This is a genomic window from Streptomyces polyrhachis, assembly GCF_042663125.1.
Taxonomy (GTDB): Bacteria; Actinomycetota; Actinomycetes; order Streptomycetales; family Streptomycetaceae; genus Streptomyces; species Streptomyces polyrhachii.
The window spans coordinates 1-55,350 of the sequence record NZ_JBHSZO010000030.1; the positions used below are offsets into that span (position 1 = coordinate 1).

The following is a 55,350-nucleotide window of genomic DNA, read 5'->3' on the forward strand; positions in this document are numbered from 1 at the left end:
TGGGGTGGGTGGGGAGTAGTGCGGTGGTGCGGCGCCGGCCGGGTGCTGCCCGGTCGGGCCGGTAGGTTGCGGCGGCTGTAGCGGGCGGTGAGTGCCAGGAAGAGCACGCCCAGGGCCGCGAGGCCGGCCAGCAGCGCGGGGTAGGGGGCGGCGCCGGCGGAGACGGCCAGGAGCAGCGGGGTCAGGAAGCCGGAGTGGGTGGCGCCCTGGTAGACGGAGGAGGCGGTGGAGGACTCGCGGTCGGGGGTGAGGCGCTCGACTTCCTTGAGTCCGGAGGCCAGCGTCAGCCCGTACCCGGCGCCCAGGACGACCGCCGCGCCCAGTGCGGTGAGGGCGGAGTCGCGCAGGACGGCGTCGGCGGCGACCAGCAGGCCGGCGACGACGGTGGCCATCGCGACCAGGGTGGAGCGGGCGCTGCCGGCGGAGTCCAGGCGCAGGGCGAGGGGTTGGACGGCGATGCCCATGGCGATGGTCACGCCGGCGGCGAGGCCGCCGAAGAGGGGCGCGTGGCCGTGGACGCGGTCGACGACCAGCGGGGGCAGGACGACGTAGGCGACGGTGGCGGCGGCGAAGGCGGCGGGGCTGGCGGGCAGGACGACCAGGACGAAGCGCGGGTGCAGCACGACGCCCCAGCGGTGCCTGCGCGAGGGCGGCGTTCCGGGCGGGCCGGCGGGGGACGTGTCGGGGACGCGGCGCGCGGCGAGGAGTACGGCCGTGGTCAGCGCGGTGTGCAGCAGCGGCGGGGCGACCATGGGGGCGGGGGCCCATTCGGCGACGACGCCGCCGACCAGGGCGCCGGAGGCGAAGCCGGCGCCGGTGGCGTACATCGCGGTCCGGGCGCCGTCGCGGCCCGAGCTCTCGCACAGCTCCTGAAGCCAGACGGTGGCGGCGGAGAGGAGCAGTCCGGCCGCCGCGCCGGTCGTCAACCGGCTGGCGTAGACGACCTGCTGGGTGATCGGGGCGAGGGCGAGCAGCGCGCTGGCGGCGGCGGTCGCGGCCAGTGCGAGGCAGACGACGCGGCGGCGTCCGAAGCGGTCCGCCGCCGCGCCGCCGAGGAGCAGCCCGGGGACGAGGCCGACGAGGTACATCGTGAACATCACGACGACCGGGACGGTCGGCCAGCCCTCGCGGGTGCGGTAGACCACGGCGAGCGGGGTGAACTGGTTCGCCCCCCACCCGGCCGCGCTCAGCGCGGCGGCCACCGCGGGCCATGCGTGCCTGCTGCTCCTCACCGGCATCCCCCTGCGGACCGCCTCTCCGTTCAGCCCTGTCCGGCCCGGTGCTCCCGCATGGGCGCGGTCAGTGCGCGTCCGCCACCGGCTCCAGGCGCACGATGATGCCCTTGGAGGTGGGCGTGTTGCTGATGTCCGCGACGCTGTCGAGCGGCACGAGCACGTTGGTCTCCGGGTAGTACGAGGCCGCCGAGCCCCGCGAGGTGGGGTAGGACACCACGCAGAAGCCGGCCGCGCGGCGTTCCGTACCGTCGTGCCAGATGCTGACCAGGTCGACCGACTGGCGGTCGGTGAGGCCGAGTTCGGTGATGTCCTCGGGGTTGACCAGGACGACGCGGCGCGCGTTGTGGATGCCCCGGTAGCGGTCGTTCATCGCGTAGGGGATGGTGTTCCACTGGTCGTGCGAGCGCAGCGACTGCAGTACCAGGTGGCCGGGGGGCGGCTCCAGCATCGTGAACTCGTTGAGGCTGAACTGCGCCTTGCCGCTCCTGGTGGGGAAGACGGCGGAGTTCACCGGGTTGGGCAGGGCGAAGCCGCCGGGCCTGTCGACGCGGGCGTTGAAGTCCTCGAAGCCGGGGACGACGCGCGAGATGTGGTCGCGGACGGTGCCGTAGTCGGCCTCGAAATCCTCCCAGGCGATGGGGTCCTCCTTGCCCAGGGTGCGGCGGGCGAGGCGGCAGAGGATCGCCACCTCGCTCAGCAGGTGCGGGGAGGCGGGGGCGAGGCGGCCGCGGGAGGCGTGCACCTCGCTCATGGAGTCCTCCACCGTGACGAACTGCTCGCCGGTGGCCTGGACGTCGCGGTCGCTGCGGCCCAGGGTGGGCAGGATCAGCGCGGTCTCGCCGCACACGGTGTGGGAGCGGTTGAGCTTGGTGGAGACCTGCACGGTCAGGCTGCAGCGGCGCAGCGCCGCCTCGGTGACCTCGCTGTCGGGCGTGGCCCGTACGAAGTTGCCGGCGAGGCCCACGAAGACCTTCGCGGCGCCGTCGCGCATGGCGCGGATCGCGCCCACCGAGTCCAGTCCGTGACGGGTGGGCGCGGTGAAGCCGAACTCCTTGCCCAGCGCGTCCAGGAAGGACTGCGGCATCTGCTCCCAGACGCCCATGGTGCGGTCGCCCTGGACGTTGGAGTGGCCGCGTACGGGGCAGACGCCGGCGCCGGGGCGCACGTTGCCGCGCAGCAGGAGGAAGTTGACGACCTCGCGGATGGTGGGGACGCCGTGCTTGTGCTGGGTGAGGCCCATCGCCCAGCAGACGATGACGTTCCTGGCGCCCAGGACGCGGCGGTGCACCTCCTCGATCTCGGCGCGGCTGAGGCCGGTGGCCTTCAGCACGTCCTCCCAGGCGACGGTGCGGGCGCCGTCGGCGAACGCCTCGAAGCCGACGGTGTTCGCGGCGATGTAGTCCTGGTCCAGTACGGTCCCGGGCGCGGCGTCCTCGGCCTCCAGCAGCAGCCGGTTGAGGGCCTGGAAGAGCGCGAGGTCGCCGCCGGCGCGGATGTGGAGGAACTGGTCGGCGATGGCGGTGCCGCGCCCGATCACGCCGCCGACCTGCTGCGGGTTCTTGAACCGCATCAGCCCGGCCTCGGGCAGGGTGTTGACCGCGACGACACTGCCGCCGTTGTCCTTGGTCTCCTCCAGCGCGGAGAGCATCCGCGGGTGGTTGGTGCCGGGGTTCTGGCCGACGACGAAGACCAGGTCGGCGTGGTGGATGTCGTCGAGGGTGACGTTGCCCTTGCCGATGCCGAGGGTCTCGCCCAGGGCGAAGCCGCTGGACTCGTGGCACATGTTGGAGCAGTCGGGGAGGTTGTTGGTGCCCAGTACGCGGGCGAAGAGCTGCAGCAGGAAGGCGGCCTCGTTGTTGAGGCGCCCGGAGGTGTAGAAGAGGGCCTCGTCGGGGGAGGCGAGGGCGCGCAGCTCGCGCGCCATGATGTCGAACGCCTCGTCCCAGTCGACCGGTTCGTAGTGGGTGGCGCCGGGGCGCTTGACCATCGGCTCGGTGAGGCGGCCCTGCTGGTTGAGCCAGTAGTCGGAGTGGCCGTCGAGTTCGGCGATGGAGTGCTCGCGGAAGAAGTCGGCGGTGACGCGGCGCGTGGTGGCCTCGTCGTTGATGTGCTTGGCGCCGTTCTCGCAGTACTCGTTCTTGTGGCGCTTGCCCGGGGCGGGCTCGGGCCAGGCGCAGCCGGGGCAGTCGAAGCCCTTGGTCTGGTTGATGTTCAGCAGGGTCAGCGCGGTCCGGCGGGCCGAGTTCTCCCGCAGTGAGTACTGGATGGCGTGTACGACGGCCGGTACGCCCGCGGCCCACTCCTTGGGAGGGGTCACCGTCAGCTGGTCGGTCGGGTCCTCGATGCTGCTGCCCATGTCCTGCTTCAACCTCGTTCCGTGGTATGCGCGTACACGCATCGAGTGCGTCCGCTCGTGCGCATACGGGAGCCGGCCGACCGGTCGGTTCCGCCAGGGACGTGGGGGTGTCGCTCCCTCCCGTCCCTGGAGGAGCGTCCGGCAATCTCCGTGTGAAGTCAAAGCGAAAGTATCGATGACGCGATAGGCGCCGCTTATCCAGGGGCGGGTCCCTCCTGTTCGGTGGTGTCGTCGAAGAGGCTGCTGCCGTAGACGTCCTCGGCGGTGATGGTGATGAGGTCGGCCTTGCCCAGCGGCCGGTCCAGCGCGACCAGGCGGCGTGCCTGGCGCAGCCGGCAGCGCTCGATGGCGTTGCGGACGCTGCGGGCGTTGGAGAAGTTGGGCCGCTTCATCCGGCGGGTGAGGTAGTCGGAGAACGCCTCACGTGCCGCCGGGTCGAAGCGGAAGTTCTCCTCCGCGACCATCAGTTCGGCGATCTGCATCAGCTCCGTACGGTCGTAGTCCTCGAACGCGATGTGGTGGGGCACCCGTGAACTCAGGCCCGGGTTGGCCGAGAAGAAGGTCCCCATCCGGTCGGGGTAGCCGGCGAAGACGACCACCAGGTCGCCGCGCTCGTTCTCCATCTCCGTGAGCAGGATCTCGATCACCTCCTGCCCGTAGTCCCGTTCGTTCTCGGGGCGGAAGAGGTAGTAGGCCTCGTCGATGAAGAGCACGCCGCCGGCCGCCCGTGCCAGCGCCTCCTTCGTCTTGGGCGCGGTGTGGCCGATGAACTGGCCCACCAGGTCGTCGCGGGTGACGACGTGGACCCGCGGCGTCCTGATGTAGCCCAGGGCGTGCAGGATCGACGCCATCCGCATGGCCACGGTGGTCTTGCCGGTGCCGGGGCCGCCGGTGAAGCTCATGTGCAGCGTCGGCTTGGAGGAGGTGAGCCCGAACCGCTCGCGGGCGCGGTCCACCTGGAGCAGCGAGGCGATCTCCCGCACCCGCCGCTTGACGGAGGCGAGTCCGACGAGCTCGGCGTCGAGGGCGGCCAGGGTCGTCTCGACCCTGGCCGCCGCCTCGTCCGCCGAGAGGTCGAGCCGCGCGTCGTCGGCGAGGGGAGCGGGGGGCTCCGCCGTCACCTCCGGCTGCTGTGCCGGTCCGCCCTGTGCCGCTCCGCGCTGTGCCGGTCCGCCCTGGGACGGCCGGGGGTACCCGAAACCCTTCGGCGACTGCATGGGATCACTCGCCCGCGTACCGGGTTCCGGCCGGCCGGGTGGTCGCGTAGGACGTCACCGAGTACCGCTGGGTGCGGTCCGGGCCGTCCTGGCGCTCCAGCAGGAATCCCGGCTCCTCGGCCGGGCGTTGGACGAGGAAGGACATGGCCGTGGACTGCCGGCCGAGCGTCGCGTCGTACGCCAGGACGCGCACGTAGTGCTGGGGGTAGGTGGCGCGGCACTCGTTGATCTGGGCCAGGACCCCGTCGGGCTCCGCCAGGTCGAACAGGGGCAGGCCCCACATGTCCCAGTAGATGTTGCGGGGGTGGGGGTCGTCGGTGTACTCGATCGACACCGGCCAGCCCCGGTCGAGGGCGTAGCGGACCTGCGCGGCTATCTCCTCGTCGGTGAGGTCGGGCAGGTACGAGAACGTCCCGTAGCGCAACTTCACGGTGTACTCCTTTCGTCGGTCTCGCTCATATCGCCGGATGTGCCGGACTCCCTTGTCCCCACAGCTGCCCAGAGGGCCCTCACGTCGCAACGCTGGGTGTGGGGATGAAGTCCGGTGCGTCGGTGCTGGTGTAGTCGAAGGTGATGTCGCCCCAGGTGGAGAGCGCGGCCTCCAGCGACGGGGAGCCCTTGGCGGTCTGGCGCAGGATGTCGGGGCCCTCGCGGAGCAGGTCGCGGCCCTCGTTGCGGGCCTTGACCATGGCCTCCAGTGCGACGCGGTTGGCCTCGGCGCCGGCGGCTATGCCGTGCGGGTGGCCGATGGTGCCGCCGCCGAACTGCAGGATCACGTCGTCGCCGAAGAGGTCGAGCAGCTGGTGCATCTGCCCGGCGTGGATGCCGCCGGAGGCGACCGGCATGACACCGGGCAGGGAGGCCCAGTCCTGGTCGAAGAAGATGCCGTTGGCCGGGTTCAGCGGCACCTTGTCCTCGCGCAGGGTGTCGTAGAAGCCGCGGGTGGTGGCCGGGTCGCCCTCCAGCTTGCCGACGACCGTGCCGGCGTGGATGTGGTCCACGCCCATCAGGCGGCACCACTTGGCGATGACGCGGAAGCTGACGCCGTGCGTCTTCTGCCGGGTGTACGTCGAGTGGCCGGCGCGGTGCAGGTGCAGCAGCACGCCGTTCTCGCGGCACCAGTGGGCCATGGACTGGATCGCGGTGTAGCCGATCGTCAGGTCGATCATGACGATGACGCTGCCGAGTTCCTTGGCGAACCGGGCCCTGCGGTACATCTCCTCCATCGTGCCGGCGGTGATGTTGAGGTAGTGGCCCTTCAGCTCGCCGGTCTCCGCGGCGGCCTTGTTGACGCCCTCCATGGCGAAGAGGAAGCGGTCCCGCCAGCGCATGAAGGGCTGCGAGTTGATGTTCTCGTCGTCCTTGGTGAAGTCCAGCCCGCCGCGGCACGCCTCGTACACCACGCGCCCGTAGTTGCGGGCGGACAGGCCGAGCTTGGGCTTGATGGTCGCCCCGAGCAGCGGGCGGCCGTACTTGTTGAGGAACTCGCGCTCCATCACGATGCCGTGCGCGGGCCCCTGGAAGGTCTTGGTGTACGCGACGGGGATGCGCATGTCCTCCAGGCGCAGGGCCTTGAGCGGCTTGAAGCCGAAGACGTTGCCGATGATCGAGGAGGTGAGGTTCGCGATGGAACCCTCCTCGAAGAGGTCGATGTCGTAGGCGATGTACGCGAAGTACTCGCCCGGCCGGCCCGGGACCTCGTCCACCCGGTAGGCCTTGGCCTGGTAGTGCGTGTTGGCGGTGAGGCGGTCGGTCCACACCACGGTCCACGTCGCGGTGGAGGACTCCCCCGCCACGGCGGCCGCGGCCTCGATCGGGTCGACGCCGTCCTGCGGGGTGACCCGGAAGACCGCCAGTACGTCGGTCTCCTTGGGCACGTAGTCCGCGTTCCAGTAGCCCATCCCGGCGTAGCTCTGCACGCCCGGGTCCCAGCGCTCCTTGGTCTCGGCGCCGGATTCGCTGATCGTCATCGCCTGTCCCCTTCCGGTCGGCTCCACGATGCGGTTCCATTCTCAACTCCCCACCGATAAACTACAATTGAGACTTTCGTGGTGACAGATAAGCGAGCGGTTAACGATGACGTCCTCTTCCGAGCTGCCCGCCGCGGTGACGTGGGCCCGGCTGCAGACCTTCCTCACGGTGTACGGGGCGGGGAGCGTGCGGGCCGCCGCCGAGGCGCTGCACGTGACCCCGCCGGCCGTCTCGGCGGCGATCGCCGCGCTGGAGTCGGCGCTGGGCACCGTGCTCTTCACCAAGTCCGGCCGCGGCATCGTGCCCACGGACGCCGGCGCGACCTTCGCCCCGTACGCGCGCAAGCTCCTCGGCCTGCTGCGGGAGGCGGCCGGGGCGGTGCACGAGGCGGACCGGGGGCGGGTGCGCATCGGCGCGGTGGCGACGGCGGGCGAGTACGTGCTGCCGGCGCTGATCGCCTCCTTCGCCGCGCACCATCCGCAGGTGGAGCTGTCGCTCTCGGTGCTGCCCCGCGACGAGCTGTTCGCGCTGGCCGCCGACCACGCCGTCGACGTCGCCCTCGCCGGCCGCCCGCCGCGCGGGGCGGGCGGCCTGGTGACGCGGGCGCGGCGGCCCAACCGCCTTGTCCTGGTGGGTCGTCCGGGGCTGGTGGGCGATCCGCTGACGGCGACCTGGCTGCTCACCGGGCAGGGCTCGGGGACCCGTAACACCACCATGTCGCTGCTGACCCGGCTGCAGGCGGCGCCGCCGCTGCTCACCCTGGGCACCTCGGGGGCGGCGGTGGCCGCCGCGCGCCAGGGGCTGGGGGTGACGCTCGTCCACGAGGAGGCGGCGCGCGGCGCGCTGGAGAGCGGCGAGCTGGCCGTCCACCCGGTGGCCGGGACCCCGCTGGACCGCCCCTGGCACCTGTGCACCTCGGCCGAACCGACCGCCGCCACCCGGCTGTTCGTCCGGCACGTCTGCGACGGGGAGCGGGTGGGCGGGGCGGCGTTTCACACCCTCTCTCGCCCCCGGGGGTGATGCGCGCTCGCGCCGGCGGGGCCGATCCTCGGCCCATGACGACCATACTTCCGACCGAGCGACCCACCCTCGCCGAGACCGCCCGGCAGCTCACCGGCGGCGGGCGGGGCATCCTGGCGGCCGACGAGTCGATCCGCACGATGTCGGCCCGGCTGGCGGCCGAGGGGATCGAGGCGAGCGAGACGACGCGCCGCGACTACCGCGAACTGCTGCTCACCCCCAAGGGGTTGGCGGAGTCCGTCAGCGGCATCATCCTGTGCGACGAGACCTTCGGCCAGCGCCTCGCCGACGGGCGGCCGTTCCCCGCGGCCTCCCGCGAGCTGGGCGTCCTGCCCGGCATCAAGGTCGACACCGGCACCTCCCCGCTCCCGGGCGGCGACGGCGCGCTGATCACCGAGGGCCTGGACGGCCTCGGCGGGCGGCTGGCCTCGTACGCCGAGCGCGGGGCGGCCTTCGCCAAATGGCGGGCGGTCTTCGACGTACGGACCATCACCACCTACAGCGCCCGCGCCAACGGCCACGCGCTGGCCCGCTACGCGGCGCTCTGCCAGCGCCACGGCCTCGTGCCCGTCGTCGAACCGGAGGTCCTCGCCGACGGCGGGCACGACCTGGAGTCCTCGGCGTACGCCACGCGCCTCGCGCTGGGCTGGGTCTTCGAGGAGCTGGACCAGGCGGGCGTGGACCTGGCGGGCATCGTCCTCAAGCCGAACTTCGTCACCCCGGGCCTGCGCGCGGCGCCGGCCGCGGCGGCGGAGGTGGCGGCGGCGACCTTCGAGGTGCTGTGCGACACGGTGCCGGCCGGCGTACCGGGCATCGCCTTCCTCTCCGGCGGCCACCCCACGGCCGACGTCTGCGCCTACCTGACCGACCTGAGCCGGGCGGTGACCTCCCGGGGCCGCCCCTGGCAGGTCACCTTCTCCTTCGGCCGCGCCCTGGTCAGCGGCCCCCTGCGCACCTGGGCGGGCGAGCCCTCGAACACGGCGGCGGCCCAGGAGCGCCTGGTGGCCAACTGCGCGAAGGCGGCGCGGGCTACGCGGTGAGCGGCGCGGCGAGGTGTGCGCCGAGGAGCCCCGCCACCTCCTCGGCCGCCTCCTCCGGGATCCAGTGCCCCGTGCCGGGCAGGACGTGGAAGGTGTAGGGGCCCGTCACGAACCTGCGGGTCAGCTCGGCGCCCCTGCGGGTGAGGGCCGGGTCCCGGTCGCTCCAGACGTGCAGGGTCGGGAGCGTGATGCGTGCGAGGTGCGCGGGGGTGCTGAAGGGCATCGCGCGGTACCAGTTGACCGCCGGGGTCAGGGCGGGTGAGTGGGCCACGAAGTCCGTGTCCCTGGCGGCCGCCTCCGGTGTCTGGCCGGCCGCCGTCAGGCCCTTGATCACGCGGGTGCGCGAGCCCGCCGCCAGGCGGCGCAGGAGCAGCTCCGGCAGCCAGGGGACCTGGAAGGCGAACATGTACCAGGAGTACAGGAGTTGGCGGCTGCTGAGGAGCGCCAGGCTGAACGCCGCCGGGTGCGGGACCGAGAGCGCCGTCAGGGTGGCCAGGCGCTGCGGGTGGACGGCCGCCAGCGCCCAGGCCACCGCGGCGCCCCAGTCGTGGCCCACCACGTGGACTTTGCGGCCGTCCGGCGCCGCGGTACGGATCAGTGCCTCGGCGTCCGCGACGAGTTGGGAGAGCCGGTAGGGGAAGCGGCCGCGCGGGCGGGCGCCGGGCGAGTAGCCGCGCTGGTCGGGCGCGAGGGTGCGGTAGCCGGCCGCGTGCAGCAGGGGGGCCAGGCGGTCCCAGGAGCGGGAGGTCTGGGGGAAGCCGTGCAGGAGCAGCACCAACTCCCCGTCCAGGGGGCCCTGGTCGGCCACGTCGAAGACCAGGCGGCCGCGTGTGTAGGAGGTGATGCGCTGGGCGGTGGTCATCAGGGGGTGCTCTCCTGTCCGAGGAGGTGTCCGTGGAAGAAGTATCCGTGGAAGGTGTACCCGAGGCTCTCGGGTACGGGCAGGGTGCACACGGGGCCGTCGGCGACCGCCTGGGCGTCGAAGACGACGAGGTCGGTGCGTCCGCCGATGATGTCGTTCACGTAGCCCACGAGCCAGCCTTGGTCGTCGAGGCGGGCGGGGTCGCGGGGGACGAAGAGCGGTTCGCCGACCAGGCGTCCGGGGCCGTAGTCGTACGTGTCCGCCTCGCCGCGCTCGGTGTCGAAGCGCACGAGGGCGGAGAACGCCACTCCCCCGCCGGGGTCGGTGAGCGCGGCCCCGTAGACCTGGCGGTGCCCGGTGGTGGCGCGGCGCGGGTCGATGGTGGGCCACTCGGTGGGCATGCGGTGGAGCTGGTGGGACTCGACCTTCCCGGCGGTGTCGACGCGGTAGCGCCACAGCCGGCCGACCGGGAGGCAGTCGGGGTCGGTGAGGTGGCCGAGGCTGCCGAGCGCCTCGTGCATGACGGTCCAGGAGCGGAAGCGCACCAGGTCGAAGACGATGTCGACGCCGTCGTCCCAGGCGCCGGCGAAGTGCCACTGGAACCAGGGGTCCGCCTCGACCGTGCGCACCGGGCCGCCCGCGCGCGGGACCAGCAGGATGCGGGTGGGCTCCTGGGCGTGCCAGCGCATGGCCTGGAAGGCCGGCTGGCGGCCGGACATCATCGCGCGCAGGTCGAGGATGACGGGGCCGAGGCAGAAGACCAGGTGGGTGGCGGTCATGGCGAAGTCGTGGACCATGTAGCGGTGGGGCAGGCGGATCGTGCGCAGCCGCCGGGTCGAACCGCCGCGCCGGGTGCGGTAGATGACCAGCTGGGGGCGCGGTCCGTAGACGCAGCCGAAGTTCCACAGCTCGCCGGCCCGCGGGTCCCAGCAGGGGTGTGCGGAGTACGGGCTGCCGGGGCGGCCCGGGGGCTCCAGGGCGCCGTCCAGGTCGCAGCGGCCGAGGGTGGCGAGCGTGGCGGGGTCCAGCTCCCAGGGGGTGTCGCCCTCCCAGAGCGCCAGCAGCCGGCCGTCGATCACCGCCACCGAGGTGTTGGCCTGGGTGGCGGGGGGCCGCAGCAGGTTGCGCAGCCGGCCGCCGGGGGCGTTGGCGCCGCCCAGGCGGACCGGGGGGCGGGGGGCTCCCGGCTTGTCGCGGGCGCCGAGGGCCGCCTCGTACGAGGGGGTGCGGACGTAGCGCGAGCGCACCCGCACCGGGCGGCCGGGGGTGAAGGTCACGGCGCTGACCAGGCCGTCGCCGTCGATGACGTAGTCGGAGAGGTGGTTGCCGGCGCCGTTGCGGTAGAGGGTCCCGGCCAGGCCCTCGGGGACGCGGCCCTGGCTCGGGTGGAGTTCGGCGTCGACCTCGCGGGCCCAGCCGCCGTGTCGCAGATCCACGAGCTTCCCCTCATGTAATCAGTGCACACATTCATGTGATCGATGATTACATCCGCTCGCGGACCGGGTGTCAAGGTGTGGTACGACTGACCCCATGAGCGCGCGCACGCCCTCCCGCCCCTACCACCACGGCGCCCTGCCCCAGGCGCTGGTGGCGCATGCCGTGGAGCTGCTGGACGAGGGGGGCGCCGAGGCGGTGAGCGTGCGCGAGGTGGCCCGGCGGGCGGGCGTCTCCCCCTCGGCGCCCTTCCGGCACTTCCCCGACCGGGCCGCGCTGCTGGCGGCGGTCGCCGAGGCCGTCGCGGTGGACTTCGCCGGGGTGCAGCTGACGGCGGTGGAGTCGGCGCGGGCGCTGCCGTTCCGGTCACTGGGCACGGCGTTCGCGCACTACGCGCTGACCTATCCGCACCGCTTCGCGCTGCTGCGCGGCGCCCTCTTCGGCGCGCAGCGCACCCCCGCGCTGGAGGAGGGGCATCAGGCGTTCACCCGGTACATCACCGAGACGATCACCGCCGGGCAGGAGCGCGGCGAACTGCGGCGCACCGACCCGGAGTTGGTCCGCATCGCCGCTCAGGCGCTGGTCTACGGGCTCTCGCAGCTGTTCGCCGACGGCTATCTCGACGCCGCGCGCGCCGACGTGCTGATCGAGCAGGTGGTGGACCTGTTCGGGCTGGGCGTACTGGCGCCGGACAGCCCGGCCCGTACGGAGGGATAGCCCGGCGGGCGCACCGAGCGCGGGGGTGGTCCACCGGCGCCGGTGAACCACCCCCGCTTCGGCTCTACGAGCCGTCGAGCAACTTCCTTACCTCCGGCGGTACTTCACCGTCCGTACGCACCGCGACCAGCTGCGCGTCCTGCGGTGACGTCCCCACTGCGACAGCCACCTGCGGGGATACGCCGGCGACGCGGTAGGCGGTCTCCTTCGTCGGCTGCTCGGCCGGGTCGGCGCCGCCGGTGTCCTCGCAGGGAGGCTTCACCGCCGTACCCAACTCGGCGCCGACGGTGAAGTCCGCCTCGCCGCCCGCGTCCGTGTACGTACGGCCCTCGAAGGTGTACTGCAGCACGCAGGACGCCTCACCGCCGCCGGACTCCGCCGTCGCGCAGGCCGCGAGCGGCGCCGCGGCGGCAATGGTGAGGAGTACGGCACTCAGCTGTCGACCGGACCGGCTCATCGGTTCTCCCTAGTAGATGCTGCGCAGGCCCAGGATGTCACCCTTGCCGAGGGTGCGCGCCTTCGTGGTGCAGGTGAAGGAGTTGGTGTACATCGTCAGGTTGTCGTGACCCGAGCCGACGTGGCCCATGCCGAAGACGTGGCCTGCCTCATGCGTTCCGACGGAGCGGATGTCGTACAGGTTCCAGCAGCCGCTCGTCGGGCTGTTGGTGAAGTCGAAGTCAGCCGTGTTGTAGCGGACGTCCCCTTCACGCAGGTCGTTCTTCATCCCGACCCAGTCCCAGCTCCAGGTGCAGGCAACGGCGACGTGGCCGCCGTAGAGGTCGCCCGCGTCCCAGGTGCTCTTGCCGTCACGCGAGGTGCACTGGGAGCTGGAGTTGATGTCGGCCTCATAGGTGGTCGTGCCCTGGTAGCTGGAGGAGGCGTCCACCTGGTCGGTGTACCCGCAGTTGTTGTAGCTGCCGGTGATGTTGTCGATGGCGTCCGCGAAGGCGAGCCGGGCGTTGTACTGGGAGAGCGCGCCGGGCATGCCGCCGTCGCCGATGTACCAGTTGTACGTGCCGTACTCCTTGAGGTCCTTCGTCGCGTACGCCCCGTCGGAGCAGGCGCCCAGCGCGGTGGCGGCGTCGGCGTCCGCCACCTCGGTCCCGGTCGCGTCCGGGGTCTCGGTGCCGGAGGCGTCCGACTCCGCGCTCTGGTCGAGGGCGGTGGTGGTCGGGTTCACCAGCACGTCGGCGCTGTCGGTGCCGTCGGGGGTGTCAGCGGAGGTCTCGCTGAGGTCGTAGCTGAGCCTGCCGTCCTTGGCGACCTTCAGCATGAAGCCGTGCGTCGTGCCGGAGGGGTCGATGGCGTCGATGGCGACGGCGGTGTCGGGCTCGGGGATGGCGAGTCCGGTGTTGTCGTAGACGACGACGCTGCCCACCAGGCCGCAGCTGAGGACGTTCGGGGAGCTGGAGATCTGACCGATGGTCAGCTCGTCCTCGTCGGGCGGGCAGACGGTCGCGCCGGCCTGCGCGGTGGTCGTCCCGCCGGCTATGGACGCCAGCAGTACCAGCGCGGCTAACGCGCGGCCGGCAACTCGGGTTGTACGTGAACTCATGTGTGTTCCTTGGCTGTTGACCCGCCGTGGCAGGTGATCGATCGATCAAGAACGGCGTCAGCGTACTGATCAATGCATGCCAAGTAAGGTCTTGTTTCGGCCAGGAATTAACTACTTGTGAGTAGATGCGGGACCGACCTCGCCAACGGGGGCACGTTCGGCCACCGTGGCGCGAAGTGGGGGGCGCGTGCCGGGCACCGCGACGCAGAAGGCCAACTCGATACAGGCCCTACAGCGGCAGTTCCACCAGCAGCGTCGTCCCGCGTCCCGGCACCGACTCCACCCGCAGCGAGGCGTCGATGATCGCGCAGCGCTCGGCGATGGAGCTGAGGCCGAAGTGCTCGCTGCCGTCGGCTCCCGCGCCGGTGCCGGTACGGGCCGCGCGGCGTTCCGCGAGGTCGAAGCCCCTGCCGTCGTCGGCGCAGCCCAGCACGACCGACTCCCCCACCCGGCGCAGGGACAGCACGATGCGGTCGGCCCGGGCGTGCTTGACCGCGTTGGCCAGGGCCTCCTGGGTGATGCGGTAGAGGGCGGCGGCCGCGTGGTCGGGGATGTCGTCGATGGCGGCGGCCGGGTCGACGAGCAGCTCGATGGCCGGGGCGCCCTCCCCGGCGGCCGTCTGGACCAGGGACTCCAGGGCGGCGACCAGCCCGAGGTCGTCCAGGACCAGGCTGTGCAGTCCGGAGATGGCCGCGCGGGTCTGGTTGTACGCCAGGTCGGCGAGCTGGCGGGCGTTGACCAGCTCCGCCCGCGCCCGGTCCAGGGCGCGGGCGCGGGCCGGCTCGCCGGGGCCGCCGGCGGCGGTGCGGTCGGCCTCGCTCAGCTCCGAGACGGTGAGGTCGGCGGCGGAGAGGTGGAAGGACATCGACGCCAGCGCCGTGGTCACCCCGTCGTGCAGGTCGAAGGCGATCCGGCGGCGCTCGGCCTCCTGCGCGGAGACCGCCTGCTTGACGAGGCGGTCGCGCTCGGTGCGGTGGCGGTTGACCGCCCGCCAGAGCTGCTCGGCGTGCAGCCGCAGGCCGAGCACGGCGGCGTACGGCTCGGCGCGCGCCAAGTCCCCGGGGCCGAAGGGCCGGTGGGGGCTGCGGTGGACGGCCAGGACGCCGACGACGCGCCCCTCCAGCCCGGGGAGGGGCAGGCACATCCTGGCGACCGTCTGGGTGGGCTTCAGGCGCAGCAGCTGGCGGTGGAGGGCGTTGCGCGGCGAGTCGGCGTCGATCAGGACGGGCTTGGCCGTACGGGCCACCAACCCCGTGACGCCGAAGCCCACTTGGAGTGTGAGGGAGGCGGCGGAGGTGTGCGCGGGCCAGATGTCGACGATGGTGAGGTCCTGGCCGTCCATGGCGTAGAGGAGGACGCCGTCGGCCTGGAGGAGGGCGGCGAGCTCGGCCGCGGTGGGCGCCTCCGGGTCCGTACGGGAGTCGGGGCGGGGGTCCGGGCGCGCGTCCGGTCCGGCGTCCGGGCGTGCGTCCGGGCGGGAGGGGGCCGGCGCGTCAGGGCGCCGCGCGCCGGCGCCCGTACCCTCCGCGCCGCCGGGGCTCAATGGAAGAGCCCCTCCCGCAGCGCCACCGCTATCGCCCCGCTGCGGTCGGAGACCCCCAACTTGCGGTAGAGGCCGCGGATATGGGTTTTGACCGTGTCCTCGCTGACCACGAGCCGGCCGGCGACCGCCTTGTTGGAGTGCCCGGAGACCAGCAGTTCCAGCACCTCCGACTCGCGCTGGGTGAGCCCCAGATGGGCCCCCGACCAGAACTGCCCGGCGCTCAGCCGCGCCGCGGAGAGCGCCACCCGGCCGGCCAGCGCGTGGTCCACCACGGTCTCGCCCTCGCGGACGCGCCGCAGATGGCCGATCAGCTCCTGGCCGTCGATGCGCTTGAGGATGTAGCCGCAGGCGCCGACGCGCAGCGCCTGGTAGAGGTAGTGCTCGTCGTCGTAGACGGTCAGCAGGACGACCTTGACGCCGGGATAGCCGGTGGTGATGTCCCGGCAGAGGTCCAGGCCGCTCTCCTTGCCTATCCGCACATCGCAGAGCACCACGTCGGGCCGCGTGTCGGCGACGCGGGCGAGCGCCGCGGCGGCGGTGGTGGCCTGCCCGACGATCTCCACCTCGCCGGGGAAGTGGCCCAGCATCGCGCCCAGTCCGTGCAGCACCATCTCGTGGTCGTCGACGAGGACGAGACGCAGGGGGGCGGGGGGCGGCTCAGGCATGCCGTCAGCGTACGGCGCACCGCGGCGGTGTTCCAGGGCGTGTTTCGGAGGTGTTTCCGAACGGCCCCGGGCACCTTGGGGTTCCCCCGGCTGCCAACTCACCCCCCGCTCCACCTACCGGGGTGAGGGCGCGGCGGTGGCGGCGCGGTCGGATGGAGGACCGGGGCCCGCCCGACACCGCCCGACACCGCCCGAGACCGCCCACACCGCCGGACACCGCTCGGAACAGGCCGCGACAACCCGTGACAGCCCGCGACGGAAAGGGCAGTTCCATGACCGATCCCAGCCCCAGGCAGCCGCTCATCGTGCCCTCCGTGCTGCCCGCCGACTTCGCCCGACTGGGCGAGGAGGTACGGCAGTTGTGCGAGGCGGGGGTGGACCGCATCCAGTGGGACGTCATGGACGGCGTCTTCGTCCCCAACCTCACCTTCGGCCCCGACGTGATCGCCGCCGCGCGCCCGCACAGCACCGTCGGCTTCGAGGCGCACCTGATGGTCGTCAACCCCGACGAGCTGCTGGGGCGTTACGTCGAGGCGGGCTGCGAACTGGTCATCGTGCACGCCGAGACGTGCACCCACCTGCACCGCACCCTGGCCCGCATCCGCGACCTGGGCGCCCGCAGCGGGGTGGCGCTCAACCCGCACACGCCGGCCGAGGTGGTCGCGCACGTGCTGGAGGAGACGGACCTGGTGCTGGCGATGACGGTCAACCCGGGCTTCGGCGGCCAGGCGTACATCCGGGCCGTGGAGCCGAAGATCGCCCGACTGCGCCGCATGATCGACGACAGCAGGCTGGCGATCGAGCTGGAGGTCGACGGCGGGATCACCGGCCGCACCATCAGCGGCGCGTCCGCCGCCGGCGCCGACGTCTTCATCTCCGGGTCGTGGATGTACGCGTACCCGGGTGGAAAGGCGGCGGCTGTCAAGGAGTTGCGTACGACGGCGACGGAGTCGCGGGGATACCAGGGAGGGGAAGAGCGATGACGGACCTCAAGCAGGAGCCCCCGCGGCTGTCGGCCGAGACCGACCGCCTGGCGATCGACACGCTGCGGATGCTCGCGGCGGACATGGTGCAGGCGGCGGACTCCGGGCATCCGGGGATGCCGATGGGCGCCGCGCCGATGGCGTGGACGCTGTGGAGCCGGCATCTGCGCCACGACCCGGCCGACCCGCACTGGCCGGACCGCGACCGCTTCGTGCTCTCGGCCGGGCACGGCTCGGCGCTGCTCTACGGGCTGCTGCACCTCTTCGGATACGACCTGCCCGAGGGCCAGTTGCGGCGTTTCCGCCAGCTGGGCTCGCAGACGCCGGGGCATCCGGAGTACGGGGAGACGCCGGGCGTGGAGTGCACCACCGGCCCGCTCGGCCAGGGGATGGCGATGGCGGTGGGGATGGCGCTGGCGGAGCGGATGACGCGGGCGCGCTATCCGGAGGTCACCGGGCACCGCACGTACGCGATCGTGGGCGACGGCTGCCTGATGGAGGGCATCAGCCACGAGGCGGCGTCCTTCGCGGGCCATCTGGGGCTCGGCGGGCTGACCGTGCTGTGGGACGACAACTCCATCACCATCGACGGCGGGGTGGAACGCTCCTGCAGTGACGACCAGTTGGCGCGGTTCGCCGCGTACGGCTGGCACACCGAGTCGGTGCCCGACGGCACCGACACCGAGGCCGTCGACCGGGCGCTCACCCGCGCGGCGGCGGACGGGCGGCCGAGCTTCGTCGCGGTGCGCACCGTCATCGGCGACGGGGCGCCGGGCGTGGAGGGCACGTCCAAGGCGCACGGCTCCCCGCTGGGTGAGGAGGTGCTGGCGGAGACGAAGAAGCTGATCGGCTGGGACCACCCGCCCTTCACCGTGCCGGGCGACGTACGGGCGGCGTGCGCGGAGTTGGCGCGGCAGGGCGCGGCGGAGCACGCGCGCTGGACGGCGGAGCTGCAGGCGCTGGAGGCGCGGGCGCCCGAGCGGGTGGCGGAGTTCCGCCGCAGGCAGGAGCGGCGGCTGCCCGAGGAGTTGGACGCGGCGCTGGAGGGTGTCGTCGGCGGGAAGGCGCGTGCCACCCGCAAGTCCTCCGAGGCGGCGCTGAAGGCGGCGCTGTCGGTGATGCCGGAGCTGGTGGGCGGCTCGGCGGACCTGGCGGAGTCGACCGGCACGGCGATCGGCGAGGTGATCGACCGCGCGGACTTCTCCCGGTCCGCGATCGCCTTCGGCATCCGCGAGTTCGGCATGGCGGCGATCCTCAACGGGATGAGCCTGCACGGCGGTTACCGGGTCTTCGGCAGTACGTTCCTGGTCTTCGCCGACTACCTGCGCCCGGCGCTGCGGCTCTCGGCGCTGATGGGGCAGCCGGTGGTCTACGTCTTCACCCACGACTCCATCGCGGTCGGCGAGGACGGGCCCACCCACCAGCCCATCGCGCACCTGGAGTCGCTGCGGGTGACCCCCGGGCTGCGCGTACTGCGGCCGGCGGACGACGCGGAGACGGTGGAGGCGTGGCGGCTGGCGCTGGAGCGCACCGACGGCCCCACCGCGCTGATCCTCTCCCGGCAGTCGCTGCCGCAGCTGCGCCGGGAGGAGCCCGGGCCGGGGCGGGCGGTCGAGGTGGAGATCGTCGCCACCGGCTCGGAGTCCTCACTGGCGGAGGCCGCCGCCGAGGCGCTGCGCGCCGAGGGCCGTGCGGTACGGGTGGTCTCGGCGCTGGACCGCACGCTCTACACGCCCGACCCCGAGGCGCTGACGGTCAGCATCGAGGCGGGTGTCACCTCGGGCTGGGCCGGGGTGGTCGACCTGGCCATCGGCATCGACGGCTTCGGCAGCAGCGGCAAGGGCGGCGACGTGATGGCGCACCACGGCTTCAGTGTCGGGGCGGTCCTCGACCGGATCCGCGAGCGGTTGGACCGGGTGCGATGAGGCCGCTGCGGGCCGTCGTCTTCGATGTGGACGGCACGCTGGTGGACAGCGAGCGCGACGGCCACCGGGTCGCCTTCAACGCGGCCTTCGAGGAGGCCGGCCTGCCAGACCGCTGGGACGTGGCGACGTACGGCACGCTGCTGCGGATCGCGGGCGGCGAGCGGCGGCTGGCGTTCTGGTTCGAGGCGAGCGGCCGACTGCCCGGGGAGGCACGGGAGTTGGCCGCGCGCCTGCACCCGCAGAAGACGCGGCTCATGCGCGAACTGGTCGAGGCCGGCCGGATCGCCCCGCGCCCCGGTGCGAGGGAGCTGCTCGCCGAGCTGGCCGCGCACGGCGTGGCCGTCCACGTGGCGACGACGGGCACCCGCGCCTGGGTCGAACCCCTCCTGGACACCGCCTTCGGCCCGTGCTTCACCACGGTGGTCACGGGCACGGAGGTCCCCGACCTGAAACCGAGCCCGGCGGTCTACGAACGGGTCCTGACCCTGACGGGCCTGGCCCCGCACGAAACGGTAGCGGTGGAGGACTCCGCCAACGGCGTCCGCGCGGCGGTGGCAGCGGGTCTGCGCTGCCTGGCCGCCCGCAACGCCTACACAGCCGACGACGACTTCTCGGGCGCAAGCGTGGACGCGACGGGCCTGGACGATCCCCGGCTGGTGGGGTGGGTACGGGGGCGGCTGCCGGCGGGGCCGGGCGGCTGAAGTCTTACGTTGAGCCTCGCGGACTTGCCGTCGCGGCCACCGCCCCCGTAACTCCACCCGCCCTCTCAGCGCGCATTGCGCGGATGCCGGCGCGCCGTCCGCTCGTTGCCACGCCGGTAGTTACCCGTCCAGCGGGCCATCACCAGCTGTGGATCCCCGTCCGCCACCTCACGCACGAACTGTGCCCCCCGGCCCCCGCGCAGCACCGTCGCCACCCGACCGCGGTGCAGGATCACCACGGAGCCGTCGCCCCGCTCCTCGTATGCGAAACCCTGTGCTGCCGCCACTCGGCCCCCTTCGACTAGAGGACCAGAGTGCCGACCGACCGGCTCTTGCGCGAGCTGTTTTCCGCCGCCGGAGGCACAAGCGCCCAGGCCGGATCCATGATGATCGCGAGGGGCGGCACCTGGGCTCAGCCTCAGGACAGCGCTGATGTAGTGGTCCGTCGGGCCCGGCATCCCGCGCGCCCCACCCCTGATCCCCTCCCCGACCCCCACCGCCGGGTGCCATCCCGTCACACGCCGCACGGAGCGGAGCCCGGGCGGCGTCACGCCGGCCCGGGCTCCGCCTCGCGTTGGCTCACTTGCCCTGGAGTACCTCGACGCCCGGGAGCGTCTTGCCCTCAAGGTACTCCAGGGAGGCTCCACCGCCCGTGGAGATGTGGCCGAACGCGGTCTCGTCGAAGCCCAGGAGGCGCACCGCCGCGGCGGAGTCGCCGCCGCCCACCACCGCGAGGCCGTCCACGCCGGTGAGGGCCTGGGCGACCGCGCGGGTGCCCGCGGCGAACTCCTCCGCTTCGAAGACGCCCATCGGGCCGTTCCAGAACACCGTGTGCGCGCGGGCGAGTTCGGCCGCGAAGGTACGGGCCGAGTCGGGGCCGATGTCCAGGCCGAAGGCGTCCGCCGGGATCGCGTCGGCCGCCACGACCCGCGGGGCGGGGGTGCGGCTGCCGTCCGGGAAGGCGGTGTCCACCACCACGTCCGTCGGCAGCACGATCTCCACGCCCTTGGCGCGCGCCCGCTCGAAGTAGCCCCGGACCGTGGGGATCTGGTCCTCCTCCAGGAGGCTGCGGCCGATGCCGTGGCCCTGCGCCGCCAGGAAGGTGAAGACCATGCCGCCGCCGATCAGCAGCTTGTCGGCGCGTTCCAGCAGGTTGTCGATGACGCCGAGCTTGTCGGAGACCTTCGAGCCGCCCAGCACCACCGCGTACGGCCGGCGCGGGTCCACCGTCAGGCGGCGCAGTACGTCGATCTCGGTGGCGACCAGCGTGCCCATGGCGGAGGGCAGGCGCTGCGCGATCTCGTAGACGCTGGCCTGCTTGCGGTGCACCACGCCGAAGCCGTCGGAGACGAACGCGTCGGCCAGGGCGGCGAGTTCGTCGGCGAAGGCCCCGCGTTCGGCTTCGTCCCCGGCGGTCTCGCGGGCGTCGAAGCGTACGTTCTCCAGCAGCGCCACCCCGCCGTCCGCGAGGCCGGCGACCGCGGCGGCGGCCGACTCCCCCACCGTGTCGGTGGCGAAGGCGACCGGCGCGCCCAGGAGTTCGGCGAGCCGCTCGGCGACCGGGGCCAGGGAGTAGGCGGGCTCGGGGGCGCCCTTGGGGCGGCCGAGGTGGGCCAGGACGACCACCCGGGCGCCCGCGTCGGCGAGTTGGCGCACGGTGGGCAGCGAGGCGCGGATACGCCCGTCGTCGGTGATCACCCGTGCGCCGGCCGGTCCGCTCAGCGGGACGTTGAGGTCGCAGCGCACCAGGACGCGCCGGCCGCTCAGGTCGTCGAGGCCGGGGAAGGGGTCGGGGTGCGGATGGGGACGGGGGGCCGCGGCGGGGCGCGGGGAGGCGGCGGTCATGGCTCAGAGGCTCCTGCCGACGTAGGTGACCAGGTCCGCCAGGCGGTTGGAGTAGCCCCACTCGTTGTCGTACCAGCCGACCACCTTGACCTGGGTGCCGATCACCTTGGTCAGCGGGGCGTCGAAGACGCAGGAGGCGGGGTCGGTGACGATGTCGGAGGAGACGATCGGGGCGGTGGAGTAGCGCAGGATCCGGCCGTCGGCCGCCGCCTCCATCAGGGCGTTGACCTCCTCCACGGAGGTCTCGCGGGCCGCCTCGAAGGTGAGGTCGACGGCGGAGCCGGTCGGCACCGGCACGCGGATGGCGTACCCGTCGAGTCTTCCCCGGAGTCGGGGCAGGACCAGGCCGATGGCCTTCGCGGCGCCGGTGGAGGTGGGGACCACGTTGAGGGCGGCGGCGCGGGCGCGGCGCAGGTCGCGGTGGATGTTGTCCTGGAGGTTCTGGTCGGCGGTGTAGGCGTGGACGGTGGTCATGAGTCCGCGCTCGATGCCCAGGGCGTCGTCGAGCGCCTTGGCCATCGGGCCCAGGCAGTTGGTGGTGCACGAGGCGTTGGAGATGACGGTGTCGGTGCGCGGGTCGTACTCCTCCTCGTTGACGCCCATCACCACCGTCACGTCCTCGTGCTTGGCCGGCGCGGAGATGATCACCTTGCGGGCGCCGCCGGAGTCGAGGTGCGCACGGGCCTTGACGGCGTCGGTGAAGAAGCCGGTCGACTCGATGACGATCTCGGCGCCGAGGTCCTTCCAGGGCAGCTCGGCCGGGTCGCGTTTGGCGAGGGTGGTGATGCGCCGGCCGTCGACGACGATCGCGTCGTCGTCCGCCTCGACCTCGGCGCCGAGGCGGCCGAGTATCGAGTCGTACGTCAGCAGGTGGGCGAGCGTGGTGTTGTCGGCCAGGTCGTTGACGGCGACGATCTCGATGTCGGCGCCCGAGGCGCGCACAGCGCGCAGGAAGTTGCGGCCGATCCGGCCGAAGCCGTTGATGCCGACGCGAACAGTCACGGAGACCTCCTGGGAGGGGTACGGGAGCCTGCGGCTTCTACGGGGGTGTGCTCAACGCGCTGTGCTCCGGCGCTCCAGGAGGCGCCACAGCATCGGGGTGAAGATCAGCTGCATCGCCAGGTCCATCTTCCCGCCGGGGCAGACGATGGTGTTGGGGCGCGACATGAACGAGTCGTGGAGCATGGACAGCAGGTACGGGAAGTCGATGCCGCGCGGGTCGGCGAAGCGGATGACGAGCATCGACTCGTCCTGGGTGGGGATGGTCCGCGCGATGAACGGGTTGGAGGTGTCGACGATCGGAACGCGCTGGAAGTTGACGTGCGTTCGGGAGAACTGCGGGCACATGTAGTGCACGTAGTCGTGCATGCGGCGCAGGATCGTCTCCGTCACGGCCTCGGTGGAGTAGCCGCGCTTGGACCTGTCGCGGTGCAGTTTCTGCGTCCACTCCAGGTTGATCACCGGGACGACGCCGATCAGCAGGTCGGCGTGGGCGGCGACGTCGACCTTGTCGGTGGCCACCGCGCCGTGCAGGCCCTCGTAGAAGAGCAGGTCGGTGCCGGCGGGGAGGTCCTCCCACGGGGTGAAGGTGCCCGGCTCCTGGGCGTAGGGGGCGGCCTCCTCCGCGTTGTGGAGGTACTTGCGGACCTGGCCGGTGCCGGTGCGGCCGTAGGCGCGGAACAGCTCCTCCAGGTCCTCGAAGAGGTTGGCCTCCGGGCCGAAGTGGCTGAAGTCGTGGTCGCCGTCCGCCAGGGCGCGCTCCATCTCGCCCTTCATGGCCATCCGGTCGTAGCGGTGGAAGCTGTCGCCCTCGACGAAGGCGGCGTTGACGCTCTCGCGGCGGAAGATCTGCTCGAAGGTGCGCATCACGGAGGAGGTGCCGGCGCCGGAGGAGCCGGTGATGGCGACGACGGGGTGCTTCGCTGACATGGGGGCTCCCTCGGTGGGTCCGGGCTGGCGGGGGTGGACGCTGGCGGGGGTTGGGCCTCAGCGCGCCTGGAAGAGGCCGCGGGGTCCGTACAGCGGGTTGAAGCTCTCGGGCTGCTCGTCGCTCCCGTCGCCCTGCTCCGCGTGGTAGCGGGTGATGCGCTCGACCTCCTCGCGGCTGCCGAAGATGAATCCGATGCGCTGGTGCAGGTCGGTCGGCCGTACCTCCAGTACGCGCTCGCGGCCGGTGGTGGCCAGCCCGCCCGCCTGCTCGACCAGCATCGAGATCGGGTTGACCTCGTAGAGCAGCCGCAACCGGCCTTCTTTCTCCGGGTCCTTGGAGTCGCGCGGGTACATGAACACGCCGCCGCGGGTGAGGATGCGGTGGGTCTCGGCGACCAGGGAGGCCACCCAGCGCATGTTGAAGTCCTTGCCGCGCGGGCCGCCGACGCCCTGCAGGCACTCGTCGATGTAGCGGCGTACGGCCGGTTCCCAAAAGCGCCGGTTGGAGGTGTTCACCGCGTACTCGCAGGTGGCCTCGGGCAGGTGGATGTCCTGGCGGGTGAGGAAGAACTCCCCCAGTGCCGGGTCGAGGGTGAAGGCGTGCACGCCGGTGCCGACGGTGAGGACGAGCACGGTGGAGGGACCGTAGACGGCGTATCCGGCGGCGACCTGCTCGGTGCCGGGCTGCAGGAAGTCCGGGGTGCCGGCGGCCTTGCCGGGGACGGGGGCCCGCAGGATGGAGAAGATGCTGCCCACCGACACGTTGACGTCGATGTTGGAGGAGCCGTCGAGCGGGTCGAAGGTGAGCAGGTACTTGCCGAGCGGGTACTGCTGGGGGATGGCGTAGGGGTCCTCCATCTCCTCCGAGGCCATGCCGGCGAGTTGGCCGCCCCACTCGTTGGTCTGCAGGAAGATCTCGTTGGCCACGATGTCGAGCTTCTGCTGCTGCTCGCCCTGGACGTTGACCGCGCCGGCCTTGCCGACCAGGTCGCTGAGCGCGCCCGAGGCGATGCGCTTGGCGATGGCCTTGCAGGCCAGTGCCACGTCCAGGATCAGTGAGTTCAGCTCTCCGCTCGAACCGGGGTGACGTCGGCGCTCCTCGATGAGGAACTGGGTCAGGGTCGAGCGCTCCGTCAGCATCGCATCGCTCCTCGTCGGTCGTCCGTTCCGCGAGCACACCAGAGCGGGTGGGCCGCGGCATCCACCCGGGGGGTGACGGCGGGGGTGGGATGGCTCCCCCTGCTGCGGGGATGCTGCGGGGATGTTTCCGCACCCGGGCCACCGGGGGTAGGGATCGGGCCGACACGGCGGACGGACGAAAGGGCGGTGCGGCGATGTTTCCGCAGCAGGGCGGCAAGGGCGGGGTGCAGGCGGTCGTGGTCTACGGCGGGCGGGTGCTGATGGTCGAGCGGGAGGGCGTCTGGGGGCTGCCGTCCGGGGGGTACGAGCCCGCGGAGTCGGCGTCCGCGGCGGCGGCGCGGATCGCGTACGAGCTGACGGGCTACCTCGTCGACGGCTCGCAGGCGCTGCGCCCGGAGGCGGACGGGGACACCGCGGTGGTCTGCCAGCTGCTCACCGAGGACCCCTCGGACGGGGCCTCGCTGACGCCGGAGCAGCTGCGGTGGACGCCGTACGCCCAGGCGATCGAGGGCGGGGTGCCGGAGCCGGTGGGGACGTACCTGCGGGGGCACACGCCGGTGTGAGGCGGCGGCCACCCGCGCCGTCGTAGCGGGGCGGCTCCGGTGACCATGACCGGGTTTCGCCTCTCCCGGGACAAAGTTTGTTTCTCTCCGGTCGTACATATTGGCGACCCGGCAAAAGTGCCCTAGCCTCCACAGCGCTGTACTCAGTCAGGTGCAGCTACCCGCGAAGTACACCGGGAGTTGGGGGCACGATGTTCCGAAAGCTCAGCACGGTGTTGGCCGGGGCGCTTGCCGCGGCCCTTCTGGGCGCGCCCGCCGCGGTGGCGGAGCCCGCCGGGGCCCAGGCGCCGCCACCGGACACGGAGTTCGAGAAGGTCGTGCTCAACGACCGGCCCGGCGAGCCGATGGACCTCGCCGTCCTGCCGGACAGGCGCGTCCTGCACACGACCCGCAAGGGCGAGGTGTGGCTGCACGATCCGGCCACCGGCGTCAACTCGCTCGCCGCGAAGATGGATCTCTACCAGCACGACGAGGAGGGGTTGCAGAACATCGCGATCGATCCCGGTTTCCGCACCAACCGGTGGGTGTACCTCTACTACTCGCCGAAGCTGGGCACCCCGGTCGACAACCCGGTGACCCCGGTCAACGAGGGCGACGCGCCCTTCACCGGCACCCAGGCCGAATTCGACCGCTACAAGGGGCACTTGCAGCTCTCCCGCTTCAAGTGGCGCGGCGACCACGTCGACCTGTCCTCCGAGCAGAAGATCATGCGGGTGCCGGTGGACCGCGGCATCTGCTGCCACGTCGGCGGCGACATCGCCTTCGACTCGCGCGGGCTGCTCTACCTGACGACCGGGGACGACACCAACCCCTTCCAGTCCGGCGGCTACACGCCCATCGACGAACGCGCCGGGCGCAACCCCGCCTTCGACGCCCAGCGCACCTCCGCCAACACCGACGACCTGCGCGGCAAGATCCTGCGGATCAGGGTCAGGAGCGACGGCTCGTACGCGATACCCGAGGGGAACCTCTTCGCCCCGGGCACGGCGAAGACGCGCCCCGAGATCTACGCCATGGGCCTGCGCAACCCCTTCCGGATGGAGATCAACCGCGAGACCGACGAGGTCTACGTCGCGGACTACTCCCCCGACGCCGGCTCCGCCAACCCGCTGCGCGGACCGGCCGGCCAGGGCAAGTGGACGGCGCTGACCAAGGCCGCCAACTACGGCTGGCCCTACTGCGCCACCGATCAACTCCCCTACACCGACTACGACTTCGCCACCGGCGCCTCGGGGCAGCCCTTCGACTGCGCGGCCCCGGTGAACGAGTCGCCGCACAACACCGGGCTGCGCGAGCTGCCGCCCGTCGCCCACCCGGACGTCTGGTACTCCTACGGCCCCTCGGCCGGCTTCCCGGGCCTGGGCACCGGCGGCATCGGCCCGATGGCCGGCCCCGCCTACGACCACGACCCGCGCATCGCCGGCAAGGAGGGCTCGGTGGCGTGGCCCGCGGCCTTCGACGGGCTGCCGATCTTCCACGAGTGGACGCGCGACTACGCCAAACTCCTCGGCCGCGACGACTCCGGCGCGGTCACCTCGATCACGCCGCTGCTGCCCTCGCTGGCCGCGCCGACCTTCGACAACCCGATGGACCTGGAATTCGGCCCGGACGGCGCGCTGTACGTACTGGAGTACGGCGACGGCTACTTCTCCGAGAACCCGGACGCCAAGCTCTCGCGGATCGACTACATCGGCCCCGGCGGCAACCACGCGCCCCGGGTCAAGGTGGCGGCCGACCCGGCGAGCGGCCCCGCCCCGCTGGCGGTGGGCTTCTCCAGCGCCGGCACGTCCGACCCGGACGGCGACCGCCTGTCCTACGCCTGGGACTTCGACGGCGACGGCGACACCGACTCCACCAAGGCCAGTCCCTCGTACACGTACACGGCGGACGGCACCTACCGCGCCACCCTCAACGTCACGGACGAGCACGGCCGTTCGGCCGCGCAGTACGCGGTGGTACGGGTCGGCAACCAGCCGCCCGCGGTGGACCTGGTCAAGCCCGCGGCGGGCCAGCCCTTCCACTTCGGCGACGCGGTGGCCTTCGAGGTGCGGGTGACCGACGGGGAGCCGGTGGACTGCGCGGCGGTGCGGGTGACGTACATCGTGGGGCACGACACCCACGGCCACCCGCAGACGACGGCGAGCGGCTGCACCGGCACCATCCAGACCTCGCCGATCGACGGCCACGACCCGGCGGAGGGCAACATCATCGCCGTGTTCGTGGCGGAGTACACCGACTCCGGCGGGCTGAGCGGCAGCGAGCAGGTGGTGCTGCGGGCGACGCCGTGAGGGTGAGCCGACAGGGCCGACAGGGCCGGCCGCACCGGCAGCACTGACGGCACCGGTACGTCGCCGCCCCCCGACCAGCCGCGGTCGGGGGGCGGCGACGTACCCGGCGGGCGGCGCTACTCGCCGGCCGCCTTCAGCACCGGCAGTCCGTACGCGCCGCGCAGGGCGTCGAGGTCCCGCCAGGCCGCGGGCTCCAGCGAGGCCGGGCCGTCCTCGGGGGACAGCTCCTCGGTCTGCTCCTCCGGCGCGTCCCGGCCGCCGGGGGCGTCACCGGGGACCTCGCCGCCGTCCTGGCCGCCGCCTTCCGGCGCGCCCGGCTCCTCGGGCGCCGGCATCTCCGGGGGGCTGCCCGGCTCCTCCGGCGGCGGGCTCCCGCCCTCCTGCGCCGGGGTGGTCACCGTGAGCGGTTCGGAGGCCTCGGAGGTCCGGTCGCCGCCGACGGCCTTCACCGTGAAGACGTACTCCGTACCGGCCTCCAGTCCGTCGATCTCGACGTCGGTCACCTTGGTCTTGCGGACCGGGTCGGGCCGGCCCTTGACGTAGACCTCGTAGCCGGTCACCTCGTTGGTGTCGCGCTGCGGGTCCCAGGTCAGCCGGACGGTGGTCGGGCCGGTCGCCGCGCCCTCCAGGCCGGTGGGCGCGGGCAGCGGCGCGGCCGGGGACTCGCCGCCGTCCGGGTCGGGCGCCGGGACCGGCGGGATCGGGCCGGGGTCGGGGGGCGCGGGGACGACGTTGTCGTCCGGCTTGCCGGAGTCCTCCACCGGGCGCGCGATCCAGACGTTCGTGACGACGTCCACGATCACGATGGTGTTGATCACCGTGGTGGAGCGGTCGACGACGACGACCTGCTCCGGGCGGTACGAGGTCCACGCCTCGCCCTTGTAGACCACCTTCGACGGGGTGGCGCCGGCCTTCGTCAGCGGGTTTCCGCAGGCGCAGCGCACGCGCGGCACGCCGTGGTCGTCGACGAGGACGGCCGTACCGGCCTGCAGGACCGACTGGAAGGTGGTCGCGCGGCCGTCGGCGAAGCCGTGGTTGGTCACGCGCGTGTCGGCGCGCAGCACCACGGAGGTGAGGGAGCGCAGGAAGACGGGGACCTCGTCGGACTTCACGCCCTCGACCTTCGCGAAGGCGTCGCGCTTGTCGTGGTTGGCGTCGAGGAAGCGGATCTGCTTCTCCACGTCGCAGCTCGCCTTGTCGAGCGTGCCGCCGTACAGCCCCTGCGTGGCGCCCGAGAGCGCGCGGGGGGCCGGCGCCTGCTTCGGGGGCTTGGCGGTGGCGGGCGGCGGGGCCGAGGAGCCGGCGGCGGGCGTCGCGGTGGACTTCGTCCACGGGTCGGGGCCGGCGTCGGTGACCGGTTGCAGGTGCAGCTCGGCGGCATCCGCCGCGGGGGCGGCCGCCGAGCTCACACCCCAGGCGCCCGCGGTGAGGGACACCGCCAGGGCGAGCGCCACGGCTCGGGATATGTGAACGGGTGATCGCGACGAATGTCGTCGGGTCACGGACAACCTCCCGGATTGTTGTGGGCTTTTCGGGTTAATTGTTCGAGCGGGGGGGTTGGATCCCGCAACTCGGGTGCGGCTGTCGGAGTGGACTTCGCGCGGTGGGGAAATACGTTGCGCGCGACCCGCGGCGCCCCCGAAGCTGGCGGGCATGGACACCACCGTGCGTGCGGCGACTGTGCAGGACGCCCAGCTCGTCTGCGAGCTTCTCAACGAGATCGACACCCTGGAGATAGGACACCCGGAGACGGAGCTCGCGGACGTCCTGGCCGACCTCGGGAAGCCGGACGCGGACCTGGAGCACAACTCCTGGCTGGCCTTCGAGGACACCGGCGGCGGGGCGGCCGGCGGGGCGGGCCGCCTGGTCGGGTACGGGCTGCTGTGGGACGACTCCCACGGCGAGCGCATCGACATCGACCAGTACGTGCTTCCCGACCGCCCGGCGATGACCGTGCACCTGTTCGAACTGATGGAGCGGCGGGCGGCCGAGGTCGCGGCGGCCAACGGCGCCGCCCGCGCCGTCGTACACCTGCACCTCAACGCGGCGCCGACCCTGGACCTCGCGCTGATCGAGGAGCGCGGCTGGCAGATCGTGCGGCGCTACCACGTGCTGAAGAAGGCGGTCTCGACCGGCGGCGACCCCCTGCCCGAGCCCCCCGCCGGGATCGCGGTGCGCGACTGCTCCGACCCGGCGGACCGGCGCCTGCTGCACGCGATACGCCAGCGGGCCATGGCCGAGCACTTCGACTTCCAGCCGCTCGGCTACGAGAAGTGGCTGGCGGACCCGGCGGTGGCCGCCCGCGACTGGTCGCTGTGCTGGATCGCCTCGGTGGACGGCGAGGACGCGGCGGTCATGCTGGGCCGCAACGACCGCGAGTCGATGGGCTGGGTCGAGGTCCTGGGCGTGCTGCCCGAGGCGCGCGGCCGGGGGCTGGGCGGCTTCCTGCTGCGGCGGGCCTTCGCGGCCTTCGCGGGGCTAGGGCGCGAGACGGTGGGTCTGGGCGTGGACACGCGCAACGCCAGCGGGGCGCTGGGGCTCTACGAGCGCCACGGCATGGGGCTGCACTTCGCGGTGGACACCTGGGAGGTGGCGCTGCCGGCAGCGCGGTGAGTCGGCAGGGGACGCGCGCCTTCTCCCGTACCGGAGAATGGGACGCGAAACCCCCCGGCGAGGAGAGCGGCGAACGATGCGTACGGACCTGCGGGCCGACTGCGGCAGCTGCTTCGGGCTGTGCTGCGTCGCGCTGCCCTTCGCGGCCTCCCGCGACTTCGCGCACGCCAAGGCGGGTGGCGAGCCCTGCCGCAATCTGCGCGAGGACCACGGCTGCGCGATCCACGCCCGGCTGCGTACAGAGGGGTATCCCGGCTGCACCGTCTTCGACTGCTTCGGCGCGGGGCAGAAGGTCTCGCAGGTGACGTTCGGCGGCCGGGGCTGGCGCGAGGCGCCCGAGACGGCCGCGCAGATGTTCGCGGCGCTGCCGGTCATGCGGCAGCTGCACGAGCTGATGTGGTACGCCGCCGAGGCCCTCGACCTCCCCGCCGCCCGCCCGGTGCACGGGGAGCTGCGCGAGGCCCTCGCCGAGGTCGAGCAGCTGACCCTCTCCGCCGCCGACGTCCTGGCGAAGGCGGACGTGCCGGCGCTGCGGGCCTCGGTCGGCGCGCTGCTGCTGCGGGCCTCGGAGCTGGCCCGCGCGGCGGCCGTCCCGGGCCGGCGCCGCGACCACCGGGGCGCGGACCTGATGGGCCGCCGCCTGCGCGCGGCCGACCTGCGGGGCGCGAGCCTGCGCGGGGCGCTGCTGGTGGCGGCCGACCTGCGCGGGGCGGACCTGCGCTGGGCGGACGTCACCGGCGCGGACCTGCGCGACACCCGCCTGGCGGGGGCGGACCTGCGCGACTGCCTCTTCCTCACCCAGTCCCAGCTGACCGCGGCGAGCGGCGACAGCACGACGAGGCTGCCGCGGAGCCTGCACCGGCCGGGGCATTGGGCGTAGGCCCCTCCCCCCGCTCAACGAGTGGCGCACACCGCCTCGCGCACCCGCGCGAGGTGCGGCACGGTGGTGCTATGAGCACCCACACGTATCGCGTCACGGAGATCGTCGGCACCTCGCACGAGGGGATCGACGACGCCATCACCAACGGCATCACCCGCGCCGGCCGGACCCTGCGCAATCTGGACTGGTTCGAGGTCACCCAGATCCGCGGCCAGCTCGACGGCGAGTCCGTCAAGCACTGGCAGGTCGGCATGAAGGTCGGCTTCCGCCTGGAGGACGCGCAGGGCTGAGCGCCACCGGATCCCGTACGGGCTGACCCCGCGTACCCGTTCGGGCATCCTGGAAGTCATGTACGGGGAACGGACGGCGGCGCGGCTGCCGGGCGCGGTGCTGTGGCGCCGTCGTCACCGGGCTGCGTGCCGGGCGCCCGGTCGCGGAGCTGGCGCGGGCGGGCGGGCTGAGTGAGCGCCGGCTGCACCGGCGCTCACTCGCGGTCTTCGGCTACGGGCCCAAGACCCTGGCCCGCGTGCTGCGGATGAACCGCGCCCTCGAACTCGCCCGTGCGGGAGTGCCGTTGGCGTACGTCGCGGTGCGGGCCGGGTACGCCGACCAGTCGCATCTGGCGCGCGAGGTCAGGGCGCTGGCGGGCGTACCGCTGCGGGCGCTGGTGCCTCAGGGCGCCAGCGGCGCGTAGAGGTCGACGCGGTTGCCGTCCGGGTCGGTCACCGTCGCGTAGCGCTGGCCCCAGGGGGCGTCCCAGGGGGCGCGGTGCGAGCCGTAGCCCTCGCCGGTGACGCGCTCGTGGAGCTTGTCGACGCCGGCGGGGGTGTCGAGGGCGAAGGCGAGCTGGAGGCGGCCGGGGTCCGCCGGGGGGCGCCACTGCGGGTCGAAGGCGCGCACGCTCTCCTCCGTGTCCCACATCAGGCGTACCCCGCCGGGCAGTTGGGCCTCCACATGGGGCTCCCCCGCGTCCTGCGGCGGGATGTCGATACCGAGGAGCCGGTAGAAGGCGAGCGAGGCGGCGAGGTCGGAGACGACCATGCCGATGGCGTTGAATCGTGCGTTCATGCCCCCACGGTAGGGCGCGGCGGACCCGGCGGTCTTGAACGAATCGGACGCGCCCGCGCCGCCCGCGGCCCCGGCGCGGCAGTGATTTGCCTCTCGTTCCCGCCGCTCCGGCGCCGCCCTTCGCCACAACCGTGCAGTTCACAGCCATGGCGGTGCACAAAACGGTGATCGGGTCCAGGCCGCCTCACACCTCCCGCAATACGTCCGGTTTCCGCTAGCGTGCGGCGGGCACCACCCAGGCACCTCGTACAACCGTGCGTCGCGGCAGGCGCGTTGCGGGTCGAGCGTTGAGGGAGAGCGACACATGGCAGGTCTGATCGCGGGGGTTCTCAGGGAACGCGCGCCCGGTGAGCGGCGGGTGGCCCTCACCCCCGAGGCCGTGTCCCGGCTCGGGGCGGCCGGCGTGGAGGTGGTGGTGGAGTCCGGCGCGGGGGCCGCCGCCTGGTTCACCGACGCCGACTACACCGCGGCGGGGGCGCGAGTCCTCGGCATCGGGGAGCTGTTGGAGCGCTCCGACGTGGTGCTGTGCGTCGGTCCGCCGGAGGCCGAGGAGGCCGCCGCCCTGCGCTCCGGGCAGACCCTCGTCGGACTGCTCGACCCGCTGCGCCACCCCGAACGCGTCCGCCAGCTCACCGAGCGCGGCGTCACCCAGGTCAGCCTGGACCTGCTGCCGCGCACGCTGAGCCGCGCGCAGTCGATGGACGCCCTCACCTCGCAGGCGAACGTGGCCGGTTACAAGGCGGTGCTGCTGGCCGCCGACTCCTACGACCGCTACTTCCCGATGCTCACCACCGCCGCCGGTACGTCCAAGCCCGCCGCGGTGCTCATCCTGGGCGCCGGCGTGGCGGGCCTGCAGGCCATCGCGACCGCCCGCCGGCTGGGCGCGATCGTCAGCGGCTTCGACGTACGGCCCCAGGCGCAGGGCGAGATCGAGTCCCTGGGCGCCCGCTACGTCAAGCTGGACGGCGTCAACTCCGCGGCGGGCGAGGGCGGTTACGCCCGCCAGCTGACCGAGGAGGAGAACCGGACCCTGCTGGCGGCGCTGGAGGAGCACATCGCCAAGTCCGATGTCGTCATCACCACCGCCCGCGTCCCCGGCCGGCGCCCCCCGCTGCTGGTGACGGCCGCCGCGCTGGAGCGGATGCGCCCCGGCTCGGTCGTCATCGACATGGCCGCCAGCGAACTGGGCGGCAACGTCGAGCTGTCGGAGCCCGACAAGACCACCGTCCTGGACGGCGGGGTGACCCTGATCGGCGCGGGCAACCTGCCGTCCGTGATGGCCACCGCCGCCTCCACGGCGTACGCGCGCAACATCGGCGCCCTGCTGACCCACCTCCTCAAGGACGGTGTCCTGCGTATCGACCTCGACGACGAGATCCAGGCGGGTGTGGTCGTCGCCCACGAGGGCTCCGTCGTCAACTCCTCCGTAAGGGGCGCCATATGAGCCTCGACCTGCTCACCGCCGTCACCGTGTTCGTCCTGAGCGTGCTGGTCGGCTTCGAAGTGATCAGCAAGGTGCCGGCCACCCTGCACACGCCGCTGATGTCCGGCGCCAACTCCATCCACGGCATCGTGCTGATCGGCGCGATGCTGATCACCTCCGCCGCCGACTCCGCGCCCGAGTACGCGATGGCGTTCGTCGCGGTCGCCTTCGGCGCGATGAACGTGGTGGGCGGCTACGCGGTCACCGACCGGATGCTGGAGATGTTCAAGGCAAGGCCCACCGCCCGGCCCGCGCAGGCGCTGCCCGAGCAGACCCCCCACGAGCAGGGAAGTGCCCGATGAGCGACCTGGAGACCACCGTCCGCTACGTGCTGCTGGCCGCCGCGGCCTGCTTCGTCCTGGGCCTGCACCTGATGAACTCCCCCGCCACGGCCCGCCGCGGCAACACCCTCTCGGCCGCCGCGATGGCCGTCGCCATCACGGCGACGGGCGTCCTGCTGGTCGAGAAGGGCTCGATGAGCACGACCGGCTGGCTGGTGCTGCTGGCCGGGATCCTCGTCGGCTCGGCGGCCGGGCTGTGGACGGCGCGGACCGTGCAGATGACCGACATGCCCCAACTGGTCAGCCTCTTCAACGCGGTCGGCGGCGGCGCGGCGGCGCTGCTGGCCATCGGCGAGCTGGTGCAGCACGAGCACGTCGAACTGCTCGGCGCGCAGACCACGGTGCCGGGCGGCCTGGACATCCTGATCGGCGCGGTCACCTTCTCCGGCTCGCTGCTGGCGGCGGCCAAGCTGCAGGGCACGGTCACGGGACAGCCCATCGTCTTCCCCGGCGCCCGCGCGCTCAACATCGTCCTCGCGCTGGTCTTCACCGGCTCGGCGGCCTGGCTGGTGGTCGAGCCGGGCAGCGTACTGGCGCTGACCTTGCTGACCGTGTCCTCGCTGGCCTTCGGTGTGACGATGGTGCTGCCGATCGGCGGCGCGGACATGCCGGTGGTGATCTCGCTGCTCAACGCCTTCACCGGGACGGCCGTCGGCATGGCGGGCTTCGTCCTGGGCGAGCCGGTGCTGATCATCGCGGGCGCGCTGGTGGGCGCCTCGGGCGCCATCTTGACCAAGCTGATGGCGGACGCCATGAACCGCTCCATCCCGGCGATCATCGTCGGCGGCTTCGGCACCGGCGGCGAGACGGCGGCCGCGGCCGGCGGCGGCGACACGCAGGTGCGGTCGGTCTCGGTCGACGACGTGGCGATCCAGCTGGCGTACGCGAGCAAGGTGATCATCGTGCCCGGGTACGGGCTGGCCGCCGCCCAGGCCCAGCACGAGCTGGGCGACCTGGCTCAGCTGCTGACCGGGCACGGAGTGGACGTCAGCTACGCCATCCACCCGGTCGCCGGCCGGATGCCGGGGCACATGAACGTCCTGCTCGCGGAGGCCAACGTGCCCTATCCGCAGCTCAAGGAGATGGAGGACGTCAACGGCGAGTTCGCCCAGGCCGACGTGGCCCTGGTGATCGGCGCCAACGACGTCACCAACCCGGCCGCGCGCCGCTCGGGCAACGCGATCTCCGGGATGCCGATCCTGGACGTGGACAAGGCCAAGAGCGTGGTGGTGATCAAGCGCTCGATGGGCCACGGCTACGCGGGCATCGACAACGAGCTGTACACCGGCCCGCGCACCGGCATGCTCTTCGCGGACGCCAAGGCGGGCGTGGCGGAACTCAAGTCGGCGGTACGGGTGTTCGTCGGCTGACAACGCCGGGCACCACCGCGGCGGACGGCCCCTCCTCCCCTATCGGGAGCGGGGGCCGTCCGCCGCGTTCGGGGCGTACGGGGTACGCGCCGGGTGCGTCAGTCGATGCCCGGCAGGATGTGCGGCTCGGCGAGATCGTCCTCGTAGCCCGCGAGGCGGATGGGCGCGGAGCGCGCCCAGACCTCAAGGCTGCTGAGCTCGTCGGAAGCGTGCACGCCCGCGCGGACCCCGCGCTCGGCCTCGGTCGGCCTGCCTGTCTGGATGTCGGACACCTGCATCCTCCGTATCTGGGAACCGGATCGGCCCTGCTGTCGCCGGGGAACTCGGCACCAGGACGTGGGTGATCAAGCGTTACGGACGCGGTGGCGCCGGTGTCGCAGCTCCGGTGGCACAGCCTTGGTGCTGGGCGTGCCCCGGGACGGGCCGAGGTTGTCGGTGCTTCCCCGGTGAGAAGAGGCGTTCCGTCCCTCTCAGAGTAGCGACCCCTGCGCTCATTCGCGCGCCGATTACCGACAGCCGTCGAACGGTTGCGCGGAGTGATCTCCATCCGCCGTCGCGCACATCGGGCCTTCTGCTCATTTCCGACAACTTCCGCCGACCGCCGCCGTCGTGACGGAGCCCACATGCGAAACGACCCCGTTTCGCTGGCGGCGACCTTACGCTGTACGAGGCGTACGAAACCGTTTCGTTCGAGCCGGAGACCGGAAAGGGAGCCGCGCATGACGCAGACCCCCGCGACCCCCTCGCGCCGCACCCGGCTCAGCACCGAGCGCGAGCACGAGCTGTACGAGGCCGTGCTGGAGCTGCTGCGCGAGCACGGCTACGAGTCGCTGACCATGGACGCCGTCGCCGCCCGCACCCGCGCCAGCAAGGCCACCCTCTACCGCCAGTGGCAGGGGAAGCCCCGACTGGTCGCGACCGCGCTGCGGCACGCGAAGACGGCCGCGCAGCCCGATCCGGACACCGGCAGCCTGCGGGGCGACCTGCTGGAGCTGGCCCGGTGCGGGATGCGCGACGCGGAGCACGACCACGCGCTGATGCGCGGGCTCGCCCACGCGGCGCACGCCAACCCCGAACTCCACCAGGCACTGCGCGAGTTGCTCGTCCTCCCGGAGGCCGAGCGGCTGGAGGCGCTGCTACAGCAAGCAGTGGAGCGCGGCGAGGTCGCCGCCGGCACCCCGGCGCTGGAGTTCGTACCGCACATGTTCTTCGGCGCGTTCATCGGCCGCGACCTGATCGAGGGCCGCCCCCCCGACCTCGACTACCTCACCAGCTATCTCGACGCGGTGGTCCTTCCGGCCCTCGGCATCAGGTAACGCCGGGGCCGCCCTTTCACCGCGGCCCGGTGACCCCGTCCCCGTCTCCCCCGTTCCACCTGGCCGACGCCGCTCTCGTCGCCGGGGTGGATGCACCTGTCCACTCATCTGACGATCAAGGAGTGCCGTCCGTGGCAACCCTTCTGTACAAACTGGGCCGGTTCTCGTTCCGGCACCGGATCCTCGTCGGCCTGCTGTGGCTGGCGGTCTTCGTCCTCGCGGGCGTCGGCGCCTCCACGGCCGCCAAGCCCCCGGCCGACAACTTCAAACTCCCCGGCACCGAGGCCCAGCAGGCCTTCGACCTGCTGGAGCAGCGCTTCCCCGGCGGCAGCTCCGACGGCGCGACCGCACGGCTGGTCTTCCAGGCCCCCGAGGGCGAGAAGATCACCTCCGCGGACAACAAGGCGGACGTCGGCAGGGTCCTGGACAAGCTCGCGGGCGGCCAGGCCGGTGCGGTGGGCGACCCCTTCACCACCCCGGGCGCGGTGAGCGAGGACGGCCGTACGGCTTACACCACCGTCAACTACAAGGTCTCCGCCATGGAGGTCACCGACAAGACCCGCGCGGACATCGACAAGGCGATGGACTCCGGCCGCGAGGCGGGGCTGACGGTCGAGGCCGGCGGCGACGCCCTCATGGCCGAACCCGACATGGGCCACGGCGAGATCATCGGCGTGGGCATCGCGCTCGTCGTCCTGGTCATCACCTTCGGCTCGCTGATCGCGGCCGGGCTGCCGATCCTCACCGCGCTGATCGGCGTCGGCATCGGCATCTCCTCCATCACGGCGCTGGCGGCCACGCTCAACCTCTCCGCCACCACCTCCACCCTCGCCACCATGATCGGCCTCGCGGTCGGCATCGACTACGCCCTGTTCATCGCCTCTCGCTACCGCACGGAGTTGACCGAGGGGCACTCGCGCGAGGAGGCCGTCGGCCGCGCCGTCGGCACGGCGGGCTCCGCGGTGGTCTTCGCCGGCCTCACGGTGATCATCGCGCTGGTCGGTCTCTCCGTGGCGCAGATCCCCATGCTCACCAAGATGGGTATGACCGCCGCCGGTACGGTCGCACTCGCCGTGCTCATCGCCCTCACCCTGGTCCCGGCCGCGCTGGGCCTGGTCGGCAAGAGGGTCTTCGGCCGCAAGGTCCGCGACGCCAACCCGCAGACCGGCGTGCCCGCTCCCCACGACCCCGCCACCGCCGAGCCCAACATGGGCACCCGCTGGTCGCGCTTCGTCCTGCGCCGGCCGCTGGTGGTGCTGCTGACGGCCGTCGCCGCCCTGGGCGCGCTGGCGCTGCCGGTGTCGAAGATGGAGCTGGGGCTGCCCTCCGAGGGCTCCAGCCCCACGGAGACCACCCAGCGCAAGGCGTACGACCTGCTCTCCGAGTCCTTCGGCCCCGGCTTCAACGGCCCGCTGCTCGGCGTGGTCGACGCGGCGGACGCCGACGACGCCAAGCAGGCCGCCGAGGAGATCGGCAAGCGGCTCGGCACGGTCGACGGGGTGGAATCGGTCAGCCCGGCCATGTTCAACAAGGCCGGCGACACCGCCACGATCAGCATCGTGCCGAGCACCGGCCCGACGGACGTGAAGACCGAGACGCTGGTCCACGACATCCGCGAGCTGGCCCCGCAACTGAAGTCCGACACCGGCGCGGAGCTGTACCTCTCGGGCACCACCGCGGTGAACATCGACTTCACCCAGGTGCTCGACGACGCACTGGTCCCCTACCTGGCGCTGGTCGTGGGCCTGGCCTTCGTCCTGCTGCTGCTGGTCTTCCGCTCGGTGCTGGTGCCGCTGAAGGCGGCCCTGGGCTTCCTGCTGTCGGTGCTGGGCGCGCTCGGCGCGGTCGTGCTGGTCTTCCAGGAGGGCCACCTCGCGAGCCTGTTCGGGGTGGAGTCGACCGGCCCGATCATGTCGATGATGCCGATCTTCATGATCGGCGTGGTCTTCGGTCTGGCCATGGATTACGAGGTCTTCCTCGTGACCCGGATGCGCGAGGCGTTCGTCCACGGCGAGCGGCCGGGCGAGGCGATCGTGACCGGCTTCCGCTTCGGCGCGCGGGTCGTCACCGCCGCCGCGATCATCATGATCAGCGTCTTCGCCGGCTTCATCGGCGCGGGCGACGACATGGTCAAGATGATGGGCTTCGGCCTGGCGGTCGCCGTCCTGCTGGACGCCTTCGTGGTCCGGATGGCCATCGTGCCGGCGGTGCTGGCGCTGCTCGGGCGGCACGCCTGGTGGCTGCCGCGCTGGCTGGACAGGGTCCTGCCGAACGTGGACGTCGAGGGCGAGCAGCTGCGCAAGCGGCTGGAGTCCCACTCCGCGGCGGCGAAGACCGACGGCGACGAGCGCGAGCTCGCGGGCGTCTGACGCCCGGCCGCCCCGAGGGCCCGGCGGCGACCTTCACCGGTCGCCGCCGGGCCCTCGGGCTTTTCTCCCCGGTCCTACCGCTCCTCGTACGAGGCGAGGAGGTCGGCGACGGCCGCGTGGCCGGTCTGCAGGTCGGTCCAGGCGCGCGGCTCCCCGTCGCGTACGACCTCGGCGACGAGCACCGTGGAGTCGTCCGGCGCGACCTCCTCGCGCACGACCACGCGGTCCCCGGGCTCCGCCTCGGCCAGGATGCGGGCCCGGTGGCGCACCTCGGCGGCCAGGTCGACGTCCACCCAGGCCAGGGCGGTCTGCCGGGGGGTGAGGCCCTCGTCGTCGCGTACGGACCAGTCGGCGTCTGCCTCCAGCAGCGCCTCCACGGCCTGCAGGGAGCCGCGGGCGGCGGCGCGGTGCAGCGGGGTGCGCCCGGAGTCGTCGGTGACGGCCGTGACGGTCCTGCCGGTCCGGTCCGCCGTGTCGAAGCTGCGGGAGAGGAGGAGGCGCAGGGTGGCGGTGTGCCCGTTGGCGGCGGCCCACAGCACCGCGGTGTTGCCGTCCCACTCGCCGCGCGCCGCGTCCGCCCCGGCCTGCAGCAGCTCGCCGACGACGTCCGTGTGCCCCCAGCAGGCGGCGGCGCACAGCGGCAGCCCGTCCTGCGGCTCGACTCCCGGCGCGTCGGGGTCGGCCCCGTGCTCCAGCAGTACGTGCACCAGGTCGGCGCGCCCCTCGACGGCGGCCTCGTACAGGGCCGCCCGCAGCGCCCCCGGCGGATCGTCCGCCCCCTCCAGCAGCCCGGTGAGGCCGGGAAGGTCCCCGTCGTACACGGCGTCGAGAAGCTGCGCGCTGCGGTCCATGACTCCAGTATCGAAGCGCCGCGGCTCCCCCGCCCCCCGGGCGAAGGGCCGGGGGGACGGGATCAGAGGTTCTTGACGTCGAAGGGGTCGTGCTCCGAGATCAGCTTGTCGAGGCGCGCCTTGTCGACGCGGGAGGTGACCTGCTCGGTCTCCTGGCGGTCGCGGATGGCCTTGGCCAGCGTGAAGGCCGAGGAGGTGACGAAGGCCAGGCCCAGGGCGAGGAAGCCGCGGGCCTCCGCCTCCAGGGGGAGTTTGGCGATGCCGTAGGCGGTGCCGAGCAGGGCGACGGCGAAGGCCGCTGCCGCCTGGAACATGAAGGCGGAGCTGGGCGGCCGGTTCATGGGTGGGGTCATGGCAGCCAGCGTGCCGCCAGGGCGGCGGAGCGGCCTGAGTACGACTACTCAAATGCCGCTGGGTACACGCCCGTTCGCAGCACGTGACCGCCGCACCCGCGTACGCCCGCCGCAGCCCGACCTGTGCGCACAGCCCTGTATACCTAGGCAAAAAGGCAGATGACCCCCTCAACCGCCCGCGAAGGCGCAACCATGAGGGGAAAGGGCAAGTCGCCACGAAATCGGGCGGCAGGCGCCGCGAGGTGCCGCCCACCCGAAAGGGGGAGCGTGGACGAGCGACTGGCGGCGCTGCGGGCCTGGCAGCTGGACCCCTACCCGCACTACCGGCGCGCCCGGGAGACCGCCGGCCTCACCTTCGTACCGGAGTTGGACGCCTGGCTCGTCTCGCGGGCGCAGGACGTACGCGAAGTCCTGCGCTGGCCCGCCGAGTTCTCCTCCGCCAACGCGCTCACCCCGGACGTCATGCCCGGCCGCGACGCCCTCGCGGTGCTGGCGACCGGCTTCGGCGGCTACCGGGCGGTGGTGGCCTCGGACGGCGACGCCCACCGCCGGCTGCGCGCGCCCGTCAACCGGGGCCTGACCGCCGCCCAGGTCGCCTCCTCGCTGCCGTACGCGACACAGCGCGTGGCGGCCCTGCTCGGCGGCCTCCTCCCGGCCGGGCGCGGCGAGCTGATGCGCGACTACGCACGCCGCCTCCCGGGCCAGGTCATCGGCCGACTGCTGGGCCTGGAGCCGGCGGACGTCCCCGCCGTGGTGGCCGGCAGCTACCGCGCGGAGTCCCTCCTCTTCCAGCCCCTCGACCCCGAGGAGCAGATCCGCGCCGCGCAGGACGTGGTGGCGATGCAGCACCTGCTCGACTCCTACGCCCGCGCCCGGCGCCGCGATCCGCGCGCCGACCTGATCAGCGAGACGGTGTACGCGCTGGCCCCCGGCGCGGGCGAGCTGTCGCGCGAGCAGCGCAACGAGATCGCCTCGCAGCTGCAGAACCTGCTGGCGGCAGGGCACTTCACCACCAGCGCCCTGCTGGGCACGACCCTGCTGCACCTGCTGCGCCACCGCGAGCAGTGGCAACTCATCGTGGAGAGACCCGGGTTGATCCCCGCCGCGATCGAGGAGGCGGCGCGCTACGACTCCCCCGTACAGGGCTTCCGGCGCATCACCACGCGGCCGGTGATGCTGGCGGGGACCGAACTGCCCGCCGGCGCCTCGGTCTTCGTGGCCTTCGGCTCGGCCAACCGCGACGAGCACGCGGTCAAGGACCCGGACGTCTTCGACATCACCCGCGAGCCGGTCCGCCATCTGGCGTTCGGCTACGGCGTCCACGGCTGCCCGGGCCACCAGTTGGCCGAGGAGCAGCTCCGGCTGACGCTGGAGGCGTTCACGGCGCGGCTGCCGCAGCTGCGGCTGGACCCGGCGCGTCCGGCGCGGATGCGGCCCTCGATGATCCACCGCTCACCGGCGGAGCTGCACACGGTGTGGTGAGGCCCCCGTTCCGCCGCCGCCGGGGAGACGCATCTCACAGCACGCCCCGGGATGCGCGGTCCGCCCGGATATCGACTTTGCGGAGCACCCCCCTGTGTGCGGTATTGTTCTCCTGCGCGGTCGGCACGGGGAAACCCGCATCCACACCGGGCATCGGGACGTGGCGCAGCTTGGTAGCGCACTTGACTGGGGGTCAAGGGGTCGCAGGTTCAAATCCTGTCGTCCCGACTCGTGAGAGTCGTAGGGCCGAGGGGCCCGATTGGAGAGATCCGATCGGGCCCCTCGGCCCTTTTCCGGTTCCGTGCGGCTTTTCGGTGACGTGCCGCGCGGGGTGGTCAGCGGCGGATCAGGCCCAGGGTGGTGGCCGTGGCCACCGCCGAGGTGCGGGAGTCGACGGCGAGTTTGGTGTAGACGCGGGCCAGGTGGGATTTGACCGTGCCCTCCGTGAGGTGGAGGCGGTGGGCGATGGCCTGGTTGGAGAGGCCCTCCGCGACCAGGGTGAGGACCTCCGTCTCGCGGCGGGTCAGCGTGGTGGCGGGGGTGCGCAGGCGGTGCATGAGGCGGTCCGCGACCACGGGGGCCAGTGCGGTGCGCCCGGCCGCCGCGGTGCGTACCGCTGCGGCCAGGTCCTCCGGCGGGGCGTCCTTGAGGAGGTAGCCGGTGGCGCCGGCCTCGATGGCGGGGAGGGTGTCGGCGTCGGAGTCGTAGGTGGTGACGATCACGACGCGGGGGGCGCGTGGCTGCGCGGTGATCAGCGCGGTGGCCTGCGCGCCGCCCATGCCGGGGCCGAAGCGCAGGTCCATGAGGACGACGTCGATGTCGCCCCGGGCCGCGCGGGCGACCGCCTCCTCGGCGGTGGCGGCCTCGGCGACGACGAGGAGGCCGGGCTCGGTCTCCAGTACGGCGCGCAGGCCCGCCCGTACGACGGGGTGGTCGTCGGCCAGGAGCAGGCGGATCGGGGTGTCGGTCACGGGCGGGCCTCGGGGTCGGGGGCTTGGCCGGGGTCGGCGGACACCGGCGGCGGCAGGGGGAGGCGCGCGGTCAGGGTCGTGCCGCGGCCGGGGGCGGAGGCGAGGGTCAGCGTGCCGTCCAGGGCCTCGGCCCGGGCGCGCATCGCCGCGAGTCCGTAGCCGCCTGCTGCCGGGTCCGGTACGGACAGCCGGTCGGGGTCGAAGCCGCTGCCGTCGTCGGTGACGGTGAGCGTGACGCCGTCTCCCCCCTGGTCGAGGGTGACCTCGGCCGTGGTCGCGCCGGCGTGGCGGACCGTGTTGGCCAGGGCGGACTGGGCGATGCGCAGCAGCGCCACCTCGTGCGCGGTCGGCAGCGCGGCGGGCTCGCCGGTGAGGTGGAAGCGGGCGGTGAGGGGGTGGCGGGCGGCGGCGGTGGCGCAGAGGCGCTCCAGCGCGCCGGCGAGGGTGGTGTCCTCCAGGGCCGGCGGGGCGAGGGCGGCGACGAAGCGGCGGGCCTCGGCGAGGTTGTCCACGGCGGCCTGGCGGGCCTGCTCGACGTAGCGGGCCGCGCCTGCGGCGGTGGGGGGCAGCGCGCGCTCGGCGGCGCGCAGCAGGAGCTGGATGCTGGTGAGGCCCTGGGCGAGGGTGTCGTGGATCTCGCGGGCGAGGCGTTCGCGTTCGGCCAGTACGCCGGCGGTGTGCTGGGCGCGGGCCAGGTCGGCGCGGGTGGTGGTGAGTTCCTCGATCAGGCGGCGGCGCTCCTCGCTCTCGCGGTAGAGGGCCTGGTAGCCCCGCACCACCGCGACCGCCACCGCCGCGCCGAGGGCGGGGCCGATCGCCATCGCCGCGTCGAAGGTGCCCCGGTGGGCGGCGAAGCCCAGGGCGGCGCCCGCGGCGGTCAGGGCGACGGCGGCCGGTCCGACGCGGCGCGGCAGCAGGTGGAGTTGGAGGAAGTAGAGCGGGAAGGCGAGCCACACCCCGTCGGCGGTCAGGGCGAGCAGGGCCAGCCAGCACGCCTCCACGGCCGCCAGCCACAGGGCGGCGCCCCGCCGGGAGCGGCGGATCGCGGGCAGGGCGGGACCGGCGGCGTAGACGAGGGCGCAGAGCGCGGCGGCTACCGCCGTCGCCCCCGCGTGGGGGGCGTCGTCGGCTACGGCGCGGACGGCGGCCAGGGCGAGCAGCCCGACGAAGAGCAGGTGCAGGCACCAGGTCAGGGCGCGGCTGGTCGGTGCGGGCGTGGGGGCGGAGATGGTCACGGTCCGTACCACTGTAGGGATGCGGGCGCGGCGGCGCCTCTGTCGAAAGGTGGAGGCGGGGTGCCGTCCTTCGGTGCGTGAAGTGCCCTCTCCCGCCAGATGCGGCACGGGGGTCGGGGCGGCGAGGGTGGGGGCGTACTGCTGGGGGCCTGTGCCGAGTCGGCCTTCCGCTCCTCCCCCGTCCACCCGCAGAAAGGGCCGGCCCGCGCTGTGTTCGTAGCCTGGAGAGACCTGAGGTTCGCCAAGGGGCGCTTCGCCCTGATGGGGACCGTCATCGTGCTGATCACGCTGCTGGTCGGGCTGCTGTCCGGGCTGACCGCCGGCCTGGGGCAGCAGAACGTCTCCGCGATCACCTCGCTGCCCGCCGACCGGATCGCCTTCGGCGCGCCCGGCGAGGGGACGAAGCTGTCCTACGCGAACTCCGCCGTCTCCGAGCGGCAGTGGCGGCGGTGGTCGCAGGCGCCCGGGGTACGCGGCGCCGAACCACTGGGCATCACCACCACGCGGGCCGGCGCAGGCGGCCGCAGCGCCGGGGTCTCCGTCTTCGGGGTCGGGCCCGGCTCCACGCTCGCCCCGTACGGCAAGCAGATCAACGCGGGTACGGCGGTGCTGTCCACCGGCGCAGCCAGGGACCTCGGAGTGAAGCCGGGCGACGGCTTCACCCTGGCCGGGCAGCGGCTGCGCGTGGCGGCCATCGGCGGCGACGCCTTCTTCAGCCACACCCCGGTCATCTGGACGGACCTCACCGTCTGGCGGCGCACCGCACCACCCACCGGTACGGGCAACGCCCCGGCCGCCACCGTCATCGCGCTCAGCACCATCAAGAACGCCGACGTCGGGGCCCTCGACAAGGCGACCGGCACCAAGACCGTCACCCGCGACGACTCACTCGCCGCGATCGGCTCCTACACCTCGGAGAACGGCTCACTGCAGCTGATGCGCGCTTTCCTCTTCGCGATCTCCGCGCTGGTCATCGGCGCCTTCTTCACCGTGTGGACCATCCAGCGCAGTGGGGACATCGCCGTGCTCAAGGCGCTCGGCGCCTCCACCGCCACCCTGCTGCGCGACGCGCTGGGGCAGGCCCTCGTGCTGCTGGTCGGCGGCACCGCGCTGGGCACGGCGCTCGCCGCCGGCCTGGGGGCGCTGCTCGCGGGCGGGGACGTGCCGTTCCTGCTCACCGCGTCCACCGTGCTGCTCCCGGCCGCCGTGATGGTCGTACTCGGTGCGCTGGGGGCCGGGCTGTCGGTACGCCGCATCACCTCCGTAGACCCGCTGACCGCCCTGGGGAGCGCCCGATGAGCCTGCACCTGACCGCCGTCACCCTCACCTACCCCGACGGCGCCGGCCGGCTGACCGCGCTGGACGACGTCACGCTGGAGGTGCCGGACGGCAGCCTGACCGCCGTGGTCGGGCCCTCCGGCTCGGGCAAGTCGAGCCTGCTCGCCGTAGCCGCCACCCTCGTCACCCCCGACCGCGGCACCGTCGTCATCGACGGCACCAACACCGCCGGCCTGACCCGCAAGGAACTCACCGAGCTGCGCTGCCGCCGGATCGGCATCGTCTTCCAGCAGCCCCATCTGCTGGCCTCCCTCACCGCCGTCGAGCAGCTCCAGGTGATGGCGCAACTCGACGGCCGCCGACCACGCGGCGTTCGAGGGCGGGCGATGGAACTACTAGACGCCGTGGGACTGGCAGACCGCGCGGCGCGCCGCCCCCACCAACTCTCCGGCGGCGAACGCCAGCGCGTCAACATCGCCCGCGCGCTGATGAACGCCCCCACGGTGCTCCTGGTGGACGAGCCCACCAGCGCCCTCGACCACGAACGCGGGTCAGCCGTCATCGAGTTGCTCACCCGCCTCACCCGCCAGCGAACCACGGCGACGGTGCTGGTCACGCACGATCGCGCGCAGTTGGACACGGTGGACCGGGTCGTGGAGGTACGCGACGGGCGACTGCGCGAGGGGATAGTAGTGGCGCCAGACGGCCCCTAGATCCTGCCCGGAGTTCCCCGTCGTCCATGCGAAGCACAGGCGTCGCGGTGATCAGTGCCTCCCCAAGCTCTTCGAGCAGGGGATACCCATGAGTAAGGGCCCCCGACCGAGAACGCACCCCGAGCGCACCAGGACCCCACCCGCCCGTGCGAGGGGCCCGGAGCGACGCACCCCGAGCGCACCCGCACCCGGCCCCCCATGTGAGGGGCCCGGAGCGACGACTCCGAAAAGACGCACCGCAACGCAGGCCCCCGACAGAGCAGCAAATCGACCGATGGCAAGTCAATCCCTATGGCTTTTCGGAGTTGTCGCGGAGAGGCCCCGCCCCACAAGACGCAGCACCCCCGGAGCACACCACCACCCCGTCAAGCTACAGCGCCGCCAGCGCCGTACGGGCCGCGTGGTAACCGCACATGCCGTGGGCCCCGGGTCCGGGCGGAGTGGCGGCCGAGCAGAGGTAGTGGCCGGGCAGGCCCGTACGATAGGGATTGGCCAACCCCCGGGGCCCCAAAAGGAGTTGGGGGATGGTCTTGGCGCCGGTGAGGATGTCGCCGCCCACGTAGTTGGGGTTGTAGACGGGGAAGTCGGCGGTGGAGCAAACGGCCGTGCCCACGACGCGCTCGCGGAAGCCGGGGGCGTAGCGCTCGATCTGCGCGGTGATCGCCTCCGTCGCGTCACCGGTGTAGCCGTTGGGGACGTGGGCGTAGGTCCACAGCGGGTGGATGTCGCCCACCGAGCGTGCGGGGTCGGCCAGGTACTGCTGGCCGACCAGGACGAAGGGGCGCGCGGGCAGCCGCCCGCTCTGGATCTCCCGTTCGCCGGCGGCGACTTCGGCCAGGGTGCCGCCCAGGTGGACGGTGCCGGCACGGCGCGCGGCCCCGGCCGCCCAGGGGACGCCGCCCTCGACGGCGAAGTCGACCTTGAAGGCGCCCGGCCCGTAGCGGTAGCTGCGGTACGCGCGGGCGCTGCGCGGCGGGAGCCGCTCGCCCAGGATGTCCGCCACGGCCGTCGGGGCGAGGTCGTACATGGTGATGCGGGCGGGCGGCAGATCGCCGGCCGCGCGGACCCGTACCCCCGTCTCGATCGTGCCGCCCAGCTCGGTCAGCAGCGCGGCCAGCGCGTCGGTGATCGCGCGGGAGCCGCCTTCGGCGACCGCCCAGCCGTGGCGGTGGCCGGCGGTGAGGATGCCCAGGCCGATGCTGGAGCTGAGGGGGTGGTGCAGCGGCTGGAAGGCGTGCGCGGCGACCCCGGCGAAGAGGGCGCGGGCCTGCTCGGTGGCGAAGAGGCGGGCCAGCGCGGTGGCGGGGAGCAGGGCGGGCAGGCCGAAGCGGGCCAGCAGCAGGGGGTGGCGGGGGATCCTCAGCTGGGGTCCCATGATGTCGCCGGCGAGTTCGTCGTACGCGGCGGAGGGGCCCGCGAAGAGCTGCCGCCAGCGTCTGCCGTCGCGGCCCAGGGCCGTCGCGGTCTCCTCGACGGAGCGGTGCAGGACCCCCGCCGTGCCGTCGTCGAGGGGGTGGACGCAGTCGATCTCGGGCAGGCGCCAGCGCAGGCCGTGGCGGGCCAGGTCGAGGTCGTTCAGGAAGGGTGAGCCGACCGCCATCGGGTGGACTGCGGAGCAGTGGTCGTGCAGCAGGCCGGGGAGGATCGCCTCGCCGCTGCGGGTGCCGCCGCCGATGGTGTCGGCGGCCTCCAGCACGGTGACGGAGAGTCCCTGGCGGGCCAGGGTGACGGCGGCGGCCAGTCCGTTGGGGCCGGCGCCCACCACGATCGCGTCCGTCACGGGTCACCGTCTCCTGGCTGGGGTGTGCACGGGGTTCTGCTCGGGCGTGAACGATACCGGGCTCCGCACAGGCGTGCGGGGCGAATCGGAGGTGGTCAGGGGAAGGTCAGCTCCCCGGCGCCGAGGGGGGCGAAGCAGCGGGCGACAAACTCCTCGGTGACCTCCTCAAGGGTGCGCGGGGACCAGCGCGGGCGGCGGTCCTTGTCGACGACCTGGGCGCGGATGCCCTCCACCAGGTCCGGAGTGCGCAGCAGGGCGCGGGCGGCGCGGTACTCCAGGCGCAGGGCGTCCTCCAGGGTGGGGACCTCGCGGGCCAGGCGCAGGGCGGTGAGGGTGACCTTCAGGGAGGTGGGGGACTTCGCCAGGAGGGTCTCGGCGGTCTCCTTGGCGGCGGGCTCGCCGCTCGCCAGGAGCCGCTCGACGATCTCGGGGACGCTGTCGGCGGCGTAGGCGTGGTCGATCCACTCGCGGTGCTCGCGCAGGGGTGCGTCGGGGACGTCCGCGGCGTGGCGGTGTAGCGCCTCCTCGACAGGCTCACACGCCAACCGGTCGGCGAGCTCCGGGAGTTGGCCCGAGGGTACGAAGTGATCGGCCAGCCCGCAGAGCACCGCGTCGCCGGCGCCGACAGCCGTACCGGTCAGGGCGAGGTGGGTGCCGAGCTGTCCGGGCGCGCGGGCGAGGAGGTACGTGCCGCCGACGTCGGGGAGGAAGCCGATGCCCGTCTCCGGCATGGCGATGCGCGAGCGCTCGGTGGCGATGCGGACGCCGCCGTGGGCGGAGAGGCCGACGCCGCCGCCCATCACGATGCCGTCCATCAGCGCCACGTACGGCTTGGGGTAGCGGGCGATGCGGGCGTTGAGGCGGTACTCGTCGCGCCAGAACGCCGTGGAGGCACCGCCGCCGGCGCGGGCGTCGTCGTGGATGGCGCGGATGTCGCCGCCGGCGCACAGGCCGCGCTCCCCCGCGCCGGCCAGGACGACGGTCCGTACGGCCGGATCGCGCTCCCAGCGGGTGAGGGCCGCGTCGATGCGGGCCACCATGGCGTGGTTGAGGGCGTTGAGGGCGCGCGGGCGGTTCAGGGTGAGGTACGCGGCCTCGCCCCGGGTCCCGAGCAGCACACTGTCGTCGGTCATCGGGCCATCCTCGCGTACTGCCGGCGAGCCGCCCCGGCCGCCCTTACCCGGACGGCCGCCGGGCCCCCGAAACCTTCGCACCCCCTCCCACCGGCCGTGATTCGGGTCACGTAGGGCCGTCGAAGCCGGATCCCGATAGCCGGTCGATCGAACCGAGTGGTTAACATGTGAGCGCCCTCTAGCTCGAAAGAGATACCCGTGACTGTCAACGACGACTCGTTCACCGACTGGAAGATCCGCGAGGAGATCGCGGAGGCGATGATCCCGATCATCGGGAAGCTGCACCGCGAGCGCGATGTGACCGTGCTGGTCCACAGCCGCTCGCTGGTGAACAAGTCGGTGGTCAGCATCCTCAAGACGCACCGCTTCGCCCGTCAGATCGCCGGTGAGGAGCTCTCGGTCACCGAGACGATGCCGTTCCTGACGGCCCTCGCCGACCTCGACCTCGGCCCCTCGCAGATCGACATCGCCCTGCTCGCCGCCACCTACGCGGCCGACGACCGCGGGCTGAGCGTCGCGGAGTTCACCGCCGAGGCCGTCGCCGGCGCCACGGGGGACAAGAAGATCGAGCGCGGTGCCTCGCGCGACGTGGTCCTCTACGGCTTCGGCCGCATCGGCCGCCTGGTCGCCCGGCTGCTGATCGAGAAGTCCGGCTCGGGCAACGGCCTGCGGCTGCGCGCCATCGTCGTGCGCAGGGGCGCCGAGGGCGACCTCGTCAAGCGCGCCTCGCTGCTGCGCCGCGACTCCATCCACGGCCAGTTCCAGGGCACCATCACCGTGGACGAGGAGACCAGCACGATCGTCGCCAACGGCAACGCGATCAAGGTCATCTACGCGGACGACCCGAGCCAGGTCGACTACACCGAGTACGGCATCAACGACGCCATCCTCATCGACAACACCGGCAAGTGGCGCGACCGCGAGGGCCTCTCCCACCACCTGCGCCCCGGTATCGACAAGGTCGTCCTGACCGCCCCGGGCAAGGGCGACGTGCTCAACGTGGTCCACGGCGTCAACCACGACATGATCAAGCCGGACGAGCGGATCCTGTCCTGCGCCTCCTGCACCACCAACGCGATCGTGCCGCCGCTGAAGGCGATGGACGACGAGTACGGTGTGCTGCGCGGCCACGTGGAGACGGTGCACTCCTTCACCAACGACCAGAACCTGCTGGACAACTACCACAAGGCCGACCGCCGCGGCCGCTCCGCGCCGCTGAACATGGTCATCACCGAGACCGGCGCCGCCTCGGCCGTCTCCAAGGCGCTGCCCGAGCTGAAGGCGAAGATCACCGGCAGCTCGATCCGGGTGCCCGTACCGGACGTCTCCATCGCGATCCTGAACCTCCAGCTGGCGAAGGAGACCACCCGCGAGGAGGTGCTGGAGCACCTGCGCGAGGTCTCGCTGACCTCGCCGCTGCGCCGCCAGATCGACTTCACCTCCGCGCCGGACGCCGTCTCCAGCGACTTCATCGGCTCGCGCCACGCCTCGATCGTCGACGCGGGCGCCACCAAGGTCGAGGGCGACAACGCGATCCTCTACCTGTGGTACGACAACGAGTTCGGCTACTCCTGCCAGGTCGTGCGGGTCGTGCAGTACGTCTCCGGGGTCGAGTACCCGACCTTCCCGGTGCCGGCGGCCTGAGCCCCCGTACCCCGCAGTCGCTTTCCACCGGCGGCCCGTCCCTCCCCCGCAACTCCCGGGGAGGGGCGGGCCGTCGGCCTGTGTGGGACGGCTCCATCCGGCGGCCGGTGAGTGTGGAGATCCCCAACTCCCTTTTCCCGCCGCCCTGCTGACCCTCTTCGGCTAAGATCCCTCCCGACGGCCCCGTGACGCTGAGTCAAGCGGGCGGGAACGGTCCGCGGTCGCCGGCAGGGGCCGCGGGTACAGGGGCGGTGGACTCGAATGACGGTGGCGGACACCCGGGGCGCCGTGTCCGCGGCCGACGACTCCCCCGTGCTCGGCCTCGACGGGGTGGGCATGCGCTTCCCCGACGGCACCGAGGCGCTGCGCGGGGTCGATCTCACCGTCGCGCGCGGGGAGTTCGTCTCCGTGGTGGGCCCTTCCGGCTGCGGCAAGAGCACGCTGCTGCGGATCGCCGCGGGGCTCACCGCGCCGACCGCGGGGCGCGTTAGCGTCCACGAGGGCTCTGCCGGCTCTGTCGGCTACGTCTTCCAGGACCCGACCCTGCTGCCCTGGCGGACGGTCCGCGCCAACGTCGAACTCTTCGGCGAGCTGCGCGGACTGCCCAGGCAGGAGCGCCGGGAGCGGGCGGCGCAGGCGCTGGAGCTGGTGGGCCTGGAGGAGTTCGCGGGGCACCGGCCCGGCGCGCTCTCCGGCGGGATGCGGATGCGCGCCTCGCTGGCCCGCTCGCTCGCGCTGCGGCCGGGGCTGTTCCTGCTGGACGAGCCCTTCGGCTCGCTGGACGAGATCACCCGCGAGCGCCTGGACGAGGACCTGCTGCGGCTGCACCGCGCCGAGCGCTTCGCGGCGCTGCTCGTCACCCACTCCGTCACCGAGGCCGTGCTGCTCTCCTCCCGTGTCGTCGTCCTCACGCCCCGACCGGGGCGGGTCGCGGGCGAGTTCCCCGTGCCGTTCCCCTACCCCCGCGCGGAACGGCTGCGTTTCTCCGCCGAGTTGGCGGCGCTGGCCGCCGAGGTGTCCGCCTGCATGCGGGGCGCCGCCCGATGACCACCCCTCCCCTCAAAGGACCTTCCCCATGCCCCTGAACCGGTCGGCACGCACCGCGTCCGTCCCCGCCGCCCTCGCCGCGCTGCTCTGCCTCGCCACCGCCTGCGGTACGGACGGGGGTGACGGCGACGGCAAGCAGCCCGCGAAGAGCGCGTCCACCACCCCCCTCGCCGCGAGCGCCGTCGACCTGAGCGGCGTCTGCCCCGAGAAGATCGTCGTGCAGGGCCAGTGGCTGCCGAACACCTCCTCCGAGGGGCCGGTGTACCGGCTGCTCGGCCCCGATCCGGCCATCGACGCCGACGCCAAGAGCACCACCGCCGCCCTCACCGCCGGCGGCCACGACACCGGGGTGGACCTGGAGATCCGCGCCGGCGGCCCGGCCATCGGCTTCCAGCCCGTCTCCGCCCAGATGTACGCCGACAAGAGCGTCACCCTGGGCATCCTGGGCGGCTTCGACGAGTCCATCCAGCTCTCCAGGTCCCAGCCCACCCTGGCGGTGCTGGCGATGCTGGAGAAGGACCCGCAGATGATCTTCTGGGATCCGAAGACGTACCCGCAGTTCGCCTCGATCGCCGACATCGGCACAACGGACACCACGGTGCTCACCTTCGAGGGCGACACCTACGTCGACTACCTCATCGGCGCCGGCATCCTGAAGAAGGGCCAGGTCGACCCCTCCAACGAAGGCTCCCCCGCCCGCTTCGTCGCCGAGGGCGGGAAGATCGCCTCCGCCGGCTACGCGGTCGACGACCCGTACATCTACGAGAAGGAGGTGAAGGAGTGGGGCAAGCCCGTGAAGTTCCAGATGCTCTACGACGCCGGCTACCCCAACTACGGCCCCCCGCTGTCGATCCGCCCCCAGGATCGGGCGAAGCTCGCGCCGTGCCTGGAGAAGCTGGTGCCCCTGGTGCAGCAGGCGCAGGTCGACTTCCTCGCCGACCCGCTGCCCACCATCGAGGCCGTGGTGAGGATCAGCGAGGCGTACGACAGCGACGAGGTCTTCACCCGCGCCATCGGTGAGTACAGTGCCGACCGGCTGAAGCGGCTCGGCATCGCCGCCAACGACGCCGAGGGCGCGGACACCACCACCGGCGACTTCGACGAGCGGCGCGTCCAGCGCATGATCGACCTGACGAAGCCGGTCTTCGCCGCGCAGAAGAAGGCGCTCAAGGAGAACCTGGCGCCCTCGGACCTCGTCACCGACGAGTTCATCGACCCGAAGATCGGCTACCCCGGCGGAAGTTGAGGCACCCATGGCGCAGCCACCCGGCTCCTCGGGCGCGTCGGGCAGGCCGCGCCTGCCCGACGGCTCGACCCCCCACTCCACCCGTACCTACGACTACCTCCTCGGCGGCAAGGACAACTACGAGGCCGACCGGGAGCTGATGGAGGAGAACCTCGCGCTCACCCCGGACGCCCGGGTGCGGGTGCGGGCGCAGCGGCTGTTCCTGGCCCGGGCGGTCCGCACCCTGGTCGGCGGGGTCGGCATCCGCCAGCTGCTCGACATCGGCTGCGGTCTGCCGATGCCGCTGCTGGAGAACGTGCACGAGATCGCCCACCGGATCGCACCCGGCACACGGGTGGCCTACGTGGACAACAACCCGGTGGCGGTCGCCCACATGGGCGCGCTGCACACCGACGACGTGCACACCGCGGCCTTCCACGGCGACCTGCGCGAGCCGGAGGCGATCCTGCGGCAGGCGGCCAAGATCGAGGCGCTGGACCTCACCGAGCCGGTGGGGGTGCTGCTGGTCTCCGTCCTGCACTGCCTGCCCGAGGAGGACGAACCCGCCGCCCTGCTGGCGCGGTTGTGCGCGGTGCTGCCGCCGGGCAGCCATGTGGTGGCCACGCACATCTCCGCCGACCTCGACCCGCGCGTGGCGGACGTGGTAAGGGTCTGGGCGAAGGGGGCGACGCCGATGGTGAGCAGAACACGCGCCCAGCTCGTACGTATGCTCGACGGGCTGGAGTTGCTGGAGCCGGGACTGGTCCCCATCCACGACTGGCGGCCCGACGGCCCCGGCGGCCCGCAGGCCGGGGTCACCGCCACCGGCAACGCCTTCGGCGCGGTGGGGCGCACCCCGTGACCCCGCGCCGCCCCGCCGTCCACCCGAGAGGATGACCCCGAACGTGTCCGACGAGACGGTCCACTTCGACGAACTGGCAGAGCTGTACCGGACGTTCGCAGCCGACACCGACTGCCTCTACCGGCCGTGGCTGGCCGCGCACGTCCCCGCGCGCGGCGGGCGCGCGGTCGATCTGGGCTGCGGTTCTGGGCGCTTCACCGGCATGCTCGCCGAGCGCTACGAGCACGTCCTCGCGGTCGACATCGCCGCGCGGGAGATAGAGATGGCGCGCACCGCCCACCCGCGGGACAACGTCGATTTCCGGGTGCGCGCCTACGAGGACGTCACCGCCGCCGCCGACGGCCGCTTCGACCTGGTCTTCTCGGTGAACACCATCCACCACCGCGACGACTACGGGGCGGTCCTCCCCCGGATCCGCGAACTCCTCGCGCCCGGCGGCCACCTGGTGCTGATGGACATCGTGGACCGGGGCGCCAAATCGCGCGAGTGGCTGGTCGATGAGGCCTTCCGCGACGCGCGCGACTCGTACCTGAACCGCTCCCGCGACCACGAGACGGCCGCCGACATCCTGCGGCTGCGGCTGCATCCGGTCTGGCTGCGGCTCAACGGCACGCAGACGGTGCTGAGCCGCGAGGAGTTCCACCGGACCTACGCGGCGGTCTTCCCCGGCGCGGTCTTCGCCGACGACATCCACCCGGCCGTCTGCGCGCTGCACTGGGTCAACTCCTGAACACGCCCGCCCGGTTGCCCCGCCCCTCCCGCTGGCTGCCGCCGCTGCTGGTCCTCGCGGCGGCCGTCGGGCTGTGGTACGCCGTCAGCACGGTGCTGCTCTCCCCCGATCGGCGCTTCCTCTTCCCGCCGCCGCACGCCGTGGTCCGCGAGGGCTACCTCGACGGCGGCAACCGGGCCGAACTCCTGGCGGGGCTGGGCCAGTCGGCGAAGACCGCCGCGCTGGGGCTGCTCACGGCGGCCGCGGCGGGAATCGTGCTGGCGGTGGCGATGAGCCAGGCGCGGTGGGTGGAGCGGTCCCTCTTCCCGTATCTGGTGGTGCTGCAGGCCACGCCCATCCTGGCGCTGGTGCCGCTCTTCGGCTTCTGGTTCGGCTACGGGACGCCGACGCGGGTGCTGGTCTGCGCGCTGATCGCGCTCTTCCCGATCGTCGCCAGCACCCTCTTCGGGCTGCGCTCGGTGGCGGCGGCCCACCACGACCTGTTCACCCTGCACCGGGCCGGGCGCGGGGCGCGGCTGTGGAAACTGCAGCTGCCGGCCGCGCTGCCGAGCCTGTTCACCGGGCTGCGGATCTCGGCGGGGCTGTCGGTGCTGGGCGCCATCGTCGGCGACTTCTTCTTCCGCCAGGGGCCATCCGGGATCGGCGTGCTCATCGACCGCTACCAGTCGCGGCTGCAATCCGAGCAGCTCCTCGCGGCGGTGCTCCTGTCGTCCCTCTTCGGCCTGGCCGTCTTCTGGGCCTTCGGCGCGCTGGCGCGCCGCGCGGTGGGCGCCTGGCACGAGTCGGCGCGCGAGCCGGGGGCGTGGTAGGCGGCGGGTACGGGCCTCAGTAGTCCGCGCGGATGCGCTCCAGGAAGCGCAGGGTGGACTGCCGGGACTCGGCCATCGTGCTGAGGCGGTCCATCACCAGCTGGTAGCGGTTCACGTCCTCGCGCTTGTCGAGGTAGAGGGCGCTGGAGACCTGCTCCAGGTAGACCACGTCCGGCAGGTCGGGCTCCGTGAAGCGCAGCAGCGTCATCGGGCAGCCCTCCGCGGCCGCGGCGCCGGCGGTGAACGGGGCGATCTGCACGGTGACGTTGGGCAGCCGGGACAGCTCCAGCAGGTGGTCGACCTGGCCGCGCATCACCTCGGGGGCGGCGACCACCCGCCGCAGCACGGCCTCGTCCAGCACGGCCCACACCTTCGGCCCGTCCGGCCGGGTGACGACCTTCTGGCGCCGCAGCCGCAGCTCCACCCGGCGCTCGGCGTCCTCGTCGCGGCCCTGGCGGTCCAGCCCCGTCACCGCGCGGGCGTACTCGGCGGTCTGGAAGAGGCCGGGGACGAACTGCACCTGGTAGGTGCGGATGATGGAGGCGGCCTCCTCCAGACCCAGCAGCGGCTCGAACCAGGACGGCAGCAGATCGCTGTACTTGTGCCACCAGCCGGGCGAGTTGGCGCGGCGGGCCAGGCTCAGCCACACCTCGCGCTCGGCCTCCTGCGTGACCCCGTAGAGCGTCAGCAGGTCGGCGACGTCGCGCTCCTTGTAGCCGACCCGGCCCAGCTCCAGCCGGCTGATCTTGGCCTGGGAGCCGCGGACGGTCTCCGCCGCCGCGTCCCGGGAGACGCCGCACTCCTCACG

Annotated in this window: 51 protein-coding genes, 1 tRNA gene and 1 pseudogene (1 of these 53 only partly in view); 27 read left to right on the top strand and 26 right to left on the bottom strand. The window is 72.8% G+C overall.

Annotated elements, in window-relative coordinates:
• From ACFQLX_RS18575 to ACFQLX_RS18595, 5 genes are all read right to left on the bottom strand, one after another.
• On the bottom strand, positions 1-1,232 hold a 1,232-nt coding region (locus ACFQLX_RS18575; RefSeq protein WP_386416631.1), incomplete at its 3' end, for an MFS transporter.
• A gap of 67 nt (positions 1,233-1,299) precedes the next feature.
• Positions 1,300-3,591: an FdhF/YdeP family oxidoreductase gene (locus ACFQLX_RS18580; protein WP_386416633.1), complete on the bottom strand. Its 2,292-nt coding sequence runs from the start codon at positions 3,589-3,591 to the stop codon at positions 1,300-1,302.
• A 194-nt stretch (positions 3,592-3,785) separates the two neighbouring features.
• Positions 3,786-4,712, bottom strand: a complete 927-nt coding sequence (locus tag ACFQLX_RS18585; protein ID WP_386416636.1) for an AAA family ATPase — start codon at positions 4,710-4,712, stop codon at positions 3,786-3,788.
• Between the two features lie 100 nt (positions 4,713-4,812).
• Positions 4,813-5,238, bottom strand: coding sequence for a ribulose bisphosphate carboxylase small subunit (locus tag ACFQLX_RS18590; RefSeq protein ID WP_386416638.1), 426 nt, complete (start codon positions 5,236-5,238; stop codon positions 4,813-4,815).
• A 79-nt stretch (positions 5,239-5,317) separates the two neighbouring features.
• Positions 5,318-6,778: a form I ribulose bisphosphate carboxylase large subunit gene (locus tag ACFQLX_RS18595; RefSeq protein WP_386416641.1), complete on the bottom strand. Its 1,461-nt coding sequence runs from the start codon at positions 6,776-6,778 to the stop codon at positions 5,318-5,320.
• A 106-nt stretch (positions 6,779-6,884) separates the two neighbouring features.
• Here ACFQLX_RS18595 and ACFQLX_RS18600 point away from each other — a divergent pair, with 106 nt between their 5' ends.
• Entirely contained in the window at positions 6,885-7,799 is a 915-nt protein-coding gene (locus tag ACFQLX_RS18600) for a LysR family transcriptional regulator (RefSeq protein WP_386416643.1), read from the top strand.
• Between the two features lie 35 nt (positions 7,800-7,834).
• Complete coding sequence (locus ACFQLX_RS18605; RefSeq protein WP_386416645.1) at positions 7,835-8,839, top strand: class I fructose-bisphosphate aldolase; 1,005 nt, start codon at positions 7,835-7,837, stop codon at positions 8,837-8,839.
• On the opposite strand, the gene ACFQLX_RS18610 is transcribed toward ACFQLX_RS18605, so the two are convergent.
• Complete coding sequence (locus ACFQLX_RS18610; RefSeq protein WP_386416646.1) at positions 8,829-9,701, bottom strand: alpha/beta fold hydrolase; 873 nt, start codon at positions 9,699-9,701, stop codon at positions 8,829-8,831. The two genes, ACFQLX_RS18605 and ACFQLX_RS18610, sit on opposite strands and share 11 nt — an antisense overlap.
• A complete protein-coding gene (locus tag ACFQLX_RS18615) occupies positions 9,701-11,137 on the bottom strand; it encodes a carotenoid oxygenase family protein (protein ID WP_386416649.1) in 1,437 nt (478 codons plus the stop codon). The genes ACFQLX_RS18610 and ACFQLX_RS18615 overlap by 1 nt, the downstream gene beginning before the upstream one ends.
• Before the next feature lie 94 nt (positions 11,138-11,231).
• Between ACFQLX_RS18615 and ACFQLX_RS18620 the strand changes: the two genes are divergently transcribed.
• The gene (locus tag ACFQLX_RS18620; RefSeq protein ID WP_386416651.1) at positions 11,232-11,852 is read left to right on the top strand and encodes a TetR/AcrR family transcriptional regulator; all 621 of its coding nucleotides are present in this window, start codon (positions 11,232-11,234) and stop codon (positions 11,850-11,852) included.
• Positions 11,853-11,916: 64 nt separating this feature from the next.
• Here the strand turns inward: ACFQLX_RS18620 and ACFQLX_RS18625 are convergent, their stop codons facing one another.
• From ACFQLX_RS18625 to ACFQLX_RS18640, 4 genes are all read right to left on the bottom strand, one after another.
• On the bottom strand, positions 11,917-12,309 hold the full coding sequence (locus ACFQLX_RS18625; RefSeq protein WP_386416652.1) for a DUF6281 family protein: 393 nt from the start codon (positions 12,307-12,309) through the stop codon (positions 11,917-11,919).
• A 9-nt stretch (positions 12,310-12,318) separates the two neighbouring features.
• Positions 12,319-13,407 carry a zinc metalloprotease gene (locus ACFQLX_RS18630; RefSeq protein ID WP_386416653.1) on the bottom strand — a complete coding sequence of 363 codons (1,089 nt, stop codon included), beginning with the start codon at positions 13,405-13,407 and terminating at the stop codon, positions 12,319-12,321.
• A gap of 229 nt (positions 13,408-13,636) precedes the next feature.
• Positions 13,637-14,950, bottom strand: a complete 1,314-nt coding sequence (locus ACFQLX_RS18635) for a GAF domain-containing sensor histidine kinase (RefSeq protein WP_386416655.1) — start codon at positions 14,948-14,950, stop codon at positions 13,637-13,639.
• Positions 14,947-15,615 carry a response regulator gene (locus ACFQLX_RS18640; RefSeq protein WP_386416658.1) on the bottom strand — a complete coding sequence of 223 codons (669 nt, stop codon included), beginning with the start codon at positions 15,613-15,615 and terminating at the stop codon, positions 14,947-14,949. The genes ACFQLX_RS18635 and ACFQLX_RS18640 overlap by 4 nt, the downstream gene beginning before the upstream one ends.
• A 272-nt stretch (positions 15,616-15,887) precedes the next feature.
• Here ACFQLX_RS18640 and rpe point away from each other — a divergent pair, with 272 nt between their 5' ends.
• The 3 genes from rpe to ACFQLX_RS18655 are packed head-to-tail and all read left to right on the top strand — an operon-like array spanning position 15,888 to position 19,224.
• The gene (rpe, locus tag ACFQLX_RS18645; protein WP_386416660.1) at positions 15,888-16,598 is read left to right on the top strand and encodes a ribulose-phosphate 3-epimerase; all 711 of its coding nucleotides are present in this window, start codon (positions 15,888-15,890) and stop codon (positions 16,596-16,598) included.
• Positions 16,595-18,523: a transketolase gene (gene tkt / locus ACFQLX_RS18650; RefSeq protein ID WP_386416662.1), complete on the top strand. Its 1,929-nt coding sequence runs from the start codon at positions 16,595-16,597 to the stop codon at positions 18,521-18,523. The genes rpe and tkt overlap by 4 nt, the downstream gene beginning before the upstream one ends.
• On the top strand, positions 18,520-19,224 hold the full coding sequence (locus ACFQLX_RS18655; RefSeq protein WP_386416663.1) for an HAD-IA family hydrolase: 705 nt from the start codon (positions 18,520-18,522) through the stop codon (positions 19,222-19,224). The genes tkt and ACFQLX_RS18655 overlap by 4 nt, the downstream gene beginning before the upstream one ends.
• A gap of 65 nt (positions 19,225-19,289) precedes the next feature.
• Here ACFQLX_RS18655 and ACFQLX_RS18660 read toward each other — a convergent pair whose 3' ends face one another.
• The 5 genes from ACFQLX_RS18660 to ACFQLX_RS18680 all read right to left on the bottom strand — a co-directional run bounded on the left by ACFQLX_RS18660 (position 19,290) and on the right by ACFQLX_RS18680 (position 24,138).
• Complete coding sequence (locus ACFQLX_RS18660; RefSeq protein ID WP_386416665.1) at positions 19,290-19,511, bottom strand: hypothetical protein; 222 nt, start codon at positions 19,509-19,511, stop codon at positions 19,290-19,292.
• Between the two features lie 292 nt (positions 19,512-19,803).
• Positions 19,804-21,069, bottom strand: a complete 1,266-nt coding sequence (locus ACFQLX_RS18665; RefSeq protein ID WP_386416667.1) for a phosphoglycerate kinase — start codon at positions 21,067-21,069, stop codon at positions 19,804-19,806.
• 3 nt (positions 21,070-21,072) lie between these two features.
• On the bottom strand, positions 21,073-22,071 hold the full coding sequence (gene gap / locus ACFQLX_RS18670; RefSeq protein ID WP_386416668.1) for a type I glyceraldehyde-3-phosphate dehydrogenase: 999 nt from the start codon (positions 22,069-22,071) through the stop codon (positions 21,073-21,075).
• A gap of 51 nt (positions 22,072-22,122) precedes the next feature.
• Positions 22,123-22,998: a phosphoribulokinase gene (locus ACFQLX_RS18675; protein ID WP_386416669.1), complete on the bottom strand. Its 876-nt coding sequence runs from the start codon at positions 22,996-22,998 to the stop codon at positions 22,123-22,125.
• A gap of 57 nt (positions 22,999-23,055) precedes the next feature.
• The gene (locus ACFQLX_RS18680) at positions 23,056-24,138 is read right to left on the bottom strand and encodes a class 1 fructose-bisphosphatase (RefSeq protein ID WP_386416672.1); all 1,083 of its coding nucleotides are present in this window, start codon (positions 24,136-24,138) and stop codon (positions 23,056-23,058) included.
• 194 nt (positions 24,139-24,332) lie between these two features.
• Between ACFQLX_RS18680 and ACFQLX_RS18685 the strand changes: the two genes are divergently transcribed.
• Together ACFQLX_RS18685 and ACFQLX_RS18690 are read left to right on the top strand one after the other, a co-directional pair.
• Positions 24,333-24,701, top strand: a complete 369-nt coding sequence (locus ACFQLX_RS18685; protein ID WP_386416674.1) for an NUDIX domain-containing protein — start codon at positions 24,333-24,335, stop codon at positions 24,699-24,701.
• 191 nt (positions 24,702-24,892) lie between these two features.
• Positions 24,893-26,989 carry a PQQ-dependent sugar dehydrogenase gene (locus ACFQLX_RS18690; RefSeq protein ID WP_386416677.1) on the top strand — a complete coding sequence of 699 codons (2,097 nt, stop codon included), beginning with the start codon at positions 24,893-24,895 and terminating at the stop codon, positions 26,987-26,989.
• A 116-nt stretch (positions 26,990-27,105) separates the two neighbouring features.
• On the opposite strand, the gene ACFQLX_RS18695 is transcribed toward ACFQLX_RS18690, so the two are convergent.
• Positions 27,106-28,443 carry a DUF6777 domain-containing protein gene (locus tag ACFQLX_RS18695; protein ID WP_386416680.1) on the bottom strand — a complete coding sequence of 446 codons (1,338 nt, stop codon included), beginning with the start codon at positions 28,441-28,443 and terminating at the stop codon, positions 27,106-27,108.
• A gap of 199 nt (positions 28,444-28,642) precedes the next feature.
• Here ACFQLX_RS18695 and ACFQLX_RS18700 point away from each other — a divergent pair, with 199 nt between their 5' ends.
• The 4 genes and pseudogenes from ACFQLX_RS18700 to ACFQLX_RS18715 form a co-directional block, all read left to right on the top strand.
• On the top strand, positions 28,643-29,602 hold the full coding sequence (locus ACFQLX_RS18700; RefSeq protein WP_386416683.1) for a GNAT family N-acetyltransferase: 960 nt from the start codon (positions 28,643-28,645) through the stop codon (positions 29,600-29,602).
• A gap of 76 nt (positions 29,603-29,678) precedes the next feature.
• Positions 29,679-30,482, top strand: coding sequence for a pentapeptide repeat-containing protein (locus ACFQLX_RS18705; RefSeq protein WP_386416686.1), 804 nt, complete (start codon positions 29,679-29,681; stop codon positions 30,480-30,482).
• A 71-nt stretch (positions 30,483-30,553) separates the two neighbouring features.
• Positions 30,554-30,772, top strand: a complete 219-nt coding sequence (locus ACFQLX_RS18710; RefSeq protein ID WP_386416688.1) for a dodecin — start codon at positions 30,554-30,556, stop codon at positions 30,770-30,772.
• A gap of 107 nt (positions 30,773-30,879) precedes the next feature.
• A pseudogene (locus tag ACFQLX_RS18715) lies at positions 30,880-31,176 on the top strand (helix-turn-helix domain-containing protein); the annotation flags it as partial.
• Here the strand turns inward: ACFQLX_RS18715 and ACFQLX_RS18720 are convergent.
• Positions 31,155-31,550 (bottom strand): VOC family protein, encoded by a 396-nt coding sequence (locus tag ACFQLX_RS18720; protein WP_386416691.1) that lies wholly within the window; start codon positions 31,548-31,550, stop codon positions 31,155-31,157. The pseudogene ACFQLX_RS18715 and the gene ACFQLX_RS18720 sit on opposite strands and share 22 nt — an antisense overlap.
• 304 nt (positions 31,551-31,854) lie before the next feature.
• Between ACFQLX_RS18720 and ACFQLX_RS18725 the strand changes: the two genes are divergently transcribed.
• The 3 genes from ACFQLX_RS18725 to ACFQLX_RS18735 are packed head-to-tail and all read left to right on the top strand — an operon-like array spanning position 31,855 to position 34,744.
• A complete protein-coding gene (locus tag ACFQLX_RS18725; protein WP_386416692.1) occupies positions 31,855-32,994 on the top strand; it encodes a Re/Si-specific NAD(P)(+) transhydrogenase subunit alpha in 1,140 nt (379 codons plus the stop codon).
• A complete protein-coding gene (locus tag ACFQLX_RS18730) occupies positions 32,991-33,335 on the top strand; it encodes an NAD(P) transhydrogenase subunit alpha part 2 (protein ID WP_386416694.1) in 345 nt (114 codons plus the stop codon). Before ACFQLX_RS18725 ends, ACFQLX_RS18730 begins: the two co-directional genes overlap by 4 nt.
• The gene (locus ACFQLX_RS18735) at positions 33,332-34,744 is read left to right on the top strand and encodes an NAD(P)(+) transhydrogenase (Re/Si-specific) subunit beta (protein ID WP_386416696.1); all 1,413 of its coding nucleotides are present in this window, start codon (positions 33,332-33,334) and stop codon (positions 34,742-34,744) included. Before ACFQLX_RS18730 ends, ACFQLX_RS18735 begins: the two co-directional genes overlap by 4 nt.
• A 98-nt stretch (positions 34,745-34,842) precedes the next feature.
• Here the strand turns inward: ACFQLX_RS18735 and ACFQLX_RS18740 are convergent, their stop codons facing one another.
• Positions 34,843-35,022: a hypothetical protein gene (locus ACFQLX_RS18740; RefSeq protein ID WP_386416698.1), complete on the bottom strand. Its 180-nt coding sequence runs from the start codon at positions 35,020-35,022 to the stop codon at positions 34,843-34,845.
• 441 nt (positions 35,023-35,463) lie between these two features.
• Between ACFQLX_RS18740 and ACFQLX_RS18745 the strand changes: the two genes are divergently transcribed.
• Both ACFQLX_RS18745 and ACFQLX_RS18750 read left to right on the top strand, forming a co-directional pair.
• Positions 35,464-36,060, top strand: a complete 597-nt coding sequence (locus ACFQLX_RS18745) for a TetR/AcrR family transcriptional regulator (RefSeq protein ID WP_386416700.1) — start codon at positions 35,464-35,466, stop codon at positions 36,058-36,060.
• Between the two features lie 131 nt (positions 36,061-36,191).
• The gene (locus ACFQLX_RS18750) at positions 36,192-38,429 is read left to right on the top strand and encodes an MMPL family transporter (protein ID WP_386416702.1); all 2,238 of its coding nucleotides are present in this window, start codon (positions 36,192-36,194) and stop codon (positions 38,427-38,429) included.
• Positions 38,430-38,503: 74 nt separating this feature from the next.
• On the opposite strand, the gene ACFQLX_RS18755 is transcribed toward ACFQLX_RS18750, so the two are convergent.
• Both ACFQLX_RS18755 and ACFQLX_RS18760 read right to left on the bottom strand, forming a co-directional pair.
• Positions 38,504-39,280, bottom strand: a complete 777-nt coding sequence (locus ACFQLX_RS18755) for an ankyrin repeat domain-containing protein (protein ID WP_386416704.1) — start codon at positions 39,278-39,280, stop codon at positions 38,504-38,506.
• A 62-nt stretch (positions 39,281-39,342) separates the two neighbouring features.
• Positions 39,343-39,633: a YiaA/YiaB family inner membrane protein gene (locus ACFQLX_RS18760; protein WP_386416705.1), complete on the bottom strand. Its 291-nt coding sequence runs from the start codon at positions 39,631-39,633 to the stop codon at positions 39,343-39,345.
• A 267-nt stretch (positions 39,634-39,900) separates the two neighbouring features.
• Between ACFQLX_RS18760 and ACFQLX_RS18765 the strand changes: the two genes are divergently transcribed.
• Together ACFQLX_RS18765 and ACFQLX_RS18770 are read left to right on the top strand one after the other, a co-directional pair.
• The gene (locus tag ACFQLX_RS18765) at positions 39,901-41,115 is read left to right on the top strand and encodes a cytochrome P450 (RefSeq protein WP_386416707.1); all 1,215 of its coding nucleotides are present in this window, start codon (positions 39,901-39,903) and stop codon (positions 41,113-41,115) included.
• Between the two features lie 154 nt (positions 41,116-41,269).
• A tRNA-Pro gene (locus ACFQLX_RS18770) sits at positions 41,270-41,343 on the top strand.
• Positions 41,344-41,450: 107 nt separating this feature from the next.
• On the opposite strand, the gene ACFQLX_RS18775 is transcribed toward ACFQLX_RS18770, so the two are convergent.
• Positions 41,451-42,086: a response regulator gene (locus tag ACFQLX_RS18775; protein WP_386416709.1), complete on the bottom strand. Its 636-nt coding sequence runs from the start codon at positions 42,084-42,086 to the stop codon at positions 41,451-41,453.
• Entirely contained in the window at positions 42,083-43,321 is a 1,239-nt protein-coding gene (locus ACFQLX_RS18780) for a sensor histidine kinase (RefSeq protein WP_386416711.1), read from the bottom strand. The genes ACFQLX_RS18775 and ACFQLX_RS18780 overlap by 4 nt, the downstream gene beginning before the upstream one ends.
• A gap of 210 nt (positions 43,322-43,531) precedes the next feature.
• Between ACFQLX_RS18780 and ACFQLX_RS18785 the strand changes: the two genes are divergently transcribed.
• Together ACFQLX_RS18785 and ACFQLX_RS18790 are read left to right on the top strand one after the other, a co-directional pair.
• Complete coding sequence (locus ACFQLX_RS18785) at positions 43,532-44,620, top strand: ABC transporter permease (RefSeq protein WP_386416713.1); 1,089 nt, start codon at positions 43,532-43,534, stop codon at positions 44,618-44,620.
• Positions 44,617-45,312 carry an ABC transporter ATP-binding protein gene (locus ACFQLX_RS18790; protein ID WP_386416714.1) on the top strand — a complete coding sequence of 232 codons (696 nt, stop codon included), beginning with the start codon at positions 44,617-44,619 and terminating at the stop codon, positions 45,310-45,312. Before ACFQLX_RS18785 ends, ACFQLX_RS18790 begins: the two co-directional genes overlap by 4 nt.
• Before the next feature lie 370 nt (positions 45,313-45,682).
• Here the strand turns inward: ACFQLX_RS18790 and ACFQLX_RS18795 are convergent, their stop codons facing one another.
• A complete protein-coding gene (locus tag ACFQLX_RS18795) occupies positions 45,683-47,092 on the bottom strand; it encodes a phytoene desaturase family protein (RefSeq protein ID WP_386416716.1) in 1,410 nt (469 codons plus the stop codon).
• 95 nt (positions 47,093-47,187) lie between these two features.
• The gene (locus tag ACFQLX_RS18800; protein WP_386416717.1) at positions 47,188-48,225 is read right to left on the bottom strand and encodes an enoyl-CoA hydratase/isomerase family protein; all 1,038 of its coding nucleotides are present in this window, start codon (positions 48,223-48,225) and stop codon (positions 47,188-47,190) included.
• Between the two features lie 198 nt (positions 48,226-48,423).
• Here ACFQLX_RS18800 and ACFQLX_RS18805 point away from each other — a divergent pair, with 198 nt between their 5' ends.
• From ACFQLX_RS18805 to ACFQLX_RS18830, 6 genes are all read left to right on the top strand, one after another.
• The gene (locus ACFQLX_RS18805; RefSeq protein ID WP_386416719.1) at positions 48,424-49,869 is read left to right on the top strand and encodes a glyceraldehyde-3-phosphate dehydrogenase; all 1,446 of its coding nucleotides are present in this window, start codon (positions 48,424-48,426) and stop codon (positions 49,867-49,869) included.
• Between the two features lie 261 nt (positions 49,870-50,130).
• A complete protein-coding gene (locus ACFQLX_RS18810) occupies positions 50,131-50,916 on the top strand; it encodes an ABC transporter ATP-binding protein (RefSeq protein WP_386416720.1) in 786 nt (261 codons plus the stop codon).
• Positions 50,917-50,944: 28 nt separating this feature from the next.
• On the top strand, positions 50,945-52,162 hold the full coding sequence (locus ACFQLX_RS18815; protein WP_386416722.1) for a hypothetical protein: 1,218 nt from the start codon (positions 50,945-50,947) through the stop codon (positions 52,160-52,162).
• Between the two features lie 7 nt (positions 52,163-52,169).
• Complete coding sequence (locus ACFQLX_RS18820) at positions 52,170-53,003, top strand: SAM-dependent methyltransferase (protein ID WP_386416723.1); 834 nt, start codon at positions 52,170-52,172, stop codon at positions 53,001-53,003.
• Positions 53,004-53,046: 43 nt separating this feature from the next.
• Positions 53,047-53,733 (top strand): class I SAM-dependent methyltransferase, encoded by a 687-nt coding sequence (locus tag ACFQLX_RS18825; protein WP_386416725.1) that lies wholly within the window; start codon positions 53,047-53,049, stop codon positions 53,731-53,733.
• Between the two features lie 14 nt (positions 53,734-53,747).
• The gene (locus tag ACFQLX_RS18830) at positions 53,748-54,542 is read left to right on the top strand and encodes an ABC transporter permease (RefSeq protein WP_386416727.1); all 795 of its coding nucleotides are present in this window, start codon (positions 53,748-53,750) and stop codon (positions 54,540-54,542) included.
• A 16-nt stretch (positions 54,543-54,558) separates the two neighbouring features.
• Here the strand turns inward: ACFQLX_RS18830 and ACFQLX_RS18835 are convergent, their stop codons facing one another.
• A protein-coding gene (locus ACFQLX_RS18835) for a helix-turn-helix domain-containing protein (protein WP_386416729.1) crosses the window boundary here: on the bottom strand, positions 54,559-55,350 show its 3' portion. 159 nt of this gene lie beyond the right edge of the window; 792 of the gene's 951 nt are visible here — the last part of the coding sequence; the start codon falls outside the window, past its right edge; its stop codon occupies positions 54,559-54,561.

Coding starts and splice junctions, on each gene's coding strand:
- ACFQLX_RS18595 (WP_386416641.1), bottom strand. CDS start 6,778: ATGACGATCAGCGAATCCGGCGCCGAGACCAAGGAGCGCTGGGACCCG.
- ACFQLX_RS18680 (WP_386416672.1), bottom strand. CDS start 24,138: ATGCTGACGGAGCGCTCGACCCTGACCCAGTTCCTCATCGAGGAGCGC.
- ACFQLX_RS18745 (WP_386416700.1), top strand. CDS start 35,464: ATGACGCAGACCCCCGCGACCCCCTCGCGCCGCACCCGGCTCAGCACC.
- ACFQLX_RS18725 (WP_386416692.1), top strand. CDS start 31,855: ATGGCAGGTCTGATCGCGGGGGTTCTCAGGGAACGCGCGCCCGGTGAG.
- ACFQLX_RS18820 (WP_386416723.1), top strand. CDS start 52,170: ATGGCGCAGCCACCCGGCTCCTCGGGCGCGTCGGGCAGGCCGCGCCTG.
- ACFQLX_RS18690 (WP_386416677.1), top strand. CDS start 24,893: ATGTTCCGAAAGCTCAGCACGGTGTTGGCCGGGGCGCTTGCCGCGGCC.
- ACFQLX_RS18640 (WP_386416658.1), bottom strand. CDS start 15,615: ATGCCTGAGCCGCCCCCCGCCCCCCTGCGTCTCGTCCTCGTCGACGAC.
- ACFQLX_RS18740 (WP_386416698.1), bottom strand. CDS start 35,022: ATGCAGGTGTCCGACATCCAGACAGGCAGGCCGACCGAGGCCGAGCGC.
- rpe (WP_386416660.1), top strand. CDS start 15,888: ATGACCGATCCCAGCCCCAGGCAGCCGCTCATCGTGCCCTCCGTGCTG.
- ACFQLX_RS18760 (WP_386416705.1), bottom strand. CDS start 39,633: ATGACCCCACCCATGAACCGGCCGCCCAGCTCCGCCTTCATGTTCCAG.
- ACFQLX_RS18630 (WP_386416653.1), bottom strand. CDS start 13,407: ATGAGTTCACGTACAACCCGAGTTGCCGGCCGCGCGTTAGCCGCGCTG.
- ACFQLX_RS18730 (WP_386416694.1), top strand. CDS start 32,991: ATGAGCCTCGACCTGCTCACCGCCGTCACCGTGTTCGTCCTGAGCGTG.
- ACFQLX_RS18790 (WP_386416714.1), top strand. CDS start 44,617: ATGAGCCTGCACCTGACCGCCGTCACCCTCACCTACCCCGACGGCGCC.
- ACFQLX_RS18620 (WP_386416651.1), top strand. CDS start 11,232: ATGAGCGCGCGCACGCCCTCCCGCCCCTACCACCACGGCGCCCTGCCC.
- ACFQLX_RS18710 (WP_386416688.1), top strand. CDS start 30,554: ATGAGCACCCACACGTATCGCGTCACGGAGATCGTCGGCACCTCGCAC.
- ACFQLX_RS18700 (WP_386416683.1), top strand. CDS start 28,643: ATGGACACCACCGTGCGTGCGGCGACTGTGCAGGACGCCCAGCTCGTC.
- ACFQLX_RS18810 (WP_386416720.1), top strand. CDS start 50,131: ATGACGGTGGCGGACACCCGGGGCGCCGTGTCCGCGGCCGACGACTCC.
- ACFQLX_RS18735 (WP_386416696.1), top strand. CDS start 33,332: ATGAGCGACCTGGAGACCACCGTCCGCTACGTGCTGCTGGCCGCCGCG.
- ACFQLX_RS18655 (WP_386416663.1), top strand. CDS start 18,520: ATGAGGCCGCTGCGGGCCGTCGTCTTCGATGTGGACGGCACGCTGGTG.
- ACFQLX_RS18685 (WP_386416674.1), top strand. CDS start 24,333: ATGTTTCCGCAGCAGGGCGGCAAGGGCGGGGTGCAGGCGGTCGTGGTC.
- ACFQLX_RS18720 (WP_386416691.1), bottom strand. CDS start 31,550: ATGAACGCACGATTCAACGCCATCGGCATGGTCGTCTCCGACCTCGCC.
- ACFQLX_RS18600 (WP_386416643.1), top strand. CDS start 6,885: ATGACGTCCTCTTCCGAGCTGCCCGCCGCGGTGACGTGGGCCCGGCTG.
- ACFQLX_RS18665 (WP_386416667.1), bottom strand. CDS start 21,069: ATGACCGCCGCCTCCCCGCGCCCCGCCGCGGCCCCCCGTCCCCATCCG.
- ACFQLX_RS18625 (WP_386416652.1), bottom strand. CDS start 12,309: ATGAGCCGGTCCGGTCGACAGCTGAGTGCCGTACTCCTCACCATTGCC.
- ACFQLX_RS18605 (WP_386416645.1), top strand. CDS start 7,835: ATGACGACCATACTTCCGACCGAGCGACCCACCCTCGCCGAGACCGCC.
- tkt (WP_386416662.1), top strand. CDS start 16,595: ATGACGGACCTCAAGCAGGAGCCCCCGCGGCTGTCGGCCGAGACCGAC.
- ACFQLX_RS18800 (WP_386416717.1), bottom strand. CDS start 48,225: ATGACCGACGACAGTGTGCTGCTCGGGACCCGGGGCGAGGCCGCGTAC.
- ACFQLX_RS18815 (WP_386416722.1), top strand. CDS start 50,945: ATGCCCCTGAACCGGTCGGCACGCACCGCGTCCGTCCCCGCCGCCCTC.
- ACFQLX_RS18580 (WP_386416633.1), bottom strand. CDS start 3,591: ATGGGCAGCAGCATCGAGGACCCGACCGACCAGCTGACGGTGACCCCT.
- ACFQLX_RS18675 (WP_386416669.1), bottom strand. CDS start 22,998: ATGTCAGCGAAGCACCCCGTCGTCGCCATCACCGGCTCCTCCGGCGCC.
- ACFQLX_RS18705 (WP_386416686.1), top strand. CDS start 29,679: ATGCGTACGGACCTGCGGGCCGACTGCGGCAGCTGCTTCGGGCTGTGC.
- ACFQLX_RS18610 (WP_386416646.1), bottom strand. CDS start 9,701: ATGACCACCGCCCAGCGCATCACCTCCTACACACGCGGCCGCCTGGTC.
- ACFQLX_RS18755 (WP_386416704.1), bottom strand. CDS start 39,280: ATGGACCGCAGCGCGCAGCTTCTCGACGCCGTGTACGACGGGGACCTT.